The organism is Tychonema sp. LEGE 06208 (assembly GCF_015207505.1).
In the GTDB taxonomy this organism is placed as follows: domain Bacteria; phylum Cyanobacteriota; class Cyanobacteriia; order Cyanobacteriales; family Microcoleaceae; genus Microcoleus.
In genome coordinates this window covers 1-41763 of the sequence record NZ_JADEWT010000052.1, presented here as the reverse complement: position 1 = coordinate 41763, position 41763 = coordinate 1, and the positions used below count along the sequence as shown (strand labels likewise).

At 46.2% G+C, this 41763-nt stretch carries 37 protein-coding genes and 1 pseudogene; 11 read left to right on the top strand and 27 right to left on the bottom strand.

What is annotated here, in order from left to right:
* The first annotated feature begins 121 nt into the window (after window positions 1-121).
* The 3 genes from acpP (at window position 122) to IQ263_RS15270 (ending at window position 2275) form a co-directional block, all read left to right on the top strand.
* Entirely contained in the window at window positions 122-376 is a 255-nt protein-coding gene (gene acpP, locus IQ263_RS15280; protein ID WP_194068168.1) for an acyl carrier protein, read from the top strand.
* Between the two features lie 97 nt (window positions 377-473).
* A complete protein-coding gene (gene fabF / locus IQ263_RS15275) occupies window positions 474-1727 on the top strand; it encodes a beta-ketoacyl-ACP synthase II (RefSeq protein WP_194068167.1) in 1254 nt (417 codons plus the stop codon).
* A gap of 209 nt (window positions 1728-1936) precedes the next feature.
* Window positions 1937-2275, top strand: a complete 339-nt coding sequence (locus tag IQ263_RS15270; protein WP_339384862.1) for a papain fold toxin domain-containing protein — start codon at window positions 1937-1939, stop codon at window positions 2273-2275.
* Here the strand turns inward: IQ263_RS15270 and IQ263_RS15265 are convergent.
* The 7 genes from IQ263_RS15265 to IQ263_RS15235 all read right to left on the bottom strand — a co-directional run bounded on the left by IQ263_RS15265 (window position 2206) and on the right by IQ263_RS15235 (window position 7708).
* Window positions 2206-2985, bottom strand: a complete 780-nt coding sequence (locus IQ263_RS15265) for a DUF6816 family protein (protein WP_194068166.1) — start codon at window positions 2983-2985, stop codon at window positions 2206-2208. The two genes, IQ263_RS15270 and IQ263_RS15265, sit on opposite strands and share 70 nt — an antisense overlap.
* A 172-nt stretch (window positions 2986-3157) precedes the next feature.
* On the bottom strand, window positions 3158-3571 hold the full coding sequence (locus tag IQ263_RS15260; protein WP_194068165.1) for a ChuX/HutX family heme-like substrate-binding protein: 414 nt from the start codon (window positions 3569-3571) through the stop codon (window positions 3158-3160).
* A 144-nt stretch (window positions 3572-3715) separates the two neighbouring features.
* Window positions 3716-4669: a PhoH family protein gene (locus IQ263_RS15255; RefSeq protein ID WP_194010207.1), complete on the bottom strand. Its 954-nt coding sequence runs from the start codon at window positions 4667-4669 to the stop codon at window positions 3716-3718.
* 627 nt (window positions 4670-5296) lie between these two features.
* Window positions 5297-5788 (bottom strand): KH domain-containing protein, encoded by a 492-nt coding sequence (locus tag IQ263_RS15250; protein WP_194010206.1) that lies wholly within the window; start codon window positions 5786-5788, stop codon window positions 5297-5299.
* Window positions 5724-6011, bottom strand: a complete 288-nt coding sequence (rpsP, locus tag IQ263_RS15245; RefSeq protein WP_194010205.1) for a 30S ribosomal protein S16 — start codon at window positions 6009-6011, stop codon at window positions 5724-5726. The genes IQ263_RS15250 and rpsP overlap by 65 nt, the downstream gene beginning before the upstream one ends.
* Window positions 6008-6259: a hypothetical protein gene (locus IQ263_RS15240; protein ID WP_194068164.1), complete on the bottom strand. Its 252-nt coding sequence runs from the start codon at window positions 6257-6259 to the stop codon at window positions 6008-6010. The genes rpsP and IQ263_RS15240 overlap by 4 nt, the downstream gene beginning before the upstream one ends.
* Before the next feature lie 114 nt (window positions 6260-6373).
* A complete protein-coding gene (locus tag IQ263_RS15235) occupies window positions 6374-7708 on the bottom strand; it encodes a D-alanyl-D-alanine carboxypeptidase (protein ID WP_194068163.1) in 1335 nt (444 codons plus the stop codon).
* 475 nt (window positions 7709-8183) lie between these two features.
* On the opposite strand from IQ263_RS15235, the gene plsX reads away from it, so the two are divergent.
* The 4 genes from plsX (at window position 8184) to IQ263_RS15215 (ending at window position 12810) form a co-directional block, all read left to right on the top strand.
* Window positions 8184-9233: a phosphate acyltransferase PlsX gene (plsX, locus tag IQ263_RS15230; RefSeq protein ID WP_194010202.1), complete on the top strand. Its 1050-nt coding sequence runs from the start codon at window positions 8184-8186 to the stop codon at window positions 9231-9233.
* Between the two features lie 158 nt (window positions 9234-9391).
* Window positions 9392-10393: a beta-ketoacyl-ACP synthase 3 gene (locus tag IQ263_RS15225; protein WP_194068162.1), complete on the top strand. Its 1002-nt coding sequence runs from the start codon at window positions 9392-9394 to the stop codon at window positions 10391-10393.
* A 543-nt stretch (window positions 10394-10936) separates the two neighbouring features.
* The gene (fabD, locus tag IQ263_RS15220) at window positions 10937-11818 is read left to right on the top strand and encodes an ACP S-malonyltransferase (protein WP_194010200.1); all 882 of its coding nucleotides are present in this window, start codon (window positions 10937-10939) and stop codon (window positions 11816-11818) included.
* A gap of 353 nt (window positions 11819-12171) precedes the next feature.
* Window positions 12172-12810 carry a lysophospholipid acyltransferase family protein gene (locus IQ263_RS15215; protein ID WP_194068161.1) on the top strand — a complete coding sequence of 213 codons (639 nt, stop codon included), beginning with the start codon at window positions 12172-12174 and terminating at the stop codon, window positions 12808-12810.
* Between the two features lie 76 nt (window positions 12811-12886).
* On the opposite strand, the gene IQ263_RS15210 is transcribed toward IQ263_RS15215, so the two are convergent.
* The 10 genes from IQ263_RS15210 to IQ263_RS15165 all read right to left on the bottom strand — a co-directional run bounded on the left by IQ263_RS15210 (window position 12887) and on the right by IQ263_RS15165 (window position 24971).
* Window positions 12887-13528: a GAF domain-containing protein gene (locus IQ263_RS15210; RefSeq protein WP_228050076.1), complete on the bottom strand. Its 642-nt coding sequence runs from the start codon at window positions 13526-13528 to the stop codon at window positions 12887-12889.
* Between the two features lie 303 nt (window positions 13529-13831).
* Entirely contained in the window at window positions 13832-14422 is a 591-nt protein-coding gene (locus IQ263_RS15205) for a YdcF family protein (RefSeq protein WP_194068159.1), read from the bottom strand.
* Between the two features lie 698 nt (window positions 14423-15120).
* Window positions 15121-15951: a GUN4 domain-containing protein gene (locus IQ263_RS15200; RefSeq protein ID WP_194068158.1), complete on the bottom strand. Its 831-nt coding sequence runs from the start codon at window positions 15949-15951 to the stop codon at window positions 15121-15123.
* A 176-nt stretch (window positions 15952-16127) separates the two neighbouring features.
* Window positions 16128-17270: a hybrid sensor histidine kinase/response regulator gene (locus tag IQ263_RS15195; RefSeq protein ID WP_194068157.1), complete on the bottom strand. Its 1143-nt coding sequence runs from the start codon at window positions 17268-17270 to the stop codon at window positions 16128-16130.
* Between the two features lie 150 nt (window positions 17271-17420).
* Window positions 17421-20081, bottom strand: coding sequence for a GAF domain-containing protein (locus IQ263_RS15190; RefSeq protein WP_194068156.1), 2661 nt, complete (start codon window positions 20079-20081; stop codon window positions 17421-17423).
* Window positions 20082-20492: 411 nt separating this feature from the next.
* A complete protein-coding gene (locus tag IQ263_RS15185; RefSeq protein ID WP_194068155.1) occupies window positions 20493-20792 on the bottom strand; it encodes a hypothetical protein in 300 nt (99 codons plus the stop codon).
* Entirely contained in the window at window positions 20789-21922 is a 1134-nt protein-coding gene (locus tag IQ263_RS15180) for a glycosyltransferase (RefSeq protein WP_194068154.1), read from the bottom strand. The genes IQ263_RS15185 and IQ263_RS15180 overlap by 4 nt, the downstream gene beginning before the upstream one ends.
* A 13-nt stretch (window positions 21923-21935) precedes the next feature.
* Window positions 21936-22577, bottom strand: coding sequence for a DUF4291 domain-containing protein (locus tag IQ263_RS15175; RefSeq protein WP_194068153.1), 642 nt, complete (start codon window positions 22575-22577; stop codon window positions 21936-21938).
* 195 nt (window positions 22578-22772) lie between these two features.
* On the bottom strand, window positions 22773-23924 hold the full coding sequence (locus tag IQ263_RS15170; RefSeq protein ID WP_194068152.1) for an NAD-dependent epimerase/dehydratase family protein: 1152 nt from the start codon (window positions 23922-23924) through the stop codon (window positions 22773-22775).
* 456 nt (window positions 23925-24380) lie between these two features.
* The gene (locus IQ263_RS15165; RefSeq protein WP_194068151.1) at window positions 24381-24971 is read right to left on the bottom strand and encodes a chromophore lyase CpcT/CpeT; all 591 of its coding nucleotides are present in this window, start codon (window positions 24969-24971) and stop codon (window positions 24381-24383) included.
* An 841-nt stretch (window positions 24972-25812) separates the two neighbouring features.
* Here IQ263_RS15165 and IQ263_RS15160 point away from each other — a divergent pair.
* Entirely contained in the window at window positions 25813-27030 is a 1218-nt protein-coding gene (locus IQ263_RS15160) for a sensor histidine kinase (RefSeq protein WP_194068150.1), read from the top strand.
* A gap of 325 nt (window positions 27031-27355) precedes the next feature.
* Here IQ263_RS15160 and petL read toward each other — a convergent pair whose 3' ends face one another.
* A complete protein-coding gene (gene petL, locus IQ263_RS15155) occupies window positions 27356-27457 on the bottom strand; it encodes a cytochrome b6-f complex subunit PetL (RefSeq protein ID WP_194010188.1) in 102 nt (33 codons plus the stop codon).
* An 80-nt stretch (window positions 27458-27537) separates the two neighbouring features.
* Here petL and aroB point away from each other — a divergent pair, with 80 nt between their 5' ends.
* Window positions 27538-28632 (top strand): 3-dehydroquinate synthase, encoded by a 1095-nt coding sequence (aroB, locus tag IQ263_RS15150; protein WP_194010187.1) that lies wholly within the window; start codon window positions 27538-27540, stop codon window positions 28630-28632.
* Between the two features lie 347 nt (window positions 28633-28979).
* On the opposite strand, the gene IQ263_RS15145 is transcribed toward aroB, so the two are convergent.
* Complete coding sequence (locus IQ263_RS15145; RefSeq protein ID WP_194068149.1) at window positions 28980-29750, bottom strand: tetratricopeptide repeat protein; 771 nt, start codon at window positions 29748-29750, stop codon at window positions 28980-28982.
* A gap of 195 nt (window positions 29751-29945) precedes the next feature.
* On the opposite strand from IQ263_RS15145, the gene IQ263_RS15140 reads away from it, so the two are divergent.
* The gene (locus tag IQ263_RS15140; protein WP_194068148.1) at window positions 29946-30785 is read left to right on the top strand and encodes an SPFH domain-containing protein; all 840 of its coding nucleotides are present in this window, start codon (window positions 29946-29948) and stop codon (window positions 30783-30785) included.
* On the opposite strand, the gene folP is transcribed toward IQ263_RS15140, so the two are convergent.
* The 4 genes from folP to IQ263_RS15120 all read right to left on the bottom strand — a co-directional run bounded on the left by folP (window position 30776) and on the right by IQ263_RS15120 (window position 33634).
* A complete protein-coding gene (gene folP / locus IQ263_RS15135; protein ID WP_194068147.1) occupies window positions 30776-31645 on the bottom strand; it encodes a dihydropteroate synthase in 870 nt (289 codons plus the stop codon). The genes IQ263_RS15140 and folP overlap by 10 nt on opposite strands.
* A 179-nt stretch (window positions 31646-31824) precedes the next feature.
* Window positions 31825-32385, bottom strand: coding sequence for a Uma2 family endonuclease (locus tag IQ263_RS15130; protein ID WP_194068169.1), 561 nt, complete (start codon window positions 32383-32385; stop codon window positions 31825-31827).
* 269 nt (window positions 32386-32654) lie between these two features.
* Window positions 32655-33380: a triose-phosphate isomerase gene (tpiA, locus tag IQ263_RS15125; RefSeq protein WP_194068146.1), complete on the bottom strand. Its 726-nt coding sequence runs from the start codon at window positions 33378-33380 to the stop codon at window positions 32655-32657.
* A gap of 68 nt (window positions 33381-33448) precedes the next feature.
* Complete coding sequence (locus IQ263_RS15120) at window positions 33449-33634, bottom strand: PCP reductase family protein (protein ID WP_194068145.1); 186 nt, start codon at window positions 33632-33634, stop codon at window positions 33449-33451.
* Window positions 33635-34060: 426 nt separating this feature from the next.
* Between IQ263_RS15120 and IQ263_RS15115 the strand changes: the two genes are divergently transcribed.
* The gene (locus tag IQ263_RS15115; protein ID WP_194068144.1) at window positions 34061-34807 is read left to right on the top strand and encodes a uracil-DNA glycosylase family protein; all 747 of its coding nucleotides are present in this window, start codon (window positions 34061-34063) and stop codon (window positions 34805-34807) included.
* A 773-nt stretch (window positions 34808-35580) separates the two neighbouring features.
* Here the strand turns inward: IQ263_RS15115 and IQ263_RS15110 are convergent.
* From IQ263_RS15110 to IQ263_RS15100, 4 genes and pseudogenes are all read right to left on the bottom strand, one after another.
* Window positions 35581-39396, bottom strand: coding sequence for a GAF domain-containing protein (locus tag IQ263_RS15110; protein ID WP_194068143.1), 3816 nt, complete (start codon window positions 39394-39396; stop codon window positions 35581-35583).
* A gap of 296 nt (window positions 39397-39692) precedes the next feature.
* A complete protein-coding gene (locus IQ263_RS29355) occupies window positions 39693-39815 on the bottom strand; it encodes a hypothetical protein (RefSeq protein ID WP_255515887.1) in 123 nt (40 codons plus the stop codon).
* Window positions 39816-39940: 125 nt separating this feature from the next.
* A complete protein-coding gene (psbC, locus tag IQ263_RS15105) occupies window positions 39941-41320 on the bottom strand; it encodes a photosystem II reaction center protein CP43 (RefSeq protein WP_194068142.1) in 1380 nt (459 codons plus the stop codon).
* Window positions 41321-41476: 156 nt separating this feature from the next.
* Window positions 41477-41763: pseudogene (locus IQ263_RS15100) on the bottom strand (photosystem II D2 protein (photosystem q(a) protein)); the annotation flags it as partial.

Genomic DNA, 41763 nt, shown 5'->3' with positions numbered 1-41763 from the left:
CTCCCCATCTCCCCCTCTCCCCATTTCCCTCGTGTCACTTACAAAAGCGGCAACCCTTTTTCTTGCAGATCCCCCTTTCGGATAAGATTAGATACGCAGCAACCAATGAGGACAGGATGTTATGAGTCAAGACGACATTTTTGCCAGAGTCAAGAAAATTGTGGCCGATCAACTCGAAGTCGATCCGAGCGAAGTCAAGCCGGAAGCCAACTTTGCTAACGATTTAGGAGCAGACTCCTTAGATACAGTAGAGCTAGTGATGGCTTTGGAAGAAGAGTTTGATATTGAAATTCCCGACGAAGCAGCCGAAGCAATTACCACGGTTCAAGCTTCTGTAGATTTCATCAGCAGCAAACTTGCAGCTCCAAAAGCATAAAATACCTGTCTTTTCCCCTAAGAGGAGAGAAATTTAAAAACTAAAAACTCCTCTTTTGTTCTGCGTTCTGGGTGTTTAATTTTTTGAAACTGAAATCATGACAAATTTAGAGCGTAAGCGCGTTGTTATCACGGGTCTCGGCGCGATTACACCGATCGGCAATACCTTGTCCGAATATTGGGACGGGTTGCTGGCGGGGAAAAATGGCATCGGCCCGATTACTTTGTTCGATGCGTCGCGGCACGACTGCCGGATTGCTGGAGAGGTCAAGGGTTTTAACCCACACGACTATTTAGAGCGCAAGGAAGCAAAGCGGATGGATCGCTTTGCTCAATTTGGGGTATCAGCGAGCAAACAAGCTCTAGCTGATGCGAAGTTTGAGATTAACGACCTGAACGCAGAACAGGTGGGTGTCATTCTTGGCACTGGCATTGGCGGGCTGAAGGTTCTCGAAGATCAGCAAGAGATCTATTTGACTCGCGGCCCCGATCGGTGCAGCCCGTTTATGATTCCCATGATGATTGCGAATATGGCCGCGGGCCTGACGGCGATTCAAACAGGTGCTAAAGGTCCAAACTCTTGCACGGTGACAGCCTGCGCTGCTGGCTCGAATGCTGTGGGCGATGCGTTTCGCATGGTTCAGGGCGGTTACGCGCAAGCGATGATTTGTGGCGGTACGGAAGCTGCGGTGACACCTTTGTGCGTGGCGGGTTTTGCTGCGGCGAGGGCGCTTTCGACTCGCAACGATGACCCGACTCATGCTTGCCGTCCGTTCGATCGCGATCGTGATGGTTTTGTCGTCGGCGAAGGTGCTGGCATTCTGATTCTAGAAGAAATGGAACACGCTCTGGCGCGTGGCGCGAGAATTTACGCAGAAATCGTCGGCTACGGTTTAACCTGCGATGCGTATCACATGACATCCCCAGTACCGGGGGGCGAGGGTGCCTCGCGGGCGATCGCTTTAGCGCTCAAGGATGCTGGTTTGACACCGGATATGGTGAGTTATATCAACGCCCACGGCACGAGTACGCTTCCCAACGACTCTACTGAAACGAAGGCGATTAAGAAGGTTTTGGGGGAAAGCGCTTACAAAGTAGCAATTAGTTCTACCAAGTCAATGACCGGCCATCTTTTGGGCGGTTCTGGGGGAATTGAGGCGGTGGCTGCGGTAATGGCGATCGCCAATGACAAAATTCCGCCGACAATCAATCTGGAGAATCCCGATCCAGAGTGCGATTTAGACTATGTTCCGCATACAAGTCGCGATCTAAAAGTTGATGTAGCGCTGTCGAATTCCTTTGGATTTGGCGGCCACAACGTGACACTGGCCTTCAAGAAGTTTGTTCCGTAACCGGAAGTCAGAAAGTCGCAAGTTAGAAGGTGAAAAATTAATTTTTCACCTTTTATTTTTTTGAGATCAATTTTAGATTGGGCGCACTGCGACGAAGAAACCGGGTTTTTCACCAAATCTGCTGGCTACAGCGAATTATTTTCGTCAAAAACCCGGTTTCTGGCCACCCGCGCGTAAGTCATAAATTTGTTGGCATTGGCGGGATATCAGTGAAATTACTGCTGAGTAAATACTGCAAATCAAAGCTATTTCACTATGAAAATTTAGAATGTGTTGAGTGCGGCAGCAATATCAAAGATTACTTGACAAGTCAAGGAATTCATGGAAAGCGCATAAAACTGTACACAGGAGAGGCAATAGCTTGGAACGGCAACATTTACGATCGTAGCTTGCCGGGAGAGGCTATTTCAGTGAATGGTTGTCATGAAGGAATCGCTATTATCAACAACATAGAAACTATTTTTGACAACCATTTAGCTTATTCTGCCGGCAATAACTCCAACCGATATCGGTACAAAGCCACAGGATGCCCCCCAGCAGCAAAATAATCCGGGTCTTGCGGCGACAAATAAATCGCTGTCACCTGATCCGCCTCGATTCTTTTACTCGTAGAATCGCGATTTTCCGCGCTTCCAACTACTCGATAAGCCGTTGTTGTTTCTACCTCGTTTAAATAAATATCCGTCTCTCCCCGAAATACTTGCTGAGAAATTTCTGCAGACACAAACTCATCGGGATTCGATGTTTGGGTGCCGCGACTGGTAACAATCGAGATTAGTTGGCGATCGCCTTTGAGTATGGTAATCTGGCGGTTGGGATTGTTCGGATCGACTTTCACCGAAAGTACGCCGCCGTCGCCTAAATAGGCTTTGGCGATGTTCAAACCGTTAAAAGCGCGATCGGCCACAATCTTCTTAGCTAGCTTAGATTTATAATTAGAAAAAAAACCAGTATTTATTTCTGGTTGAAATCGCACTTTAAATAATACCGGCTGCTGCAAATACTGGCGGTTGCTTTCAAATCCGGGCGTCACAATATTTGGCGCTAAAGGAGCGGCTAAATCTACTAAAGTGCTAGCAATATTCCACTCGCCAGCCATCCAGTCTGGATACACTAAATCTCCCTTGGCTGCAGCAATAGCAGGTTTGCTTTCCCAATTGGGAAAAGTGGAAATGCGATCGCCCAAAACTCCCGCCTGCGCCCCGCCACCCCACAAAATTAACGCGCAAACCAAACAAAAACCCCAAATTAATTTCATACTAAATGATATTCAAACAGCTAATTGTATCTATTAATCAAAAAGGTTCGTAGTGAGGAGTTTAGTCCTAATTTTTGCGAACTAAAGTCGTCACTATGAACCTTTTTTAGTCAGGAGTTTTGGGCTATTTTGCAGACTAAAGTCCGAACGATCGAACCTTTTTTATTGTTGTTTAGCTTGAAAGTGTTTCAACCGGTGCTGGCTCCCAAACTTCACCGTATTGTTCTTTCAATTCGTGCCAATTTTCTACTTGTCCCGGTTCATATTCTCCCGGCTTTCCCCACTGCAAAAATGCGCTCAAAGCAGCCTCATTTTGTTCGTCTAAAAAACGAATTGCATAGGTGGTGAAATTGCCTCTTTTTGCCTCGCCAGTCTCAAATTTTACTTGTTTGATTTTGTCCATATTCAAGTGAAATTCAAAAATTTCGGCGTGCATATTTGCATACTTACCCTTGGGCAACTCTGCGTAAAACAGCTTGTGTATTGAACCGCGCACTTCCAGCACTGCCGCGCTGCTAGTCACGATTAAACGCAGTGTCCCCAATTTTTCGCAAGCTTCTAAGAATTCTTTAAGAGTCGCAGTCATATCACTTTGGGATTTTGGATTTTGGATTTTGGATTAAATCGAAAAGAAGCAAAGGTTAGTTGGAAAGCAGGAAAATTAATTAGATAAAAAAGGATAATTCTTTCTTCTTCCTTCTTTCTTATTCCTTCTTCCTTCTTCCTTCATTCATTTTTCGTACATTTCGTAAGCAGCGACAATCCGCTGTACTAACGGGTGTCTCACCACGTCTGCTTGAGTGAATTCGCAGAAAGCTATGCCTTCAACGTTTCCCAGAATATTTTGAGCAACTGACAATCCCGACTGTTGGTGTGCGGGCAAATCTGTTTGAGTTAGATCGCCGGTGACTACCATTCTCGATCGAAAGCCGAGACGAGTCAACACCATTTTCATTTGAGCCGGAGTCGTATTTTGAGCTTCGTCCAAAATGACGAAAGCATTGCTGAGAGTGCGCCCCCGCATATAAGCTAAAGGAGCTACTTCGATCAGGCCTCTTTCCATTAAATCGGCCATTTTGTCGGGTTCGATCATTTCTTGCAAGGCATCGTAAAGCGGACGCAAGTAGGGATCGACTTTTTGCTGCAAATCTCCGGGCAAAAATCCTAATTTTTCGCCAGCTTCTACGGCTGGCCTGGTTAAAATCAGCCGTTCGTACTGCTTGCTTAATAGCGCTTGTACGGCGAAAATAGCTGCTAGAAATGTTTTGCCAGTACCCGCCGGGCCGATGCAAAATGTCAGGTCGTGGGTGCGTACTGCTTGGACGTACTGGCGCTGCTTGAAGGTTTTGGCTCTGATTTCTTCGCCGCGGCGGGTTTTGGCGAGCACGTCTCGCTGCAAGTTTTGTAAATCTTCTTGGCGGTTGCTATCCAAAGCTTGGCGCGCTGTTTGGATTTCTACTCCGGTAATGGTTTTGCCCGCTTTCCAGAAGTCAGAGAGCGATCGCACTAATTGATGACACAATTCTACTTGAGTTTTTGTGCCAGAAATCAGCAGTTCTTGCCCTCGCATTACCAGGTTAGCGCCGGTTTGCTTAGAGATAATTTTCAAGTTTTCTTCTTGATTGCCGGCCAGCGAGATAGCGCTTTGAGTGTTCGGCAACTCAATGGTTAGTTTTTCAGTCATGCCAGCATGAGCTCCTCCAAATAAGCAATTGTAGCAGTGGATAACAAACAGCACACAGCAAACAGCAAACAGCAAACAGTTATCTATGGGAATCAAACCATTTATCTGTAACGATTATAGTTGTGATTCGTGAGGTTATATCAATTCAGGTTGCACACCTCATGATGTTAACTGTTAACTGTTAACAGTCAACGCCTGAATTTACTATTCTGATGCTAACAGATTTGATATTATTTACGTTCGCGCCAGATTTAACGGTTGCTAGAAAATTTAACTATCGATGGTTAAATTAGCTGGCTTTTGCGAACAAAAAGACGCCAGGTACTAAGTTTTACCTAGTATCTAAGGCGTCTTTTCTGTTTAAATGAATGAGTTTGGTGCTTGCGGCACAAATCAAATCTCCCTTCTTTGAAGTCACACAACTTGAGATTTTAGATTGTAGATTCTTCGACTTCGCTCGCGAACAAGTTTTAGATTTTAGATTTACCTGATGCTGCTGAGATTTGAGATTGAAAATTTTAGATTTGTGTCCGATCGCAAAATCGGCAATCTAAAATCACAGGGGGCTTGTAATACCAAGCCTACAACAGGCAATCTAAAACCTAAAATTGTTTTTGGATTTTGCAGTTAATAACCGGGAGTATTTCTGCTCGTTCTAAACGTAGGTGTGTTAGTACGGCGAGGTTGTTCTCTCGGAGCTCTGCTAGGTAAGGGAGTCGGCGAGGGAGGCGAAGTTCGGGGTCGGAAATCTCCTCGATCGCGCATACCGCGATCGCCCCTGGGCGGCCCGGAGCCTCGATCGCCTCCTTCGCTATCGTATACGTCTAAGTAGAGCGACTGACCCACAGTTTGCGCCACCGCTTCGAGGGTAGTTCTAATTGCCTGAATATTGCGTCCGCCCCTACCATAAACCCGCCCCTTGTCAGGATCTTCAAAAGCGAGCCTTACCCAGACGCGAGATTGGCGGGGGTGCAGTTCGCAATCAACCCGCAAAGAGTCCGGCGACTCCAGAAAAGGTGCAATTAAAAACTGTATCAGTCCAGCATAGTTAGGGCTAGCTGACTGCTGTTGTGCTGCTGGACTCAACGTTGGCTCCGGCTCCGACTTGTTCAAATACATTAGCTTTTCTCAGGATGTCACGCACGGTGTCAGTTGGCTGAGCGCCTTGTTGGAGGCGCTTGACAATCGCTGGAACATCCAGCCTGGTTTCGTTATTTCTGGGGTTGTAGAAGCCGAGTTCTTCTAGGGGACGGCCGTCGCGGCGGGTAGAACTGTTCATCGCTACAATCCGGTAGCTGGTCTCGCGTTTTTTCCCGTATCTTTTCAATCGCAGTTTGATCATCTTCTTGCACAATAGTCCTGGCTCAATTGTGACATACTCCAGGCCAGAAATCTCACATTATGCTCTGGGGCATTCACAGCAACTGTTGACTGTTGACTGCTGACTGTTGACTGTTGACTGTTGACTGTTGACTGTTGACTGTTGACTGTTGACTGTTGACTGCTGACTGTTGACTGTTGACTGCTGACTGTTGACTGCTGACTGTTGACTGTTGACTGTTGACTGTTAACTGTTAAGAGGGTTGGCACTCTTGGCACCGCCCCTACCTACTGACTACTGACTACGGACTAAGGACTAAGGACTACTGACTACGGACTAAGGACTACGGACTAAGGACTACGGACTAAGGACTAAGGACTTCTTCAACCTCCGAGCAAAATATCGCTGCGATTTGCTGCCCCCAAGGCCGGTCTAGCGCCGTCAATGTGCGGTGTAATTGCTAGCGGGAGGGCCGATGCTGTTCCCCACTGCTGCACCAGCTTTTGCAAAAATATATCTTGCTGCTCTCTCAAAGAGTCCCAATCGGTGCCGCGATTGATAATTGCAAACCAAACTAAGCCCCGATCGCGCGTGGGTATGGCTCCAGCCAAAGCAATCACCGTGTTCAAAGTACCAGTTTTCACCACAGCCGATCGCGGAATGTGTCGGTGTTCTAGAGTTCCTTTATCGCGCCCAGACACCGGAAACAAGTCAGCAATCGTCAGCCCTGTAGTCTGAAGGTTGCGCCCGATCGCCTGCATCATCGCGCAAGCCGCCCTTGGAGACATTTGATTTTCGACTCCCAAGCCCGAACCGTTAATTAATTGAAGTTCCGCCTGTGGCACCCCAGCAGCCCAAGTCGCTTGTTGCTGAACAACTTTTGCCCCGCCCAAATTGTCGGCCAGCATTTGGGCAATTTCATTGTCGCTGTGGACGTTCATCTGCTTGAGAATTTCGGCTAAAGGAAGCGATCGGCGCTTCAACAGCAAACGCCCGGAAGCGGGAATTTTTTGAGCGATCGGGCTGCCGGCGATCGTTACTTGCGGCTTTCGGGTGCCCGGAGCCATCTTAGAATACATTGCCAGCAGGTCTGGCGACCAACTGCGACTATCTAGAGCCTGTCGCATACCCTCCCCCGCAACCAGAGGATCGGACTGGTAGTTCATGGGAAAATTGCCAGTTACGACCAAATTTCCCGCCACGCGATCGATACCCATTTGATTGAGAGCATTACCCACGGCGATCGCCTCCTCCCACACAAACAGCGGATCGCCCCCGCCAGCGATCACCAAATCCCCCTGCAACACCCCATTCCTAATGGGCCCCGTTCCCCAAAACCGCGTTTCAAACTGATGATCCGCGCCCCAAGTTTCTAGGGAAGCCAGAGAAGTCGCAATCTTTGTCAGGGAAGCCCCAGGCATCAGCACCGTCCCCTGCTGACTTACCAGCGGCAGCATTCCCGCTTGCACCCAAATTCCCTGATTTCCGTCGATGAGATGCTTCGCCTTCAAATCTTTTAAATATTCCTGCACGGCAGCTTCTGCGGGCAAGTCTGGATTGGCCACATCTATTTTCCCAAAAGCCAGCTCTTCGGCTACCACTAACCCGGGAATCCCTCCCCGCCAAGCCAGCACCGACACGGCGTTGGGCGCGGCACTGCGTACCCCAGCCATGTCCAGCCACAGAGACATGATTCCCGAGCTAAATAAATCCAGCATTTTTTACTCCTAAGTCAGTCAGTCGATTTTAGATTTTAGATTTACGCTCCAGCATTCAATCTGGGAGATTGAACAAGAGTATAAAATTGTGGGCGGCTCACCACGAGTGGAAGCAAGTATCCGTTTTTCGGCGGGGCGCACAGTCAACTATTCGGTTGAGTTTTTCAATTTGCAGTCAAAAAAGTAAAGTAGGGACAAAACAAGCTCTCTCAGAGTAGTAGGTAATGACAATTGTCCGATCGGGCGCGAGCAGATTTTAGTGATTTATTCGCTTTTCTGGATTCAGACTCCAGATCCGCAAAAAACCGATACCCTGCGCCCGACTGCTGAAGTGAATGCTCCCAAAATTTTAAAGCCTAGTTCCTCCACCCAGATTCAATACTGCAAGTCAATCTAAAATCTAAAATCTAAAATCTAAAATCTAAAATCGACTGACTTCCTGGTAAAATTTTTAATGTTTCTCAAACATTGGTCAATGGGATCGACACGCGCAAGAATTGCAATAGACGCTATGGGTGGGGATCATGCCCCCGCCGAAGTTGTAGCTGGAGCGCTTAAGGCACAGGAAGAATTAGGCGTCGAGATTTTGCTGGTGGGCGACCCGCAGCAAATAGAAGAGTCGCTACGTCTTCAAGACGCAATCGGCCGCGTCTGCAAAGGTCAGCTAGAAATCGTTCCTTCTGAAGGAACGGTAGAAATGCACGAAGAACCTTTAAGTGCCCTCAAACGCAAACCCAAGGCTTCGATTAACGTAGCCATGAACTTGGTAAAGCAGCAGCAAGCTGATGCTGTGGTGTCCGCAGGTCACTCCGGCGCGGCGATGGCTGCGGCCCTGCTGAGGTTGGGGCGGCTCCCCGGAATCGATCGCCCTGCGATCGGTGCGGTTTTGCCGACAATGGTATCGGGCAGCTCCGTGCTCATTCTCGATGTTGGCGCTAACGTGGACTGCCGCCCCAAATTTTTGGAGCAGTTTGCTCTGATGGGAACTATTTACAGCCAGTGCGTCCTGGGCGTAGCCGAACCAAAAATCGGTCTGCTCAATATTGGCGAAGAACCTTCTAAAGGTAACGACGCGGCGGTACGCACCCATCAATTATTGGTGGACAATCCTCACATTCCTTTTGTAGGCAATGCCGAAGGCCGCGACGTGCTGTCGGGGAAGTTCGACGTGATTGTCTGCGACGGGTTTGTAGGCAACGTGTTGTTGAAGTTTGCCGAAGCGGTGGGCGAAGTCGTGGTGCAAGTGCTTAAGGAAGAATTGGCAGCCGGACTCAAAAATCAAATTAGTGCTCCCCTCCTGCAAGAAAGCCTCAAGGGGTTCAAGCAGCGGGTAGACCACGTTGAACACGGCGGCGGTTTGCTGTTGGGCGTTGCTGGAGTTTGCATTATCAGCCACGGTTCGTCTCAAGCTGCCTCGATTTTTAATGCCATTCGTTTGGCGAAAGAGGCTATTGACAACCAAGTGCTGGAACGAATTCGCTCTGAAAATCGCGAAACCGCTCTGGAACAAGAAGCTGTCAATTAGAGGCAGTAAGTAGAAATTAAAAATTAAAAATGTCAAATTAAACAATCTGTTTTGCTCGCTAAAAAAGTAATTTCAGTAGTTTAAAAAAGAAGTTTAATTTGTAATTTTTAATTTTTAATTTTTAATCTTTGAACTGAATAGCGAGTAAATGGAGAGGAATGTTGCAGCAATCAGGGTTCGGTATTGCCGTCACGGGGAGCGGTTCTTGTACACCGCAGGTTTCCCTTGATAATAACGGCTTGAGTCAGATAGTAGAAACTTCTGACGAGTGGATTGCGGCGCGAACGGGTATTCGATCGCGCAGGCTGGCGGACGATCGCACTTCTTTGTGCGATTTGGCAACCGAAGCATCCCGAAGGGCGATAGAAATGGCAGAAATTTCGCCTGCAGATATCGATTTGATTATTTTGGCCACCTCAAGTCCCGACGATTTGTTTGGCAGTGCAGGCAAAATTCAATATCAGTTAGGCGCAACAAAAGCTGTGGCCTTCGATCTGACAGCAGCTTGTTCAGGCTTTGTTTTTGGTTTAGTGACAGCCTCGCAGTTCATTCGGACAGGGGTTTATCAAAACGTTTTGCTAATTGGAGCAGATATTTTATCTCGCTGGGTGAATTGGTCGGATCGGGGTACTTGCATTCTATTTGGAGACGGTGCAGGTGCGGTGGTATTGCAAGCTTCCGAAGTCGATCGCTTTTTGGGATTTGAAATTCGCAGCGACGGCACGCAAAATGCGTCTCTCAATTTGGCTTTCAAAGCCGAATCAAAAGAATTAATTGAAGGCGTGAATATCGGAGTAGGCGGGTTTGGGCCCATCACAATGAACGGTCAAGAAATCTATCGTTTTGCGGTGAAAAAAGTGCCAGAAGTCATAGAAAAAGCTATGTTTCGGGCCAATGTCAGCGCGGCAGAAATAGACTGGCTGCTGTTGCACCAAGCCAATCAGCGGATTCTCGATGCAGTTGCTCAAAGGCTGAAAATTCCCCCGGAAAAAGTCATCAGCAATTTGGCAAATTACGGCAATACCTCAGCCGCTTCAATTCCGATTGCCTTAGACGAAGCCGTGCGTCAGGGTAAAGTTAAAGCAGGCGAGACTATTGCTGCTGCTGGTTTTGGTGCTGGTTTGACGTGGGGGGCGGGGATTTTTCAATGGGGAAGGTAGTACGATTTTAGATACTTCGGCTTAGGGAGGGTACGAGTTTTAGATTTTTGATTTGAGATTGGGGAATTACTGATGAACTATGGGTTGGGATCGCGGGCCGGCGGTTTCATTTTTTTAGGGATCTGGTATAATTTTGGCAGATTTCAACTTGCCAAGCGTGATTTTCGGGAGTGCGACGATTGAAAAATAAAAATTATTTACCTTTTTAACAGGTGATAAATAGGGTAATGCGCGCACAAAGCCGTACATTCTCCGACAGGAATTCTGGAAAAGTGTATGCTGCCATTGAAAATCCTCTATTTTGGGTTCGACTTTCCCCTCGTCGCAGGTGGAAAATTACGCTAGGGCGATCGATCTGAACTAAAGTAGCAAAAAAATATAAACCGAGTAAAAAGCGCAGTTATATGTTATAATTGTGAGTCGCTAGTAGATAGTTCGTGAACCGAAAGATAGCGGATACCAGCAAGCGAAATTAAAAGCGGGAAACAAAGAATTTTTGGAATCACTTTCTTAGCAACCACCAATTAGCAGATTACCGGAAAAATGACTAAAACAGCATGGGTATTTCCCGGACAAGGTTCCCAGGCGATCGGGATGGGTGCAGATTTATTAAACTTGCCAACAGCCAAAGCCAAATTTGAGCTAGCCAAAGAAATTTTAGGCTGGTCTGTCCCAGAAGTTTGCCAAAAAGAAGAAGCAAAACTATCTCGCACTCTCTACACTCAGCCTTGCTTGTACGTAATAGAAAGCATTTTGGCAGACTTAGTGCGAGAAAAGAGCGATCGGCCTGCAGTGGTGGCAGGTCACAGTTTAGGAGAATACGTTGCCCTCTACGCAGCAGGCGTGTTTGACTTTGAAACGGGATTGCGCTTGGTCAAACGTCGCGCCGAACTCATGGACACAGCCTCCGGTGGCAAAATGGTGGCTTTGATCGGGTTTGACAGGCAGCAACTAGAACTGCAAATTCAATACAGCCAAGACGTGGTACTCGCCAACGACAACAGCGAAGCACAAGTTGTGATTTCTGGAACTCCAGAAGCAGTAGAAGATTTGCTTGCCAAAATCAAAGTCAAACGCGCCGTTAAATTGAATGTTTCTGGTGCGTTTCACTCTCCGCTGATGGCATCAGTGGCGTCAGAGTTTCAACAAGCCTTAAAAGCGGCAAGATTTTCGGATGCTAAAATGCTGGTGCTCTCGAACTCAGAACCGACAGCGACTACCAGCGCGGCGACTTTAAAGCAGCGGTTGAACCAGCAGATGACTAAAGGCGTGCGCTGGCGAGAAATTTCGCTGCAATTGCCGCAACAAGGAATCGATCGCGTATTGGAAATTGGCCCCGGCAAAGTTCTCACAGGTTTGATCAAACGGACTTGTCCGGATCTAGACTTGGTAAATGTGAGCAGTTTTGCAGATGTACCCGCTTAATCGATTGTTAACGTTTAATTAAGTCGCAGGCTCTAAAATTGAGTTCGTTGGCCCGAAAAGTGACGAAAAATAAATAGCACAACAGGCAAATTTTACTGCGGCTTGTTGTGCAAAGCCGGTACGGGCGATCGACAAGGCTCGAAAATATCAATTGAAAATCTACGTTGCTAACCCCTTGGAGTGGGTTTTGTTTGTGTAGACGCGGCTTCCAACCGCAGAGAACCGGGATATTTTGGCTTGAGTTGATACCACTGGTGCGCCACCAGCACCCTAAAAACCTCAAAATACTGTTCAATTTTGATTGCTGAACTGATAGGCTAATATTCGATGTAATTTAAAATCTCAGGTTTTCCGTGAGCAAAAGTCGCGAACCAGTCGAAAGTTTACTTCTCTACTATTTATTCAAGTGGTCAATAGTCAGCCCCATGCTGCACCTTTACTTTCGGGGCCGCATCTACGGTGCCGAAAACGTTCCCGCAGAAGGGCCGCTGGTAGTAGTCAGCAATCACGCCAGCGATTTTGACCCGCCAATTTTGTCTAATTGCATGAGGCGGCCTGTCGCATTTATGGCGAAGGAAGAATTATTTAAAGTTCCTATTTTGAAGCAGGCAATTACGCTTTACGGTGCTTATCCAGTCAACCGGAAAAGTGCCGATCGCAGTGCAATTCGATCGGCTATCAACTCTTTGGACAATGGCTGGGCGACTGGTGTATTTTTGCAGGGAAGTCGCACGCCAGACGGCCGAATTACTGAACCGAAATTAGGTGCGGCGCTGATAGCTGCTAAGGCTAAAGCCCCGCTGTTACCTGTTAGTTTGTGGGGAACTCATGCGATTTCCATCAAAGGTTTGCTAGTACCGCAACCGGTGCCGTTAACTATACGAATTGGTAAAGTAATTGAGGCGCCCGGTTCGTCGGATCGCGAGGAGTTGGAAGCCCTGACTCAAAGATGTGCAAGGGAGATTAATGCGATGCACGATTTGGGCCGCTGATGTGCTTGCAGGTTCGATCGTTCGGACTTCAGTTTTTTCTTTTTAGCGGACTCGCATTCCACACTACAAACCTATTTTATGTCGGTTGCGCGCCCTTAACAAAAGCAACAGCCAAGGGCGAAATTTTTTCTGTAACTGCTGCAATAACTTGGCGGTCAAAGTCAGTCCAAACTCTGGGGCGATCGAAAATACAAGGCTGTAAAACCCCCCACAACCAGCCATCAACACAAAGATGAGCGTGAATCAAAGCACGATGTCCGAACTCTTTTGCTTCAAAATCTTTGTTGACAACTTCAGGATTTGCTGTTTCGACATCCTCAACAAAAATCGACTGTTCAGCTCGCAAGGCTGCTGCAAACAAAGGGTCTTTTTCCCCTAAAGATTCCGGTTCTTTTTTCCATTCGACAGTGGTAACATCGGGATAGTTCGAGTTGCGACACCAACAGTAAGCTGCTTTACCTGTTTGAGTTTTAGGATTGCGGAGATAAAGAAAAACGCGATCGCAATTTAACACTTCACCTAAGGCCGGCAGCAAAGCTGAAAAAACAGCATCCGCAGTCTTGCTGTTACTCAAAATTTGCTCCAAAAATTGCGGCATAATTATGTCAGTCATTAACTTTGGCGATTGAAGTTCATCTACTAATTTTAAACTACTATAGTATTTCTCAGAAATATCAGGTACTATCCGGGATAGGACATAGGCCTCCGTATAGGGCATAGGGCATACCTCACAACGCTTGAGAACCGCTATATTTCTGTTTTCTGTTTTGTTTTCTTCTGATTTTTTCTGTTTTTTTCAGCTCTGATTGCACATTTTTCATTAGCGTTTTCGTGGTTTGTTAAATTACGCTAGAGGAGACAAGTGTAAAAAGATTTAAAGCTTGCTCAATCCTGACATTTGTTTGAAAAACTTACGCATCGGAGTCAAGAAACCGGGGTTGTTTGACTATTATTGAAGGTTTTAAACAAATATTGTGGTGAGAAAACTCGGTTTCTGGCTACCCGTGCATCCCAGAGTAATTTATTCAATTCTGGCTTGGCTGAAGTTAGCACCGGTATAACCCGTTGTCAGCCAAAGAATGGCTCTAGCGCCGTCGCGAACAGCTTTTTCTACCGGTTCGGGGGTTCGCCCAGATGGAACTGCTACAGGCTTAAAACTAATGCCTCTACTGCCGAGCACGATTTCGCCGATAATCTCGGCTCGCCGCATATGATCGTCAGAAGTAATCAGATAGACGCTCTCAATCCCTCTAGCTTTCAATTCATCTACCAGCGTGGTAAAATTTGTTACTGTATCCACCGCTCTGTAGTCTAGGTGCAGGCGATCGGACTTAATGCCCGCTTCTGAAAATACCCATTCGGCGAACTCTGGATTGCTGCCAGAAGACACCCAAATTGGCAATTGAGGATGCTTCTGAGCAAATTTTGCCGCAAACACCTCTCGCTCCGTAGCCCCACCTAGAACTAGCAAAGCTTGGGGTTTCAGAAATTCGCTTTTAAGCTGGAGATAGCCAAACCAACACGCTATCACCAGCCCGACGAGGAACCAAAAACTGCATGAAGTCCTCAAACGCTTGTAACGCCGCGTGTTTGAATTGATTCTTAACCACATCTAAACCTATAAAAATTTTGCATAGCTGACAAAGGAACCATAACAAAAAATACCGCACGTACAGCCCACTAACAGGAATTAAAAATTAAGAATTTAAAAAAGGGTCAGGGGATTTTAGATTTTAGATTTTAGATTTTAGATTGAATAATTGAATCTATGGCTTGTGTTGGGTCTGGAAGTGGCGATTTTAGATTGAATAATTGAATCTATAGCTTGTACGGGGCGTACGTAGGTGAATTGGTTAGCGGATACGCACAACAAAAGGGCAAAACGAGGCTTTACCCTTGTGTTGTTAGCGGTTATGGATTTTTGAACGGGACTGGCCGGGTTCGAACCGGCGACCTAGCGCTTCAGATTTGTGTGAGTTTCCCCACTCTCCGGACTATTCCTTCACCATAGGCTTGCAGCCTTTAGGTGGTGGCCGTATGTTTAGGAGGTTTTATTGTGTTTTACTTCCTAAAGCCAGTCTCTGCACCTTCTTTACCTAAATTTAGATAAAGCTTGGCTCAAGATTACCTTATCTGCCGTCAGACTTAGGCTTCCTTGAGTTTGACCACATTCACTCCCAGAGTTTCCTCGCAGGGTGCCCGATTCTTCAGGAGGCGCTTGCTCTATCCATCTGAGCCACAGCCCCAGTTGCTGAACCGTTTTGATTATAGCAGCTTCCTGTCAATTTTGAGTTTTTTAATTTTTGATAATTATCGATCGCCCGCAGCCATTCTCCCGACAATGCGGGCAAAGTTTTCGGCTGCGGTGAGTGTGCCCGCGCCGTAACAAGCGCGCTGTCTCCATGCGGTGACGGGGAGATGTCCGGCAGGGGCGTTTTCGCCCCACGAGAGTTCGCTGTAATATTTCCAATTTTCCTTGACTCGCCAGCCGACTCGATCGCACAATTCTGTATATTTCCCCCCAACACTTTCCCAAATCTGATGCTGTACGGTCAATCCGAACCGCCCGCTGCTGTATTGTTGCCAAAGTTGGTCGATCGTGCGAAGGTCTGTAAGAGGAAACCCGTCAATATCGGCTGCACTCAGCCAGCCTTCATCTTCCCTGACAGCAATTTGCAGCAAGATTTCCCAAGTGTGTTCGTCAGCTTTGCGCCATTTTCCGGTTTCTAACAGCTTTTTGAGTTGTCGGTAATCCATCCCCACTTCAGAGATAGCCGGAGTTTGGTCAGGTATCGCGCCAATTTTTTCTTCGAGTCGGAGTAAAGTGTCGGCTATGAATTCGGGGTTTAGTTGTTCGAGGCGGTACAGAACCCATTCTAACTGAGATTGAATGTAGGTGCGGGCGATCGCACCTTGCTGCAATTCTTGTTGCAACTCGTCAAATCTGGCTGACCAATTTTGTTGATTGCGGGCCGATTCCCACATTTTTTTTGCCCACTGCAATCTAACTTGTTCTTGTTTTAAATAAGTTTTGGAAGGCTTAGGGCGTTGCGGGTAGGGAGTCAAATCCCAGCCGCAAATCGAGCAAAACTCGGCTTTTGCTTCTGTGTATTGGGCACCGCACACTGGACAGTTACACATAGCATTTGTTATTTGTTATTTGTTATTTGTTATTTGTTATTTGTTGTGTCCGGTCAATCACCTACAATCAAGGTTTGTAGTGAGGAATGCAAGTCCTCACTACAAACCAATTTTATTGTTGTCGAGCGGCCTTCTTTAATCCGATCGCCCGCAGTACAATACTCAACTAGACCACTTTAACAAGGCAAACGAATAGTAAACAAGCAGCCTTTACCCAACTCTGATTCTACATGAATCGTGCCACGGTGAGCTTCGACTATTTGGCGGCAGAGATGCAGTCCCAAACCCGTGCCCGATGTCTTGTGAGTTCCCGAACTAAACCTTTCAAATAACTTGGTTTGTTCTGCGGCAGAAATGCCAGGGCCGGTATCTTGGATTTGAATAATGACCCAGGCCAGCGGTTGATTTTTGAAGCTCGTATAAGCGGGGGAATTTGCCGCTGTTAAGCTGACATCTATGGAGCCGCTGTCGGTGAATTTGATTGCATTTCCGATTAAGTTTGTCAGCAAGCGGTGCAGCTCCAAACGATCGCCCGGATACTTCGCAATCGGAGCACTTTCTGCGCTTTCGCTCAAGTCTAAATTAACCGACAAATTTTTGACATCGGCTAGGGGAGCGAGTTCTTCAGCTACTTCGGTAATCAACTGGCGCAAGTCCACGGGAGCGAAACTGAGGGATTTGCGGCCTGCTTCGTAACGGTAGACTTCCAGCAGCATATTTACCAGCGCGATCAGGTTTTTGTTGCTGCGAACCATTGTCCCGAAAGCGTCGCTCATCTGAGGGGAGATTTCTCCCAAAGCTCCCTGCTGCATTAAAGTTAGCATTCGATCAGCAGCTACCAGGGGCGTCCGCAAGTCGTGGGCGAGTCTGGAGACAAAATCTTCGCGCTGGAGGGCGATCGAATTTCGTTCGTCTACGCTGTGTTTTAGCCGCAGGAGCGATCGCACCCGAGCTAGCAGTTCGTCCATTTCCACCGGTTTGCGGATAAAATCGTCTGCTCCCATATCCAATCCTTGGACTACGCTGGCGCTGTCGTGAGCCGTAATCAGTAAAATTGGGATAAAGGGCAATTCCTTGTTTTGTCGAATGCGCTTGGTGACTTCGTAACCGTCCATTCCCGGCATCATTACATCTAGCAGTACCAAATCCGGGGCGGACTTGTCAATTTGGCTCAAGGCAGAAAAGCCGTTATCAGCCGTGCTAATTTCGTAACCTTCTTCTTCAAGGATTGTCTGCACCAATAAAACATTATCTGGTGCGTCATCTACCACCAGAATGCGATCGGCTTTTGTGGCATTGGGAACAGATAAATAGTTCATTTAATGGTTGGCCTGGAAATAAATACTAACTTTAATGTGGTATCAGATTCATTTTTTCATATTTTTATAATTATCAACTCTGTCATAAGGAAGATATCAAAAATTATTCTAATCTTTTTAGATTTTAACACTCGGATATGATACAGTAGACTATTTTGTTGTCATAGTATGTACGCCGTCCCAATCGTCGGGCGGGGCTACTTGCAAATAACTGAGGGATCGCTGTAGGTGAACTTCCACAGGTCGATCGCCCGGTCGAATAGCTAAAGCCGCTTCAAAATAACTAATAGCTTTCGGAAAATTTCTAGCAATATAAGCATACCGACCGTTACTGTAAAGTTCCAAAAACCTTTCAGTTTCGCCGTCAAGGGGATCGGTACTATTTTGCAGCAGCTCGTAAATTCCCACAGGCTGATTTTTGCCCTTAACTCGCACCTTATCCAACTCTCGCACCCAAATTCCTTCGCGGCACAAATTGTAGGTAAATTCGCTCAAAATAATATCGCAGCCGTACTCTTTTGTAAGCTGTTCCAAGCGCGAACTCAAATTTACTGCATCGCCGATTACCGTGTAATCCATCCGTTTTTCCGAACCAATATTGCCGGAAACGACTTCTCCCGAACTAATCCCTATTCCGAAACGAAACGGAACTTCCGTGGGGCGAGAATCATTAAACTCTTTCAAACGCCTCCGCATATCTAAAGCCGACTGAACCGCCATCCAACCGTGACTTTCGGGAGGATTCAGCGGCAGGGGCGCGCCGAACACGGCCATTAAAGCATCGCCGATAAACTTGTCTAAAGTACCTTCGTAGTGGAAAACGGCCTCCACCATCGTCTCAAAATATTCGTTTAGCAGGGATACCACCTCCGACGCTCCCAAATTTTCAGTCAGCGTTGTGTAGCCGCGAATGTCGGAAAATAAAATAGTAACGTCTTTGCGTTCGCCCACCATCAGGGCTCCTTCGCCCAGGGCCATCACTTTATCTACGACTCCGGGAGTCAGATAGCGGTACATCGTATTTTTCATCCGCTTTTCGCGGCTGATGTCTTCGAGTACCACTAAACCGCCGCGCACGCCGCCTTCTGGATTGATCAGCGGGTTGACAGTTAAATTCAAGCTGCGTTCAATTATTTTAATTTGAGATTTCTTGATGGGTAAGGGACAATAAGGGTGATACCGGGCAGAATTCGGCAGCGAAAATAGAGATTGGGAGTTAGCTAATTCTGCTAGAGCTACTTCTTCAGTCCAGGCCGTGTTTTCGCCCCAAGCGTAATATAAATTCGGGTCTGTGCGATCGGGCACGGCCAAAATATAACTTTCTTCTGCTGTTTCTTCTGCGGATGCTGCAGAACAAAATGTTTTTTCCACCAACAGTCCCACGGTTAAACTTTGTTCGGGAACGTAATGTCGGGCTGCATGGTTGAGACTATCTTCGAGTCTAAATTGCAAATTATCGATCGGCAAAACTTCCCAAACATAACGATCGATCAGTTTTTCTTCCCAAATCTGGGGATGGTGTTTGCCTTTGGCTTGATTTGGGGGACAGCCCAACAATTCTAGCGCTGCTTCGTTAATTGTGACAATTCTGCCCTGCAAATCGGTGGAAATCACTGCATCTGACAGACTTTGCAGCATATCTTTTTGATACTGCTTTTCCACCATCACGTTCTGAAACAGTTGAGAATTTTGCAGCGCCATTCCGGCTTGGGAATTAAACGCTCGCAAAAACTCTTCATCGGAAGCGGTGAAAGTGCCTTGATTTTTATTAATTAGCTGAGTTACCCCGATCAGCTCACCTTTAGCGTTATGCACCGGCATACACAAGACAGTCCGAGTGCGGTATCCGGTTTGCTGGTCTGTAGATGGGTCAAAGCGGGGATCGTCGTAAGCATCTGTAATATTTAGGGGTTGACCGGTCGAAGCCACGTAGCCGGCAATTCCCTTATTGGCAGGAATGCGAATTTCGACGATGGTTTTACCGTCGGCTTTGGCGACTTTTGTCCAGAGTTCGTTGGTTTCCCGATTTAATAAAAATAGCGTGCTGCGATCGGCCTGCATCAAGTCGCGAGCTTGATCCATGACTGCGCGCAAAGTTGTTTCCAAGTCAAGACTTTGACCTAAAGTTGTGGTGGCTCTCAAAAGCGCGGCCACTCCTCGCTGATTGCGGGCGACAACGTAGAAAGACTGACAGCTTTCGAGAATAATCCCGATCGAATCTGCAAAAGTCTGAAACTGCTGTTCGTCTTCCTCGGTAAAGGGGACATTGCCAGCTTTATTTAACAGTCTGACCACCGCTACGGGTTCGTTTTGGCTCTTGCTGCTAAAAATCGGCATACAGAGGATGGTCTCGATTTGATACCCCGGCGGTTCGTCTACTTCGGAATTAAAATGCTCGTGCGATCGAGCTTCCGTGACATTGATCGATTTTCCGGTAGTTGCTACGTAGCCTAAAATGCCTGCATCCATAGGCAAGCGAACTTCTACATCTTCGCCCGTGAGCGCGTGGGCTCTTTTGTGCCAAAGTTGATTTTTGCTGGAGTCAACCAAAAAAATTGTTGTCCGGTCTGCTTGCAGAATTTGACCAATTTTGACAGTGAAGGCATCTAACAGTTGCTCTAAGAGAGTTTCGAGTGCGTCATTGTTAATCAGGTCCATCGCCCGGATAAATTGCTGAAATTCTGCCGTGATAAAGTCCAGCAAGCACACTAATTCAGGAACTGGCAGGCTCTTAACACGGGAGGTTAATGCCCCCATAAAATTGACTTGAGTCAGTGTAGCCAGAACGCTACCAGCATTGGAGAATGTCATGATTAACTGCTTGCTCAGAGGGGTAGACAGACCTGCTGGTCGATCGGTGCTAAATTCTGCGGCGGTGCAAACTATTTAAGTTGTTTGCTCCAAAAGCCTGTACTTGCTTGTAGCTTTGAGGAATCGCGAGTTTATTTTTTGGCCGCAACTTCAGTTGGCTTTTTAGATATGCTGGATCGTTTTTTTTACAATATCGATACCAATTTGGGTTCGTGAATTAAAGCTGAACTTGAGTGAGGAACACTGCCAGCTTCAAAATTAACTTGGAGGCTGGTGCGATCGAGCGCGGGCAATGTAGATTTGACGCTATGTAAGGGGGCTGCTACGCAATCTGACTGCTTTAGCGCCTTCGGCTACCGTATCCGGTCTGCTGAATGGCGGTATTTTGTCACGGGCGAAGCATTCCAAATGCTACTCATAGTTTAATGGTAAACGCAACAACACGATAGCTACAGCAATTAAAGCCGCCAAAAATTTCGATTCGATCGGTCTTGGAGAAAGCGGGTTTTCGCGCGCCAACGGACGATCGGGCGATCGGTCGGGCTGTCGGTAGCAAAAAGCACAACAGCTTCTAACAGAGGACTTCGATCGCGTCCGGTGGATTAATCGCAATAAATCAGGTTCGCAGTGCGGACTTGCATACCCACGCGCGAATCGGCTCGATCGAGAAACCAGGTTTTTAGCATCGCCAGCTTTGACTGCAAAATTCACGCAGCAGAGGGCATCGACTGGGCAAATACCACCGATTGATAGTAGCGCCGCAGTTGTGCGGTAGCAGCGCCCCAACCCCAGCGTTCAGCTTCACAGCGAGCGTTTTGGCGCAGGGTTTCCCGTTCTTCGGGATTGGCAAACAGGCGCTTTGTAGCAGCCAGAGCTCCTGCTTCATCATCCGGGTCAAATAAATAGCCGTTAACCCCATCGGTGACGATATCGGGAATTCCGCCGCTGCGCGCCGCCACTACGGGCGTTCCTGCAGCCATAGCTTCTAGGAGCACCAAGCCTAGGGTTTCGGTGCGGGAGGGAAAAATGAAGGCATCGGCAGATGCGTAAGCAGAAGCTAGTTCTTGCCCCTTGAGGTAGCCGACAAAATTAGTGGGGGTGTCAGCAAAATATTGTTCGAGGGTTTGTCGATGCGGCCCGTCTCCCACGAGGGCGAGGCGGGCACCGGGAATCGCGGCGAGGACTGGTTTGATCGACTCGATTTCTTTTTCGGCACCGAGGCGGCCGACGTAGAGTAGTAAGGGGCTGTCTGGGTGATTTTCTGACAAGCGCGATCGCATTTCTGGACTTGCCAATTCCGGGACAAACATTTCAGTATCAACGCCCCGCTGCCACAAGTCTACCCGATCGATCCCGTGATTTCTGAGTTCCTCCACCATTGCTGTAGAAGTGCACAGATTTAATTGGGCTTGATTGTGAGCACCTTTAAGCAATTCCCACAGCAAAGGTTCGAGCATTCCAAAACCGTAGTGGTGCAAATATTTAGGTAAATGCGTGTGGTAAGAAGCCAAAATCGGAATATTAAACTTTTTGCCGTAATATATACCGCCCAACCCCAAAATAGCGGGATTGACAACATGAATAATATCCGGTTTAAACTGCTCTAATTCGCGACCGACAGCCGGAGAAGGAAGTGCCATTTTCAACTCCGGGTACATCGGCAAAGGCAAACCCTCCACACCGTAAACCCGAGCGCCTTTGTACTCTTTTATCCCGTAATCTGGAGAAAAAATCAGAACTTGTTCGCCCGATCGCTGCAAATGATCTACAGTGTGAATCAGGCGCGTGACAATGCCGTCTATTTTCGGCAGGAAAGTTTCAGTGAACAGAGCAATTTTCATAAAAATAAGTCAATTAGAGAACCGATAATCCTAGCCTGTGGCAAACATCGGGGTCGGTAACAGGATACACTGTCTCGCGGGGAGTAAGTAATTCCGAGCGATCGGCTTTTGTATTGTAGTGATGCTGTTGCTGCACGAATTCGGAAATATCCTCAATATTCACAATCCAATCTCGCGAGTAATTAGCTAAAACACTGCCGCGCAAACCCAGTTGAATTGCCCGCCGTTCTAGTTTTGCTCCACTTGGATGATGATCCGGATCCCATTGCAGCCGTACAGCAGAACTTTTAACAGCTTGTTGCCATTCTTTTTCGCTTCCGTACACTTCTGAAACGAACTTAGAACCAACGGCAGATGCTAAAATTTCATCAAAGGCGGAACGCTTCAGCCAAACAGCCAGAATTACTTCTTGTCCGGGTTTTGTTCCCCATCCCGATCGATACATCATCCATAAAAAGTTCGGCTTAATCCAACTCATGCGGTTCAGACTGAATTCACCGCCAAAATAACCGTGTTTTGCAGCAAAAAGACCGATCGCCGGACGGTAAGCTTGGTAAACTACAACAGTATTATCATCAAATTGCGCCAGAATGTGACGACCTGTTTTCGGCCATTTACTCCCTTGATTTAAATAGGATTCTGTTAGCAGCTTCATCACCAGTAATTACGAGATATAATTTTTAAATTAACCGCAGAGGACACAGAGGACACAGAGCAACAGAGCCAAAGATAGAGGGAAATCCATTCAGAACTTGTAAACCCTTCTCTTCCCTTCTTTTCTCTTCCTTTGCGCCCTTTGCGCCTTCGCGGTTCGTTAAAAAAACTCTCTCCCGCAACTAGAAACCCAAAATTACCTGTGCCAAGAAACCTTCGGCAAAATCTGGTTTTTATCGACGCGGTGCTGATATTTTGTAGCAAAATTCAGCAGAGAATCGAGCAACGAATCTGAGAGATAGTGCGGCTGCAAACCTAGTTCTAGCAAGCTGGTGTTTTTGGCATTGAAATAATGTTCTTCTTTCTCGACTCTGGGATTTGCGAGGTTGTTGATTTCTACTTTTAATCCCATTGCCGTGCCTGCTTTTTGCACCAACAAGGCTAAGTCGCCGACGCTGAATTGTTCGGTGAATTGGTTGAAAACGCGGAATTCTCCGGCGGAGGCGGGGTTGGCGATTGCTAATTCCACGCAGCGCACTGTATCCCGAATGTCTAGGAAGGTGCGGGTTTGTCCGCCGGTGCCGTAAACTGTCAGGGGATGACCGATCGCAGCTTGGATGCAAAATCTGTTCAATGCCGTACCGAATACTCCGTCGTAGTCCAAACGGTTGATTAACAGTTCGTCCATGCCGGTTTCTTCTGTGAGCACGCCGTAGACTACGCCCTGATTTAAGTCGGTGGCTCTTAAACCCCAGATTTTGCAAGCAAAATGGATGTTGTGGGAGTCGTGGACTTTTGACAGGTGGTAGAAACTGCCCGGTTGTTTGGGATAGGGTAGTGTATCTTTGCGGCCGTTGTGTTCGATCGTAATGTAGCCTTCTTCAATGTCAATATTCGGGGTGCCGTATTCGCCCATTGTCCCCAGTTTCACTAGGTGACAGTCGGGGAAGTCTTCGCGCATGGCGTACAGCAGGTTGAGTGTCCCGACGACGTTATTGACTTGGGTGAGGACTGCGTGTTCGCGATCGATCATCGAGAAAGGTGCCGAACGCTGTTCGCCAAAATGGACGATCGCCTCTGGTGCAAATTTTCTCATGCTTTTGCTGAGAAAATCGTAGTTGGTGATGTCACCGACGAACAAGTCGATCGACTTACCCGTTAAATCTTGCCATCGCTGGAGTCGTTGCTGAATCGGCGCGATAGGAGTGAGGGTGTCGCTGCACAGTTCCAGATCCCAGTGCCGCCGCACGAAGCTGTCGAGGATGCCAACTTCGTGACCTTTTTGAGAAAGGTAGAGTGCGGTTGCCCAACCGCAATAGCCATCGCCACCAATAACCAGGACTTTCATTAAAATAATGGGTAGAAACCCCGTCCTTCTAGGACGGCTTTACATCAATTTAAATCCCCTCGCGGGGTGGAAGGGTATGGTTGCCCCTCCGATGAGGTATGGTTGCCTCAAACTCCCATTTCTGGGGTAAAGTTAGCTTCGCCAAGGTTTGGCGTGCTTTTTAGACTTGCAGCACTGTTTCTGTTACCTGGAAACTGTTTAACTGCAAATGACAGAGCGGAAAACTAGCTACGCATTCAAGGAGTGTCGTGACTCAAAAAACTCAGTCAGTTAAGACTTAGGCTGGTCAAGACGGCTTTTGAGATTTCTCTTCCAAGCCTCACGCCTGATAGCTGAGGTTCCTGACAAATCAACGGTGAATCTTGCTTGCCAATACTGGGTTAATGTACCAGGTAATGGTGCATTGTGAACCTTCAATCGAGCGCGATCGGCCAAAACATACTCTGTTTTTCGGCATTAAACCTGAATTTCGTCGGCGAAACTGGCGCGCCTGGTGAATTCAAAGGGGCCCGCCAGAGCTCCCCAGACGTGGGCGTCGGTTTCTGGGTCGCGCCCGCGATCGTGACTGATAAACTTGTCTTGGTCGATTTCGAATTCGCTGTCTAGATAGGTGTTTTTGCCGTTTCTGACCACAGCGCACCCTTTTCCGGGTTCGACAACGCCCTTGAAGCTGCTGCCCGTCCAGTGGGTCAGAAAGGTGCAGCCAGGGAGCAGTTTGAGTTGTGCTGTTTTGATTTCTTGCAGCCGTTGGGGTTCGCGGGATGCGCCGTAGAATTGTGCTTCATTTTCGATCGCATAATTTTCGATGTCGATGCGATCGCCCGCCGGGACTAATTTTAACACTCGCACTCGGTACGGAGAGTTGATCTCGATGTCGTAGGCTTGTTCTAGATAAAGACTTACTCCGTCCAATATCTCCACGGGTAATGGTCTCATACAGACGCGGATGTGCGCGAAAAAAGGCGGATTTTCAAAGGCTTGGGCTTGATTGCTGAAGTCGGCCGCCATCCAGCGGGCGAGGGTGACTATATCGGTGGAATGAGACATATCTATTTTAGATTTGGGATTTGAGATTTTGGATTGGGGGGAGTAGAAGTTATTTTAGATTAAAGCGACAGCGTTCGATCGACGATTTGGATCTCCCACTTATTGAAAAATTCGGGTTTAGGGATTTTCTGTTTTGTTGGATATTCTCAATCAGTAAATCAATTAAACACAAAACTTGAGTTGGATAAATATTTGATTGATGCGTTAACCGCAAATTTCAAGCCGACCAACACAGATGGACGCAGATGGATTTAATAATTATTTGAAAGCGATTGAGGACAAATCGAGTCTAAAATATAATACAACTTACTCACGGGTGTCATCACCTTTGTGTTTTTCCCAAATACTCTTGGGGATCATCTGTAGTTTTGCATTTGTAGTGCTGTGTTGCGATCGAGTCTTCGATAGCTGTCTTGTGCGAGATAGCACTCGAAAAAAAATGCTTTGCGATAGAAATGAGATGCTCCCTACTTTCATTCAAGGCTACTTCAACGACAAAAATCCGGTTTTTTAGGTATTGATGCGTAAGTCATATACAATATCGAGATCTACTCAATTTTTTTTCCAGTCTGCTTGCGATGCTTCGATCGCCCATGTCACACATAGAACTAATCGGTTCGCTAATTTTGCTAGTTTAACCAAGCTTCGCAGATGTTTTCTCATTAACGTAGCTCCGGTCTCCTTAACAACTATGTGGCAGATAAATATCAATTGTATCTATAGCAATTATCAAAAAAAGTAAAGTGTAATCGCGATATATATCGATTATTCATTACCAAACAAACCAGTATTTTTGGTGTTAAAAATGAGTATAGGCTTTTTGTCAGGAATGTTTTAATTTATGAGCGTCGATCTTTTCTTTTTAATTTCATTGTTATTGATTGCGTTGGGAGCAGGATTTATGCTCTTGTCAATCATCAAAACTCAAAAAATCTTAGATTTACTACAAGAACACAGTGGCTACCTAGCTTGGAAGATACTGCGGTTTTTGATGGTGTTTTTTCTACTGGGATATTGTCTAGCTTTATTCTTACTTATTAATCAACAGTGGCAATTCCTTCCTATTTTGATTGGCTTAGTATTTTGCCTGGGTTCACTATTTGTTCTGCTTAATGTTAATATCTATCATTACACGTTCCAGCAATTATTAGCAACACGAGTTACTCAAGAGGTTTACCGTCGCGCTCAAATCGCAACAGAGACTACCTTAATTGAGCTAAAAAAAACCCAAGCAAAGCTGATTCACAGCGAGAAAATGTCCAGTCTAGGACAAATAGTGGCAGGTATAGCCCACGAAATTAACAATCCCATTGGTTTTATTCACGGCAACCTTAGACATATCGAGGAATATACTCAAGTAATACTGCATCTGATACAGCTTTATCATAAATACTTACCACACCCTCCTACTGAAATTAAAACTGAACTAGAGGCGGTGGATTTTGATTTTGTGAAAAAAGATATTACCAAAATATTACAGTCTATGAATGTCGGCACTACCCGAATCAAAAATATTGTATTATCGTTACGTAACTTTTCTCGTTTAGATCAAGCTGAGTTTAAAAAAGTCGATATTCACGAAGGAATTGATAGCAGTCTGTTAATTTTAAGTCATCGCTTGAATGCTACTTCTACTCGCCCGCAAATCTCAATCGTCAAAAAGTATGAAGCGCTGCCAAAAGTTGAGTGTTGTGCGGGACAATTGAACCAAGCATTTATGAATATTATCGCTAACGCTATTGATGCAATTGATGAAAAAAGCGATGGAGAAAATACTAATCAAGTTGAAACAAAGGTAGGTAAGATTACTATTCGGACATCTGTAGTGGATGGATTTATTCAAATTGCGATCGCCGATAATGGATGTGGCATACCAAAATCGATTCAAGGGCAAATATTCAATCCATTTTTCACTACAAAGGAAATCGGTAAAGGTACAGGGATGGGACTATCTATTAGCTATCACATTATTTGCGAAAAACATCACGGTCAGCTAAATTGTTCCTCAAGTCCCGGAAAATTAACGGAGTTTACAATTTTGATTCCAATCAAAATGTGAGGGTTGGTATGCCGTAATATAGCCTTTTTCAAAAAGGTGAGGAGTTGAAATTATAGATGTTTAGGTTTCGCTGAGTACGAGTTATAGATTCTTTGACTTTGTTCGCGAAGCAGAAAAATTTAAAAGTTGTACAGCGAAGCCGAAGCATCTATTCTCTTTTTGAGAAAGGTTATATATTAAGCCTCTTGTCGAATTGCGCGATCGGCCGAAGTATTGGCGGGCTAAATCTAGAGGAAAAGTTCAAGATTTTTTGCACGAATACTTCGGCCTATCGCACATTTTACCAGAAATTTAATGTTCTGGTTTTTACATCGAAGTTAGTAAATTAGATGAGTTTGACAGCCCGCAGACCAAACATGAGCACTGTGGCCAAGCCGACCATGCCGCCGAAAATCCCAAAATAAGCTATTGCTCCGGTAAGACTCATTGCAATTTCTCCCAAACAATCAATAAGAAGACATACACTAAGAACTATAATCTATAATCTAATATCTAAAATCAATAAATATGCACTCAGTGATAAAAGTTGACTTGGGGCCGCAATCTTACAATGTTTGCGTGCGATCGGGCGGTTTAGACGAACTCGGCAGTCGGATGGGCGAGATAAATTTGGGTAAAAAAGTGCTGCTGGTCTCGAATCAGTCGATTTTTCGGCACTACGGGGAAAGAGCAACAGCAGCCCTCGAATCTGCCGGTCTGGAAGTTAGTAGCTGCATCTTACCACCGGGAGAACAGTACAAAACTTTAAATTCGATCCAGAAGATTTACGGTGCGGCTTTGGCCAATCGCTTGGAACGTTCTTCGACAATGGTGGCTTTGGGCGGCGGGGTAGTTGGGGATATGACGGGTTTTGCTGCGGCGACTTGGCTGCGGGGAATTAATGTGGTGCAGGTTCCGACTTCGCTGCTGGCGATGGTTGATGCTTCTATTGGCGGGAAAACGGGGGTAAATCATCCTTTGGGGAAGAATTTAATCGGGGCTTTTCACCAGCCGCGTTTGGTTTTGATTGACCCGGATGTGCTCAAAACTCTGCCGGCGCGGGAGTTTCGTTCGGCGATGGCGGAAGTGATTAAGTACGGGGTGATTTGGGATGCGGAACTTTTCGCGAAGTTGGAGAATTGCAAGCGTTTGGATCAAATGCGCTATGTGAAGGCGGATTTGTTGGCGGAAATTTTGAGCAGGTCTTGTCAAGCTAAGGCTGATGTGGTAAGCAAGGACGAGAAGGAATCTGGTTTGCGGGCGATTTTGAATTACGGTCACACGATCGGTCATGCTGTGGAAAGTTTGACGAATTACAAGGTCATCAATCACGGGGAAGGTGTGGCAATTGGTATGGCTGCGTCTAGCCGGTTGGCTGTGGAGTTGGGTATGTGGGACGCTGAGTGCGATCGCCGCCAGTCTGCTTTGATTGAAAAAGCGGGTTTACCTGCCAAGTTGCCTGCTGGTGTGGATGTTGAGGAGATTTTGAATACTTTGCAACTGGATAAGAAGGTGCAGGATGGTAAGGTGCGGTTTGTGCTGCCGGTGCGTTTGGGCGAGGCTGCTGTGAGCGATCGGGTGGACGGAGATGTAATTTTACAAGTTTTGAGGGAAATGCTTTAAGAAGTCATTAGTCAGTAGTCATTAGTCATTAGTCATTAGTCATTAGTTAGTAGTTAGTAGTTAGTAGTTAGTCGTTAGTAGTTAGGGCGGGCTGAATAAGTAGTCCTGCAAAATTAATTACACAATATTTCACGTGAAAGCCTTACCTAGCAAGGAGTTTTTATGTAATTAATTTTGTGTAGTTACTTAAGTCGGAGAAACCTCAAGATCGATCGCACATTCAATCAGCCGACGAGCATAATTAAGATTGGTTCGACAGTTTTGAATCCAAGTTTTCAGAGTCACAAAACTTACATTCAGAACTGTCGAACCGGGTTAATTCCAGGTAGATCGGACAAGGTACGGTTTTAGGAACCGCTCGACTGCGAATTCATTTCTTCCAAAATTCGATCGACTTTAGTAGCCGCTTGAGTTCTGCCCTGCTTGATAAATAACTCCTTAGCTTTTTTGAGACTGGCTACTGCTTCCGCTTGCTTTTCCTTGTCTCCTTGCTGGTACAAACCGACTCCTAAATTGTTTAAAGCATCGGGATATCGATCGTTAATTTTAACTGCTTGTCTCCACTGCAAAATTGCCTCTGGCAACTGCCCTTGACTTGCCATCGCCACGCCTAAATCGTTGTAAGCTTTGGCGTGCTGCGGGTTGACTTCAACTGCTTTTTGGAATTGGACGATCGCATCGCTCATTTTACCTTGCCCGGAAAGCAGATTTCCCAGCTTATAATAAGTATCAGCTTGTTTCGGATAGCGAGCGATTATTTGTCGGTACAAAACTTCGGCATTGACCAGATTTCCTTGACCGTAGAGGTCGTTGGCTGTTCTCAAACCCACCGTGTAGCCTTTACCTACAACTTGGCACTTTTTCTCGGAATTGCCTTCCTGCTTGCAAATCCTGAGTTCGTCTCCCTTCATTTCGTAGGATATAACTTCGCGCACGGCAGGCCCCCGGCGCGGTGGCTGCGAGTTCTGCGACTGCAAGTTTTGCGAGAGTTGCAGGGCGATTGGTTCAGCTTGTACCGGTTGGGCTACTGCAATGTGGCAGATTCCTGCACCCGCCAAAATGCTTGGGGCGATCCACTTTAAAGGTTTGAACAAGCGAAACTCTCGATCGTTTTTCATTTTGGTGGAAATGTGTTTTTGATATCCTGCGGTCAAATCGGGTACGTTAAGTCCGGCACATTAAGTCGGAGGCAATACGAGTAACTGTTAGAACTTATTAACAGTCGTGATATTTTAGCACTGTGCGGCTGATTTTGAGTTAAATTAGATTATATTTCCGATCGATTCTCAGTCAACCTTAGCAGGAAAGTAGAAATGGGGCCGTCTATTCTCACCATGCTCGTTACGCTCATCCTCGGCTACACTCTTAACTCAAGCGTCAAAATAATCAGCGGCGGAGATCAAGCTTTAGTCGAACGTTTGGGTCAATACAAGCGAACCCTCCAGCCCGGATTCCACTTTATCAGTCCTTTGGTCGAAAAAGTAGTCTGCGTGGACACAACCCGCGAACGAGTTTTAGATATTAAACCTCAGTCAGCAATCACGGGAGATAATGTGGCCCTTGAAGTCGATGCCGTTGTGTATTGGCGGGTTGTAAATTTGCAGAAAGCTTATTATGGAATCGATCAAATTGAAAATGCGATCGCCAACTTAGTTTTAACGACGTTTCGCGCCGAAATTGGTCGATTACCCATGCAAGACATCTTGGGTTCCCGAGATGACATGAATAAAAAGTTACTCAAGAAGTTGGACGAAGCTACCGAAACTTGGGGCGTTAAAGTAATTCGCGTAGAAATTCAAAGCATTACACCTCCAAAAAGGGTGCAAGAAGCTATGGAATTGGAGCGAGCTACCAAGAGCGAATGGCAAGCAATGGTCAATAAGGCGATCGGCACTAAAGAGTATATGAGACTTTTAGTTGAAGCTTTAGACTCCCATCCCAATAGCAAGCAAGTTTTGAATTACTTAGTAACCGAAAAATACTTAGACGCTCAACAAAAATTAGGCGAAAGCGACAACGCCAAAATTTTGTTTATGGATCCGAGAAACATGACAGAAGCTCTCAACGAATTGATGGGTTCTATGCCGGATATCGAGCCGCACGCTAACGGGGGAGAACTCAAACTAATCGACCAATCAACCGCTCAAGATTGATTTCTGAAGATAGCGTCGGCCACCAGACAAACATCGTGCATTTCTCTGACATCGTGAACTCGCAAGATATCTGCCAAATTTGCGATCGCACCTGTACAAGCCGCCGCTGTCCCCCAAATTCTTTGTTTAGCTTCCGGCTGCTGCAAAATCTGACCGATGAAGCTTTTGCGAGATACTCCCACTAAAATGGGACAGTCCAAAAAACTAAATTTTGGCAACTGTTGCAGAATTTCCAAGCTTTGACTGTAAGTCTTAGCAAACCCAATACCGGGATCGATAATTATCTGAGATTTGTCAATTCCCGCAGCAACTGCTGCCGCAATTCGGCTCTCTAAAAATCCCCCAATTTCCCCAATTAAATCCCGATAGTCAGTTAGTTTTTGCATCGTCTGGGGAGTTCCCCGAATGTGCATCAAAATTATCGGCACTTTCAACTGAGCAACGGTTGACAGCATTTGGGAGTCAAAAGTTGCTCCCGAAATATCGTTGACAATATCAGCTCCGGCCTCAACAGCAGCCCGAGCAACCAGCGCTCTGGTAGTATCTACCGAAATCGGAACTGACCCAAAAACATCGGTTTTTTGTCGCAGTATTTGTACGAGAGGTATCACGCGATCGAGTTCCTCTGAAGAGGATATTTCTGCTGCACCGGGCCGCGTAGATTGACCGCCAATATCAATAATATCTACGCCAGATTTTACCATATTTTCAGCTTGCGCTAAAGCAGATTCTATGGTATAGAAATCGCCACCATCGCTAAAACTGTCAGGGGTAATATTCAAAACACCCATTAAATAAGTGCGTTTTCCCCACTCGAAAGCTTTATTTCTAATAATAATTTGGGCTGAGTTAGGTGTCATGGCGAGTGAGATGTTAGATTCGAGATTTTAGGTTGGATATCCTGTCCGGTAGATTAGCATAACAAAAACGTTTGGTAGTGCGGACTCGCATTCCGCAGCCTGAAAGCGGACTCGCATTCCGCACTACGAACCATTTTTTAAAATGAGGTTTTTATAAAGTCTGATATGTCCAAGATTCTTCAACCAAAACTCAACCAGCTAAAAACATTATCAACGGTCAATTCTAACTCAATTCCATTAATAATTGGCAACCGATCTGTACCTCGGTACAATTCTACTTTTTGTCCGGGAAATACAGCTAAAATACTTTCTTCCTCTGGAGCTAGCAACCAACCCAACTCAGTACCCTGTCGCGAAGAGTGCAGCAATTTACCAAGAACTTTTGTTTGGCTTTGGTTTGGGGATAAAATTTCGATCGACCAATCTGGATTAATTTCAAAGATGTTGGCAATTCTACCCGAAGGCAAAAAAGGAATTCTTTCCCATCGGAATACTGCTATATCTGGTACGATCGCCATACCGCCAAAAGTGCAGCGCAATTCGGGAAAAGCCTTAGCAATTTTGCGAGTTTGCGCTACTCGATCGATAGTCTCGCAGAGTGCGCCTCGAAGTATGCTATGTTCGCCTTGAGGCATGGGTTTTTGAAGGATTTCTCCGTCAATAAATTCTGAGGCTGGTTCAGTTTCAGGAAGTTTGAGGAACTCCTCTAAAGCGGGTTTGGCTTGCACGATCGCATTCATGGAACAATTCTCTCGATCGGAGAAATACTCAAAGGCACATGACAATTATAGGCGATCGCTCGAACGTCGTATTATTGATCGTCCTCAAATAAGTCCAGCCGTTGACATCAAGGGAATTGAAAGAAGCTGGTAGCCCAAAAGGTGGTTAGTTGCCCCATCATCAACTGGGTACTGGAAGATTTTGGGGTAACTCGCAAAGATTGTCATTTCTCAACATCAAAACGCCTCGTACAACCACCAATTAGCAATTACCAATTAGCACATACTAATTATTTATAATTGACAATTCGAGCAAAGCTCGCAGCTTCCAAACTCGCACCGCCTACCAAAACTCCGTCAATCTCAGGCATCGCCATAACTTCATCAATATTCTCACCTTTAACAGAGCCGCCGTACTGAATCGGCACGTCAGGATTAGTCAATTTAGAGCGAATCAAACCAATAACTCGGTTAGCTTCCTTGGTTTCGCAAGTATCGCCAGTGCCGATCGCCCAAATCGGTTCGTAAGCTATTACTAAGTTATCTTGGTCAACACCAACCAAATCCTCAGCCAACTGAGAGAAAATATGAGCTTCTGTTTCCCCTAAATCCCGCTGCTGCTTCGTCTCTCCCACGCAGAGAATCGGAATTAAGCCGTATTTCTGAGCAGCTTTCAGCCGCAAATTCACCGTTTTGTCAGTTTCCCCAAAATATTGACGGCGCTCGCTGTGGCCGACGATGACGTAGCGAACCCCAATTTCTGCCAACATTAGCCCGGAAATTTCGCCAGTAAAAGCTCCCGACTCTTCCCAGTGAACATTCTGAGCACCGAGTCTGATGCGGCTACCGTGAAGGTTTTTCGAGAGGGCGCTCAAATCTGTAAAAGGAACGCAAAGCACGACTTCCCGTTCCTCTGGGGTTTCCGTCAAGCAGGACATGAATCCTTGAAGAAACTCTAGGGATTCTGCCCTAGTTTTGTACATTTTCCAGTTGCCAGCTATAACAATTTTACGCACTACTTTTTTAAATCCTTGTCCTTACAACGCAATATATAGTCTAAAGCTTTAGGGTACATTTCGATCCCTTATTGCCCAAACTCGATGCGAGCTTGCTCAACTAAGTCAACTGTGACTACTTCGGTTTCGGCGGTGCGGGCCAATTGCTCGATGCGGACGCGGGCTTGTCCCCGGACAAAATAGGGAATATTTTTCAGCTTAGCCTTGGCTTGGGGCGTCCATTTTAAATCGTCTGAGAATTCGGAATCTGGCATGGCGTATGGGTCGATCGATTGCAAGCGCTCAGTTTGCTATTTTGAAAACAGCCTGTATGACTGAATTTACCATGTTCAGGCGCGGGCGATCGAACTGGGCTTGACTCGGCGGTTAAAACCGAGACTCTACATAAAGAAAGCTAACCGTAGGGTGCGTCAGGGGGCCCGAATCCTTGAGTAGGCGACGAAAACATTCAGCCCCCTGACGCACCCTACAATAACTGCCCAAAAGAAATAGCCGCCACAAAGACGATGATTGGGGAGTGAGCGGTATGTGCTTGTTAAGCAAGACAACAAATCGATGGAGCCACCGAGAGGTTATCTTTGAGAATCAGAAGTTTCTGCTGCGGCTCGTCTCAACCGTTAGACAGCCAAATTCCCTGTTAAACTATAAGAAAGACTGTCTCAGTTGAGACCTCCTTAATAATGTCTGAGAAAAATTTGTTATATGAAATTACTCACTGCCCTCATGCACGGAAATGTCTCGAATATCCTTCTACAGAAAATCCCTGCCGTGACATAGTTAATTCTCAAAAATCCCTCGATTTAGACAAGTTTCAAATACCTGAACCTTGGAGTGGGCAGATCGAGGAAGCGCCTATTCTTTTTTTGAGTTCAAATCCATCAATTGGTTCTGATGAAGTCTACCCCACTTGGTGTTGGTCAGATAACGATATAAACAATTACTTTAATTATCGTTTTGGAGGAGGGCAAAAGGAGTGGATTATCAATGGTAAACAATCCTTGATGAAGGATGGGACATATAGTCGTGCTGTTAAGTTTTGGGCAGCAGTCCGTAAACGTGCGATTGAATTATTGCAACGGGATGTTAATCCAGGAATTGATTATGCTCTCACCGAAATAGTACATTGCAAATCTCATTCTGAAATTGGCGTAGAACAAGCTCAGGATCAATGCGTAAAAGCCTATTTATTGAGGACTTTAGAACTATCAAGAGCAAAAGTCATTGTGGTTCTAGGAGCTCCTGCGCGCCAAGCGATCCAATGTCAATTCAATATTTCCTCAACAGCTTCGATATCCGAGTCCATTAAAATCGGGGACTATGAAAGATTTTTTGCTTTTCTTCCACATCCAAATGCGCGCAGGTATCGCTCTTTTCTTAGGTGTTTACAAGATGATGAACTTGAAAGTCTACGTGCTTCTTTGCGATAGCATCAAATCATAGGGAGAGACACGGGCAGTCGCACAAGCCCATCTACACCAAGCGTCGCAAGTCTATCGGTGAAGTAATGCTGTAGAAAACAGCGATCGCTAAACCTATTGATATTACTCGTTAAGCAATCTTTGCCACAATACCCTCACTTCTTCCTGATCCAACTCAATCCCCAATGAATATAGAACAAGTAGATGCACCCTGATGACAACCTTCGGCTTTAAGCTGAAGGTTTTTTATTATATCACCAACTCTTCAAAGTGATTCAAACATTGCTGAAAAATCTGGTAACGCCGCACACTCTTCCTCAAATGCTTCCGCATCCCCCACATCTTCAACCTCGTATTGCATAATGCGGCCAGGGGACTGTTAGCTAACCGTAGGGTGCGTCAGGGGGCCCGAATCCTTGAGTAGGCGACGAAAACATTCAGCCCCCTGACGCACCCTACAATAACTCGGGGAGGACAACACTAATGACTGATGACTAATGACTGATGACTGATGACTGATGACTAATGACTGTTGACTGTTGACTGTTGACTGATGACTGATGACTGTTGACTGTTGACTGTTGACTGCTGACTGCTGACTGTTGACTGTTGACTGTTTTTAGTGGTCAGTGGTTATTTGTTAATTATTAGTTGTTCGTTCTAATTACCAATAACAACTAACCAATAACAACTAACCAATAACAACTAACCAATAACAACTAAACAATAACAACTAAACAATAACAACTAACCAATAACAACTAACAACTAATGACTATTGACTATTGACTAATCGGAATCTCGATTACAAACTCAGTACCTTTGCCCAATTGAGAACTACACTTAAAAACACCGCCGTGTTTCTCTACCACAATTTGGTAACTAATTGACAGTCCCAATCCAGTACCTTTTCCCACCGACTTAGTGGTGAAAAAAGGGTCAAATATGCGTTGTATCATAGATTCCGAAATTCCCGGGCCGTTGTCAGAAATCAGAATCACCGCACTAGGAACATTGCCATTAAGTTGACCCACAGCAGTAGAGATTTTAATTTGAGGGTTCACAGATTTACCAGAAAGCAACTTTTCCGATTCCAAAGCATCGATCGCATTTCCGATGACATTCATAAACACCTGATTTAACTGTCCCGCATAACACTCAACCAGAGGCAAAGTGCCGTACTCTTTAACTAGCACAATATGTGCACTGTCGGGATTAGACTTCAACCTGTGCTGCAAAATTAACAGCGTGCTGTCAATGCCTTCGTGAATATCAACCGCCTTCATTTGACTTTCGTCCAGCCGAGAGAAATTTCTCAAAGACAGAACAATTTGACGGATGCGATCTGCTCCCACCTTCATCGACAATAGCAATTTAGGCAAATCTTCCAGCAGAAATTCCAAGTCAATTTCTTCGGTCAATTCAGCAATTTCAGAACTAGAATCTGGATATTGCTGCTGGTAAAGTTCCAGCAAAGTCAGCAAATTTTCAGTATAATCACTGGCGTGATTGAGATTTCCGTAAATAAAATTAACGGGATTGTTAATTTCGTGAGCAATGCCTGCCACCAGTTGCCCCAAACCCGACATTTTTTCAGTCTGAATCAATTGAGCTTGAGTTTGCTGTAAATCCTTTAAATTTTGAGCAATTTGTGCGGATTGTAGTCTCGTTTGATCCAGCAAATCGGCTTGTTGGATAGCTACACCTAACTGATTGGCAACTTGAGCTAAAAATTTAACTTCTGAACTTTCCCAGTAGCGCGGCCCAGAATGTTGATAAGCTGCCAGCAAGCCCCAAAGTTCCTGTCCCAAAAAAATTGGGGCGATCGCATAAGCCTTCACCTGAAATTGCTCTAAAATACCGACGACACATTCCGAGTGACAAGCTTGATAGATATCGTCAACGGCTAGAGTTTGATTATTGCGATACCTGCCGCCTCGGTGTTGCTGCAAATAAGTATCTTCCCAAACTGTATTGATATCTTCCCCTACCAATTTTTTCCAGCCATCCTTGACAAACTCAGCAACATATTCGCCGCCCCAATCAGGATTAAAGTGATAGACAGCCATTCTATCGACTTGCATAAACTGACAAAGTTCTTGGGTTGCCGTCTGAAAAATCAGGTTCATATCGAGAGATTCTCGAATCTTTGTCACAACTTCAAACAGTATCCGCTGTTGCTCAGATGTCCTCTGGAGGTCGATCGTTTGCTGCCGCGTTTGAGCGAGCAAATCTGCTTGTTCTAATGCAACGCTCAACTGAGCTCCAACTTGCGTCACAAATTGGATTTCCGAAGTATTCCAATTGCGCGGGCTGTCGCATTGGTGCACGCACAGCAAACCCCAAAGTGCGCTGCCATTCATCATTGGCATAATTATTTGCGCCTTAATTTTAAATTGAGCTAAAAGAGCAGTGTGGCAGTCTGAGAGTCCCGCAGTTTCGATGTCTGGCAGCACTTGAATTTGTCCCTGACTGTATTTTTCTGCATACTTTTCGCTAAAGAAACGATCGTAAACTTTCACATTGATTGCTGAATCAAAAGCTGGCAAAACAGCTTCGGCAATAAATTCGCCTTCATTGAAATTTAAATCAGGGTCGAAGCGATAAATTCCAACTCTATCTGCAGTTAAAATCCGCCGCAGTTCTGTCGTTGTCGTGCAAAAAATTTTATCTAAATCGAGGGATTGTCGAATCTTAGTAACCACCTCAAATAGTATCCGCTCCTGCTCGGCTGCCCGCTGCAAATCAACTGCTTGCTGCTGAGTTTGAGCGAGCAAATCTGCTTGTTCTAGGGCGATGCTGAGCTGAGCGGAAATTTGGGTGACAAACTGAATTTCCGAAGATTCCCAGTTGCGGGGAGCCGAACACTGGTGTACGCACAGCAACCCCCAAAGGTCGTTGCCTTTCATTACTGGTGCAACTAAAGTAGCTTTCACCTGAAATTGAGCTAATATTTGCCGAAAACAATCTGGGAGTCCGACCTGTGTGATGTCGGGTAGTGCGTGAACTCGCCCCCGAGAGTAGAGCAGGGCGTATCTTTCTCCAAAGCAATGATCGTGTACTCTGACTGCCATTGCTGACAGAAAATCTGGCAAAACATCTTCGGCAACAAATTCACCATCCTTAAATTCTGATGCAGGATCGAAGCGGTACACCCCAACGCGATCGGCATTTAAAGCCCGTCGCACTTCCTGGGACATCGTGTTAAAAATCCTGTTCAAGTCTAGGGATTCCCGCATTTTTGCCACAACTTCAAACAGCACTCGCTGCTGTTGGGTCAACTGGTGCAGTTGATCCGTGCGCTCTTGAACTTGATTTTCTAAATTAACATTAAGTTCATCTATTTGTTGGTGAAGCTGTGAGTGGTTAATCGCCTGAGAAAAACTTCTGCCAAAAGTTTTTACTAATTCAAGTTCTTCAGGATTCCATTTGCGAACTTGGGCGGTTTTTGACTCTTTCCACATTTCAAAAGATATCCGAGATTGGGCGAGCCGCCCGTCGGCATCCAACTGTCCGGCCCAGAGAGTTTCGGTGTCAAATTCTTCTCGAAAAATGCTCAAGTAACCGAATATTTGCTGACTATTTCTGAGCGGTACGATTAAAATGCTACGAATTTTGGTCGATCGAAATGCAGGTTGCAGGCTTCTCAAAGTGCTAATTTTGTACAAGTCGGGAATTTCCCAAACCTGTTGCTCGCCGGATTTAAAATATTCGTGCCAGACGCTGTATTGCTCTACCTGCTGGTATTTTGCCGAAATTTGCATCCTCGGCCCGGAGCCACAAGTGTAGACTTTGAGTGTGGGAGTGGAATTGTTCGAGTCGGGATCTAAACTGGTGATTTTGCTGTCGAAAATGCACAGCCTGCCGCCGGCTCCGGCTAGTGCAGCTACACATTCTGCCAAAGCTGCTTGCAGTTCCATCGCGGGGTGGGAGTGCAGGGCTGCGGTGACGCGGTTGACGGCAGCTTCCCGCTGAGCTTTGGCTTGGGCGAGGGCGAGGAGGGTTGATTGGGCTATGGCTACGCCGAGCTGATCTGCCACCATCTGAACGCCTTGCAGTTCGTCTTCTGCGACACTCCGGGATTCGGAGTGGTGAGATACCAACAACCCCCAGAATTCTGCGCCGTGAAAAATTGGTACTGCCAAGGAAGCCTTGACGCCGAGTGCGCTCAAGTATTCGGCGTGGCAGGGGTCGATCGGTCTGTACCGCACTTCGTCGGGCAGCAGTTGGCCCGAAACCGCGTCGCGGCGGGGACTTTGGCCGAGCAGCCCGGAATCGATATCGGCGATCGATCGCACTTTTAGTTGCGCGAACAGTTGGCGGGCTTCAGGGGGAATATCGTCTGCTGGAAAATGCAGTCCCAATAAAGATGGCAAGCGGTTGCCGTTAATTGATTCGGCAATCACTTCACCGCTGCCGTCGCTATGAAATTTGTAGATTTTAACTCTGTCTGTTCCCAAGAAGGATTGAACTTCTCCTGTTGTGGCATCGAGAATTTCTGGCAGTTCTAGAGAGTGGCGAATGCGGTTGGCAATGCGATCGAGTAAATTTGCTCGATCGTAACTTACCTGGACATTTTCGATTTTTAATGAGTTCATTATTAATTTTTTGCTTTCCCAGCAATAAGAGTAAGCGGCTCAAAAGTTTTGTGCGTGTTTAAAAAATTGTCAAGCACAGTTATTTAATCAAAAATATGAATATCCTGAGAACAATCGTCGATTTGTTTTGTACCGCTACCGAGCTGCCTTCAAACAGCAACTTCTGATGACTTTTTTCAATTTTGTGCGATTAAAACTTTTGTACCTTAATTAAATATAAACTTTGTAGACCCGGCCTTGCAAGCTCTTTACCCTAAAGCATGAAAAATGTCAAGTGTCAAGACTTGCAGAATTATTTATAAAACGGTCGATCGACCGTAACACCAATTTTTATGCGATGTAGCGTCCTGAGAGTTAGGACGTTCTTGATTGCCCAAAGCCATGCAGTCTATTGCTTCTTTCTTGTTCCATCCATCCATCCGTTACATCCCGTACATGGCTCGTTGCCGAATTTCCTTCTGCTATATTTACTCAAAAAAAGCTCCTGCTTAACCGCAGGAGCTTTTTTTTGACTAGACCATCAAATCAGCCTAAGCTCGATCGATTAGTCCAAGTCAGGCATAGAAAGTACCGCTTCATTTTCGCGATCGATACCTCTCTCAAAACCAGCAACAGCAGCGCGAGCGCGACCCGCGTGCCACAAGTGGCCGACCAAGAAGAAGAAACCCACCACGAAGTGGAAACAGGCCAACCAAGAACGAGGAGACGTGAAGTTAAACGAGTTAACTTCAGTTGCCACGCCGCCCACAGAGTTCAAAGAACCCAAAGGAGCGTGAGTCATGTATTCAGCAGCGCGGCGAGCTTGCCAAGGCTGAATATCGTTTTTGATTTTGTTCAAGTCCAAACCGTTAGTACCGCGCAAGGGTTCCAACCAAGGGCCTTGGAAATCCCAGAAACGCATCGTTTCACCGCCGAAAATGATTTCGCCAGTAGGAGAGCGCATCAGATACTTACCCAGACCGGTAGGGCCTTGTGCAGAGCCGACGTTAGCACCCAAGCGTTGGTCGCGGATCAGGAAGGTCAAAGCTTGTGCTTGAGAAGCTTCCGGGCCCGTCGGGCCGTAAAATTCGCTAGGGTAAGCAGTGTTGTTGAACCAGACAAAGCAGGCGGCGATGAAACCCATCAGGGACAAAGCGCCCAAGCTGTAGGACAGGTAAGCTTCACCAGACCAGATTAAGGCACGGCGAGCCCAGCCGAAAGGCTTGGTCAAAATGTGCCAAACACCGCCACCGATACAAATCAAGCCGAGCCAGATGTGACCGCCGATGATGTCTTCCATGTTGTTGACGCTGACAATCCAGCCTTCGCCACCCCAAGGAGAACGAGTCAAATAGCCAAAAATCACGGCAGGATTTAGAGTGGGGTTCGTGATAATACGCACGTCGCCGCCGCCCGGAGCCCAAGTGTCGTAGACACCGCCGAAGAACATGGCTTTAGCAACCAGCAGCAAGCAGCCGCCACCCAATAAAATCAGGTGATAACCGATGATGTTGGTCATCTGGTTTTTGTCTTTCCAGTCGTAGCCGAAGAATGAAGAATATTCTTCGAGAACTTCCGGGCCGCGAACGGCGTGATAAATGCCGCCCAAACCGAGAACAGCAGATGAAATCAAGTGAAGAACGCCGACTACGAAGAACGGGAAGATATCAATGACTTCACCGCCAGGGCCGACGCCCCAACCCAAAGTAGCGACGTGGGGCATCAAAATTAACCCCTGTTCGTACATGGGCTTTTCTGGGATAAAGTGAGCGACTTCAAACAAAGTCATTGCTCCGGCCCAGAACACGATCAAACCAGCGTGAGCCACGTGTGCGCCCAACAGTTTGCCGGAGAGATTGATTAAACGAGCGTTGCCAGACCACCAAGCGAACCCAGAGGATTCTTGGTCGCGACCGCTTACATAGGAATTAGAGAGCGTTACCACGCGGTAGAACCTCCAACGATGTTAGTTTTGGGATTTTGGTTTTTTTGTGCCTCGGGCGATCGCGGGTTCACCGCGATCGCCCGAGGCACAGGTATTTGGATTTCCAATTAGAATTTAAAAAACTTAAATTAATCTGAAATCCAAATCCTGATTTTTTTAAAGTGCGTTACCGCGAGGAAGAACTTCTTCTGGGAACATGAAGTTTTCGTGAGGTTGGTCGATCGGAGCCATCCAAGCACGAATACCTTCGTTAATCAGAATGTTCTTAGTGTAGAACGTTTCAAACTCAGGATCTTCAGCCGCGCGCAATTCTTGAGAAACGAAGTCATAGGCGCGCAGGTTTAATGCTAAACCAACGATGCCAATGGAGCTCATCCACAAGCCTGTGACAGGTACGAACAGCATGAAGAAGTGCAACCAACGCTTGTTGGAGAAGGCAATTC

Bases quoted from the DNA above. Each gene is read 5' to 3' on its own strand.
- acpP (WP_194068168.1), top strand. From the start codon at position 122: ATGAGTCAAGACGACATTTTTGCCAGAGTCAAGAAAATTGTGGCCGAT.
- fabF (WP_194068167.1), top strand. From the start codon at position 474: ATGACAAATTTAGAGCGTAAGCGCGTTGTTATCACGGGTCTCGGCGCG.
- IQ263_RS15265 (WP_194068166.1), bottom strand. From the start codon at position 2,985: ATGAAATTAATTTGGGGTTTTTGTTTGGTTTGCGCGTTAATTTTGTGG.
- IQ263_RS15260 (WP_194068165.1), bottom strand. From the start codon at position 3,571: ATGACTGCGACTCTTAAAGAATTCTTAGAAGCTTGCGAAAAATTGGGG.
- IQ263_RS15255 (WP_194010207.1), bottom strand. From the start codon at position 4,669: ATGACTGAAAAACTAACCATTGAGTTGCCGAACACTCAAAGCGCTATC.
- IQ263_RS15250 (WP_194010206.1), bottom strand. From the start codon at position 5,788: ATGTATTTGAACAAGTCGGAGCCGGAGCCAACGTTGAGTCCAGCAGCA.
- rpsP (WP_194010205.1), bottom strand. From the start codon at position 6,011: ATGATCAAACTGCGATTGAAAAGATACGGGAAAAAACGCGAGACCAGC.
- IQ263_RS15235 (WP_194068163.1), bottom strand. From the start codon at position 7,708: ATGCTGGATTTATTTAGCTCGGGAATCATGTCTCTGTGGCTGGACATG.
- plsX (WP_194010202.1), top strand. From the start codon at position 8,184: ATGGGATCGACACGCGCAAGAATTGCAATAGACGCTATGGGTGGGGAT.
- IQ263_RS15225 (WP_194068162.1), top strand. From the start codon at position 9,392: ATGTTGCAGCAATCAGGGTTCGGTATTGCCGTCACGGGGAGCGGTTCT.
- fabD (WP_194010200.1), top strand. From the start codon at position 10,937: ATGACTAAAACAGCATGGGTATTTCCCGGACAAGGTTCCCAGGCGATC.
- IQ263_RS15210 (WP_228050076.1), bottom strand. From the start codon at position 13,528: ATGCCCTATACGGAGGCCTATGTCCTATCCCGGATAGTACCTGATATT.
- IQ263_RS15205 (WP_194068159.1), bottom strand. From the start codon at position 14,422: ATGTGGTTAAGAATCAATTCAAACACGCGGCGTTACAAGCGTTTGAGG.
- IQ263_RS15200 (WP_194068158.1), bottom strand. From the start codon at position 15,951: ATGTGTAACTGTCCAGTGTGCGGTGCCCAATACACAGAAGCAAAAGCC.
- IQ263_RS15195 (WP_194068157.1), bottom strand. From the start codon at position 17,270: ATGAACTATTTATCTGTTCCCAATGCCACAAAAGCCGATCGCATTCTG.
- IQ263_RS15190 (WP_194068156.1), bottom strand. From the start codon at position 20,081: ATGACATTCTCCAATGCTGGTAGCGTTCTGGCTACACTGACTCAAGTC.
- IQ263_RS15180 (WP_194068154.1), bottom strand. From the start codon at position 21,922: ATGAAAATTGCTCTGTTCACTGAAACTTTCCTGCCGAAAATAGACGGC.
- IQ263_RS15175 (WP_194068153.1), bottom strand. From the start codon at position 22,577: ATGAAGCTGCTAACAGAATCCTATTTAAATCAAGGGAGTAAATGGCCG.
- IQ263_RS15170 (WP_194068152.1), bottom strand. From the start codon at position 23,924: ATGAAAGTCCTGGTTATTGGTGGCGATGGCTATTGCGGTTGGGCAACC.
- IQ263_RS15165 (WP_194068151.1), bottom strand. From the start codon at position 24,971: ATGTCTCATTCCACCGATATAGTCACCCTCGCCCGCTGGATGGCGGCC.
- IQ263_RS15160 (WP_194068150.1), top strand. From the start codon at position 25,813: ATGAGCGTCGATCTTTTCTTTTTAATTTCATTGTTATTGATTGCGTTG.
- petL (WP_194010188.1), bottom strand. From the start codon at position 27,457: ATGAGTCTTACCGGAGCAATAGCTTATTTTGGGATTTTCGGCGGCATG.
- aroB (WP_194010187.1), top strand. From the start codon at position 27,538: ATGCACTCAGTGATAAAAGTTGACTTGGGGCCGCAATCTTACAATGTT.
- IQ263_RS15145 (WP_194068149.1), bottom strand. From the start codon at position 29,750: ATGAAAAACGATCGAGAGTTTCGCTTGTTCAAACCTTTAAAGTGGATC.
- IQ263_RS15140 (WP_194068148.1), top strand. From the start codon at position 29,946: ATGGGGCCGTCTATTCTCACCATGCTCGTTACGCTCATCCTCGGCTAC.
- folP (WP_194068147.1), bottom strand. From the start codon at position 31,645: ATGACACCTAACTCAGCCCAAATTATTATTAGAAATAAAGCTTTCGAG.
- IQ263_RS15130 (WP_194068169.1), bottom strand. From the start codon at position 32,385: ATGAATGCGATCGTGCAAGCCAAACCCGCTTTAGAGGAGTTCCTCAAA.
- IQ263_RS15120 (WP_194068145.1), bottom strand. From the start codon at position 33,634: ATGCCAGATTCCGAATTCTCAGACGATTTAAAATGGACGCCCCAAGCC.
- IQ263_RS15115 (WP_194068144.1), top strand. From the start codon at position 34,061: ATGTCTGAGAAAAATTTGTTATATGAAATTACTCACTGCCCTCATGCA.
- IQ263_RS15110 (WP_194068143.1), bottom strand. From the start codon at position 39,396: ATGAACTCATTAAAAATCGAAAATGTCCAGGTAAGTTACGATCGAGCA.
- IQ263_RS29355 (WP_255515887.1), bottom strand. From the start codon at position 39,815: ATGGATGGATGGAACAAGAAAGAAGCAATAGACTGCATGGCTTTGGGC.